The sequence below is a fragment of the Streptomyces sp. NPDC052236 genome (assembly GCF_044548015.1).
Taxonomy (GTDB): domain Bacteria; phylum Actinomycetota; class Actinomycetes; order Streptomycetales; family Streptomycetaceae; genus Streptomyces.
The window spans coordinates 57548-115218 of sequence record NZ_JBIUBL010000012.1 but is presented as its reverse complement, the minus strand read 5'-3'; the positions used below and the strand labels follow the sequence as shown (position 1 = coordinate 115218).

The 57671-nt window shown below is 68.5% G+C and carries 43 protein-coding genes and 5 pseudogenes (1 of these 48 cut by a window edge); 20 read left to right on the top strand and 28 right to left on the bottom strand.

The window, feature by feature from the left end; all coding sequences use genetic code 11:
• The 3 genes from ACIHCQ_RS21050 to ACIHCQ_RS21040 all read left to right on the top strand — a co-directional run.
• On the top strand, positions 1 to 46 hold the 3' portion of the coding sequence (locus ACIHCQ_RS21050; RefSeq protein WP_399664176.1) for a glycosyl hydrolase family 95 catalytic domain-containing protein. The gene continues 2876 nt to the left of window position 1, outside the view; the window shows 46 of its 2922 coding nt (coding positions 2877-2922); the start codon falls outside the window, past its left edge; it ends in the stop codon at positions 44 to 46.
• On the top strand, positions 43 to 1353 hold the full coding sequence (locus ACIHCQ_RS21045; RefSeq protein ID WP_399664173.1) for a ricin-type beta-trefoil lectin domain protein: 1311 nt from the start codon (positions 43 to 45) through the stop codon (positions 1351 to 1353). The genes ACIHCQ_RS21050 and ACIHCQ_RS21045 overlap by 4 nt, the downstream gene beginning before the upstream one ends.
• Before the next feature lie 534 nt (positions 1354 to 1887).
• On the top strand, positions 1888 to 2961 hold the full coding sequence (locus ACIHCQ_RS21040) for a class I SAM-dependent methyltransferase (protein WP_399664171.1): 1074 nt from the start codon (positions 1888 to 1890) through the stop codon (positions 2959 to 2961).
• 230 nt (positions 2962 to 3191) lie between these two features.
• Here ACIHCQ_RS21040 and ACIHCQ_RS21035 read toward each other — a convergent pair whose 3' ends face one another.
• Positions 3192 to 3725 (bottom strand): TerD family protein, encoded by a 534-nt coding sequence (locus tag ACIHCQ_RS21035; protein WP_399664168.1) that lies wholly within the window; start codon positions 3723 to 3725, stop codon positions 3192 to 3194.
• Positions 3726 to 3995: 270 nt separating this feature from the next.
• Here ACIHCQ_RS21035 and ACIHCQ_RS21030 point away from each other — a divergent pair, with 270 nt between their 5' ends.
• The gene (locus ACIHCQ_RS21030; protein WP_399664165.1) at positions 3996 to 4910 is read left to right on the top strand and encodes a PhoX family protein; all 915 of its coding nucleotides are present in this window, start codon (positions 3996 to 3998) and stop codon (positions 4908 to 4910) included.
• Positions 4911 to 5389: 479 nt separating this feature from the next.
• The gene (locus tag ACIHCQ_RS21025) at positions 5390 to 5626 is read left to right on the top strand and encodes a hypothetical protein (protein WP_399664161.1); all 237 of its coding nucleotides are present in this window, start codon (positions 5390 to 5392) and stop codon (positions 5624 to 5626) included.
• 791 nt (positions 5627 to 6417) lie between these two features.
• Here ACIHCQ_RS21025 and xerC read toward each other — a convergent pair.
• From xerC to ACIHCQ_RS20995, 6 genes are all read right to left on the bottom strand, one after another.
• On the bottom strand, positions 6418 to 7308 hold the full coding sequence (gene xerC / locus ACIHCQ_RS21020) for a tyrosine recombinase XerC (RefSeq protein ID WP_399664158.1): 891 nt from the start codon (positions 7306 to 7308) through the stop codon (positions 6418 to 6420).
• Positions 7309 to 7696: 388 nt separating this feature from the next.
• Complete coding sequence (locus ACIHCQ_RS21015; RefSeq protein ID WP_399664155.1) at positions 7697 to 8962, bottom strand: mandelate racemase/muconate lactonizing enzyme family protein; 1266 nt, start codon at positions 8960 to 8962, stop codon at positions 7697 to 7699.
• A 1-nt stretch (position 8963) separates the two neighbouring features.
• A complete protein-coding gene (locus ACIHCQ_RS21010) occupies positions 8964 to 9791 on the bottom strand; it encodes a carbohydrate ABC transporter permease (RefSeq protein ID WP_399664152.1) in 828 nt (275 codons plus the stop codon).
• The gene (locus tag ACIHCQ_RS21005) at positions 9791 to 10663 is read right to left on the bottom strand and encodes a carbohydrate ABC transporter permease (protein ID WP_399664149.1); all 873 of its coding nucleotides are present in this window, start codon (positions 10661 to 10663) and stop codon (positions 9791 to 9793) included. The genes ACIHCQ_RS21010 and ACIHCQ_RS21005 overlap by 1 nt, the downstream gene beginning before the upstream one ends.
• A 111-nt stretch (positions 10664 to 10774) precedes the next feature.
• Positions 10775 to 12043, bottom strand: coding sequence for an ABC transporter substrate-binding protein (locus ACIHCQ_RS21000; RefSeq protein WP_399664146.1), 1269 nt, complete (start codon positions 12041 to 12043; stop codon positions 10775 to 10777).
• Positions 12040 to 14352 (bottom strand): ricin-type beta-trefoil lectin domain protein, encoded by a 2313-nt coding sequence (locus ACIHCQ_RS20995; protein WP_399664505.1) that lies wholly within the window; start codon positions 14350 to 14352, stop codon positions 12040 to 12042. Before ACIHCQ_RS20995 ends, ACIHCQ_RS21000 begins: the two co-directional genes overlap by 4 nt.
• Positions 14353 to 14699: 347 nt before the next feature.
• Here ACIHCQ_RS20995 and ACIHCQ_RS20990 point away from each other — a divergent pair, with 347 nt between their 5' ends.
• The 3 genes from ACIHCQ_RS20990 to ACIHCQ_RS20980 all read left to right on the top strand — a co-directional run bounded on the left by ACIHCQ_RS20990 (position 14700) and on the right by ACIHCQ_RS20980 (position 20575).
• Positions 14700 to 16064 (top strand): RICIN domain-containing protein, encoded by a 1365-nt coding sequence (locus tag ACIHCQ_RS20990; protein ID WP_399664143.1) that lies wholly within the window; start codon positions 14700 to 14702, stop codon positions 16062 to 16064.
• Between the two features lie 247 nt (positions 16065 to 16311).
• Positions 16312 to 17688, top strand: coding sequence for an endo-1,4-beta-xylanase (locus ACIHCQ_RS20985; protein WP_399664141.1), 1377 nt, complete (start codon positions 16312 to 16314; stop codon positions 17686 to 17688).
• A 31-nt stretch (positions 17689 to 17719) separates the two neighbouring features.
• Positions 17720 to 20575, top strand: a complete 2856-nt coding sequence (locus tag ACIHCQ_RS20980; RefSeq protein WP_399664138.1) for a glycosyl hydrolase family 95 catalytic domain-containing protein — start codon at positions 17720 to 17722, stop codon at positions 20573 to 20575.
• Positions 20576 to 20876: 301 nt separating this feature from the next.
• Here the strand turns inward: ACIHCQ_RS20980 and ACIHCQ_RS20975 are convergent, their stop codons facing one another.
• The 5 genes and pseudogenes from ACIHCQ_RS20975 to ACIHCQ_RS20955 form a co-directional block, all read right to left on the bottom strand.
• Positions 20877 to 22595, bottom strand: coding sequence for a ThuA domain-containing protein (locus ACIHCQ_RS20975; protein ID WP_399664134.1), 1719 nt, complete (start codon positions 22593 to 22595; stop codon positions 20877 to 20879).
• 12 nt (positions 22596 to 22607) lie between these two features.
• Positions 22608 to 25427 (bottom strand): PQQ-dependent sugar dehydrogenase, encoded by a 2820-nt coding sequence (locus ACIHCQ_RS20970; protein WP_399664131.1) that lies wholly within the window; start codon positions 25425 to 25427, stop codon positions 22608 to 22610.
• 13 nt (positions 25428 to 25440) lie between these two features.
• Positions 25441 to 28917: a ThuA domain-containing protein gene (locus tag ACIHCQ_RS20965; RefSeq protein ID WP_399664128.1), complete on the bottom strand. Its 3477-nt coding sequence runs from the start codon at positions 28915 to 28917 to the stop codon at positions 25441 to 25443.
• A 1-nt stretch (position 28918) separates the two neighbouring features.
• Positions 28919 to 29296, bottom strand: coding sequence for an RICIN domain-containing protein (locus tag ACIHCQ_RS20960; RefSeq protein ID WP_399664502.1), 378 nt, complete (start codon positions 29294 to 29296; stop codon positions 28919 to 28921).
• Positions 29297 to 29326: 30 nt separating this feature from the next.
• Positions 29327 to 30295: pseudogene (locus tag ACIHCQ_RS20955) on the bottom strand (arabinofuranosidase catalytic domain-containing protein); the annotation flags it as partial.
• Between the two features lie 388 nt (positions 30296 to 30683).
• Between ACIHCQ_RS20955 and ACIHCQ_RS20950 the strand changes: the two are divergent.
• The 3 genes and pseudogenes from ACIHCQ_RS20950 (at position 30684) to ACIHCQ_RS20940 (ending at position 33772) form a co-directional block, all read left to right on the top strand.
• Positions 30684 to 31433: a FadR/GntR family transcriptional regulator gene (locus tag ACIHCQ_RS20950; protein WP_399664125.1), complete on the top strand. Its 750-nt coding sequence runs from the start codon at positions 30684 to 30686 to the stop codon at positions 31431 to 31433.
• Positions 31434 to 32449: 1016 nt separating this feature from the next.
• Positions 32450 to 32986 (top strand): annotated as a pseudogene (locus ACIHCQ_RS20945) (RHS repeat-associated core domain-containing protein); the annotation flags it as partial.
• 549 nt (positions 32987 to 33535) lie between these two features.
• Positions 33536 to 33772, top strand: a complete 237-nt coding sequence (locus ACIHCQ_RS20940) for a hypothetical protein (protein WP_399664122.1) — start codon at positions 33536 to 33538, stop codon at positions 33770 to 33772.
• A 797-nt stretch (positions 33773 to 34569) separates the two neighbouring features.
• Here the strand turns inward: ACIHCQ_RS20940 and ACIHCQ_RS20935 are convergent.
• The 5 genes from ACIHCQ_RS20935 to ACIHCQ_RS20915 all read right to left on the bottom strand — a co-directional run bounded on the left by ACIHCQ_RS20935 (position 34570) and on the right by ACIHCQ_RS20915 (position 38580).
• Positions 34570 to 34737 (bottom strand): winged helix-turn-helix domain-containing protein, encoded by a 168-nt coding sequence (locus ACIHCQ_RS20935; RefSeq protein WP_399664119.1) that lies wholly within the window; start codon positions 34735 to 34737, stop codon positions 34570 to 34572.
• Positions 34738 to 34853: 116 nt separating this feature from the next.
• Positions 34854 to 35492 (bottom strand): FMN reductase, encoded by a 639-nt coding sequence (locus ACIHCQ_RS20930; RefSeq protein WP_399664500.1) that lies wholly within the window; start codon positions 35490 to 35492, stop codon positions 34854 to 34856.
• Between the two features lie 8 nt (positions 35493 to 35500).
• Positions 35501 to 36622 (bottom strand): LLM class flavin-dependent oxidoreductase, encoded by a 1122-nt coding sequence (locus tag ACIHCQ_RS20925; protein WP_399664497.1) that lies wholly within the window; start codon positions 36620 to 36622, stop codon positions 35501 to 35503.
• 63 nt (positions 36623 to 36685) lie between these two features.
• Complete coding sequence (locus ACIHCQ_RS20920) at positions 36686 to 38008, bottom strand: MFS transporter (RefSeq protein WP_399664116.1); 1323 nt, start codon at positions 38006 to 38008, stop codon at positions 36686 to 36688.
• On the bottom strand, positions 38005 to 38580 hold the full coding sequence (locus ACIHCQ_RS20915; RefSeq protein ID WP_399664113.1) for a Dps family protein: 576 nt from the start codon (positions 38578 to 38580) through the stop codon (positions 38005 to 38007). Before ACIHCQ_RS20915 ends, ACIHCQ_RS20920 begins: the two co-directional genes overlap by 4 nt.
• Positions 38581 to 38836: 256 nt before the next feature.
• Here ACIHCQ_RS20915 and ACIHCQ_RS20910 point away from each other — a divergent pair, with 256 nt between their 5' ends.
• Both ACIHCQ_RS20910 and ACIHCQ_RS20905 read left to right on the top strand, forming a co-directional pair.
• Positions 38837 to 40198, top strand: coding sequence for a dihydrolipoyl dehydrogenase family protein (locus ACIHCQ_RS20910; RefSeq protein ID WP_399664111.1), 1362 nt, complete (start codon positions 38837 to 38839; stop codon positions 40196 to 40198).
• Between the two features lie 11 nt (positions 40199 to 40209).
• Positions 40210 to 41418, top strand: coding sequence for a low temperature requirement protein A (locus ACIHCQ_RS20905; RefSeq protein WP_399664109.1), 1209 nt, complete (start codon positions 40210 to 40212; stop codon positions 41416 to 41418).
• 60 nt (positions 41419 to 41478) lie between these two features.
• Here ACIHCQ_RS20905 and ACIHCQ_RS20900 read toward each other — a convergent pair whose 3' ends face one another.
• From ACIHCQ_RS20900 to ACIHCQ_RS20890, 3 genes are all read right to left on the bottom strand, one after another.
• Positions 41479 to 42579 carry a pirin family protein gene (locus ACIHCQ_RS20900; protein ID WP_399664107.1) on the bottom strand — a complete coding sequence of 367 codons (1101 nt, stop codon included), beginning with the start codon at positions 42577 to 42579 and terminating at the stop codon, positions 41479 to 41481.
• A gap of 202 nt (positions 42580 to 42781) precedes the next feature.
• Positions 42782 to 43513: an alpha/beta fold hydrolase gene (locus tag ACIHCQ_RS20895; RefSeq protein ID WP_399664105.1), complete on the bottom strand. Its 732-nt coding sequence runs from the start codon at positions 43511 to 43513 to the stop codon at positions 42782 to 42784.
• A 41-nt stretch (positions 43514 to 43554) separates the two neighbouring features.
• Complete coding sequence (locus ACIHCQ_RS20890; RefSeq protein ID WP_399664102.1) at positions 43555 to 44526, bottom strand: alpha/beta hydrolase; 972 nt, start codon at positions 44524 to 44526, stop codon at positions 43555 to 43557.
• 403 nt (positions 44527 to 44929) lie between these two features.
• Between ACIHCQ_RS20890 and ACIHCQ_RS20885 the strand changes: the two genes are divergently transcribed.
• The 6 genes and pseudogenes from ACIHCQ_RS20885 to ACIHCQ_RS20860 form a co-directional block, all read left to right on the top strand.
• Positions 44930 to 46819 (top strand): amidohydrolase, encoded by a 1890-nt coding sequence (locus ACIHCQ_RS20885; RefSeq protein WP_399664100.1) that lies wholly within the window; start codon positions 44930 to 44932, stop codon positions 46817 to 46819.
• 133 nt (positions 46820 to 46952) lie between these two features.
• Positions 46953 to 47615: a hydrolase gene (locus tag ACIHCQ_RS20880; RefSeq protein WP_399664098.1), complete on the top strand. Its 663-nt coding sequence runs from the start codon at positions 46953 to 46955 to the stop codon at positions 47613 to 47615.
• A gap of 53 nt (positions 47616 to 47668) precedes the next feature.
• A complete protein-coding gene (locus ACIHCQ_RS20875; RefSeq protein ID WP_399664096.1) occupies positions 47669 to 48193 on the top strand; it encodes a DoxX family protein in 525 nt (174 codons plus the stop codon).
• The gene (locus ACIHCQ_RS20870; protein WP_399664094.1) at positions 48174 to 48911 is read left to right on the top strand and encodes a YoaK family protein; all 738 of its coding nucleotides are present in this window, start codon (positions 48174 to 48176) and stop codon (positions 48909 to 48911) included. Before ACIHCQ_RS20875 ends, ACIHCQ_RS20870 begins: the two co-directional genes overlap by 20 nt.
• A gap of 247 nt (positions 48912 to 49158) precedes the next feature.
• Entirely contained in the window at positions 49159 to 49875 is a 717-nt protein-coding gene (locus tag ACIHCQ_RS20865) for an acetate uptake transporter family protein (RefSeq protein ID WP_399664092.1), read from the top strand.
• Positions 49876 to 50370: 495 nt separating this feature from the next.
• Positions 50371 to 50559: pseudogene (locus ACIHCQ_RS20860) on the top strand (hypothetical protein); the annotation flags it as partial.
• Positions 50560 to 50840: 281 nt separating this feature from the next.
• Here ACIHCQ_RS20860 and ACIHCQ_RS20855 read toward each other — a convergent pair.
• Both ACIHCQ_RS20855 and ACIHCQ_RS20850 read right to left on the bottom strand, forming a co-directional pair.
• Positions 50841 to 51258 (bottom strand): annotated as a pseudogene (locus ACIHCQ_RS20855) (NAD(P)H-dependent oxidoreductase); the annotation flags it as partial.
• A gap of 1 nt (position 51259) precedes the next feature.
• Entirely contained in the window at positions 51260 to 52357 is a 1098-nt protein-coding gene (locus ACIHCQ_RS20850) for an LLM class flavin-dependent oxidoreductase (RefSeq protein ID WP_399664090.1), read from the bottom strand.
• 458 nt (positions 52358 to 52815) lie between these two features.
• Here ACIHCQ_RS20850 and ACIHCQ_RS20845 point away from each other — a divergent pair, with 458 nt between their 5' ends.
• The gene (locus ACIHCQ_RS20845; RefSeq protein WP_399664088.1) at positions 52816 to 54483 is read left to right on the top strand and encodes an MFS transporter; all 1668 of its coding nucleotides are present in this window, start codon (positions 52816 to 52818) and stop codon (positions 54481 to 54483) included.
• 82 nt (positions 54484 to 54565) lie between these two features.
• Here ACIHCQ_RS20845 and ACIHCQ_RS20840 read toward each other — a convergent pair.
• From ACIHCQ_RS20840 to ACIHCQ_RS20815, 6 genes and pseudogenes are all read right to left on the bottom strand, one after another.
• Positions 54566 to 54613: pseudogene (locus tag ACIHCQ_RS20840) on the bottom strand (hypothetical protein); the annotation flags it as partial.
• Positions 54614 to 54858: 245 nt separating this feature from the next.
• Complete coding sequence (locus ACIHCQ_RS20835; RefSeq protein WP_399664087.1) at positions 54859 to 55062, bottom strand: hypothetical protein; 204 nt, start codon at positions 55060 to 55062, stop codon at positions 54859 to 54861.
• Positions 55063 to 55657: 595 nt separating this feature from the next.
• On the bottom strand, positions 55658 to 55933 hold the full coding sequence (locus ACIHCQ_RS20830; protein ID WP_399664085.1) for a helix-turn-helix domain-containing protein: 276 nt from the start codon (positions 55931 to 55933) through the stop codon (positions 55658 to 55660).
• A 435-nt stretch (positions 55934 to 56368) separates the two neighbouring features.
• Entirely contained in the window at positions 56369 to 56794 is a 426-nt protein-coding gene (locus ACIHCQ_RS20825) for an SsgA family sporulation/cell division regulator (RefSeq protein WP_399664083.1), read from the bottom strand.
• A gap of 147 nt (positions 56795 to 56941) precedes the next feature.
• A complete protein-coding gene (locus ACIHCQ_RS20820) occupies positions 56942 to 57445 on the bottom strand; it encodes a hypothetical protein (RefSeq protein WP_399664081.1) in 504 nt (167 codons plus the stop codon).
• Positions 57446 to 57512: 67 nt separating this feature from the next.
• Positions 57513 to 57638: a hypothetical protein gene (locus ACIHCQ_RS20815; RefSeq protein WP_399664079.1), complete on the bottom strand. Its 126-nt coding sequence runs from the start codon at positions 57636 to 57638 to the stop codon at positions 57513 to 57515.
• Between the last annotated feature and the right edge of the window lie 33 nt (positions 57639 to 57671).

Sequence of the window (57671 nt, the reverse complement as noted above, 5' to 3'; positions counted from 1 at the left end):
CCAACCAGGGAGAGCCATGTCACCGAGTAGCGAGGGAGTCGCATGATGTCGATCCACAGATTGTTCCTTGGGCGAGCCGTGGTAGCGGCATTGCTCGTTCTCGCCATGGCCGGCATGGCGGGAGTCAGCGCTGCGGCCGGCATGTCGCCCACCGCCGGGGCCACACTCGCGGGGACTGCCGGATGCGGACATGCCCCGACACTGACGAACGGTACGCACACGATTCAAAGCAGCGGTAAGAACCGCTCCTTCATCCTGAGCATCCCGGAAAACTACGACAACACCCGTCAATATCGATTGGTCTTCGGATTCCACTGGTTGGGTGGCACCGCCGGGCAAGTCGCCGGCGGCGGGAGCGATGGCGATGTCTATGCCCACTACGGACTCCGGCGACTCGCGAACAACAGCGCGATCTTCGTCGCTCCGCAGGGCATCAACAACGGCTGGGGCAATTCCGGCGGCGAGGACGTGACCTTCGTCGACGACATGATCAGGCGTATCGACAACGACCTCTGTGTCGACACCACGCAGCGCTTCGCCCTCGGGTTCAGCTACGGCGGAGCCATGAGCTACGCACTCGCATGTGCCAGGCCGAACGTCTTCCGTGCGGTCGCTGCGATAGCCGCGCCCGGGGGGATCAGCGGGTGCAGCGGGGGCACCCAGCCCTTCGCGTACATGGGAATCCACGGCATCAATGACAACATCGGCGCCGGTCGCGGGATGCGGGACAGGTTCGTCAGGAACAACGGCTGTACCGCCCAGAACGCGCCGGAGCCCGCACCGGGCAGCCGCACCCACATCACCACCACCTACTCGGGCTGCCGAGAGGGGTATCCGGTCGTCTGGGCCGCGTTCGACGGGGGGCACCAGCAAGGCCCCGTGGACGGGTGCGCCGGCTGTGAGAGCGGCGCCAGGAGCTGGGTCAAGGGAGAGATCTGGAGCTTCTTCACGGGTGCTGACCCGAGTCCGAACCCGACCACATTCCGGCTGCGGAGCCAGTCCGCCGACCGATGCCTGGACGTCAGCGGTGCCGACTCGTCCAACGGCGCCCAGATGATCATCTGGGACTGCCACACCGGCAGCAACCAGCAGTTCACCCAGACCGGACAGAGCCTGCGGGTGATGGGCAGATGCCTGGACGTGCCGAGCGACGCCGCCTCCGGCGCCCGAGCACGGATCTGGGACTGCACCGGCGGCGCGAACCAGCAATGGAATGTGAACACCGACGGAACCGTCAGCAACGTCCAGACCGGACTCTGCCTGGACGTCAACGGCGGCAGCACCGCCAACGGCGCTGCGGTGATCGTGTGGAGCTGCCACACCGGCGTCAACCAACGCTGGGCCCGAGCGTGAGCAGAGCTGTGAAGGCGACCGCAGCAGTCGCGGTCGGCCGGCCGGGACGGGTCACGTCGGCGAGTCGACGCCTCATGCCCTGATTGTCCTCTCCCCTTGCCGGCTGTGCATGGACGGCCAAGGGACGCGGTGATGTTCCCGCGAGATGCGGAGGGGTGTGACAGAGGGGCAGATGGATTCCGCGCGCCATCCGGCACCACGAGGAGAGGGGACTTGTCCGCCCCCCGTCCGTTTGCAGGGCGGTTACCGCCGCTACACCGAGGCCGCCATTGCCCGTCTGTGGTCATTCGCCGCACGAAGCCCGCTGGACGCGGCTCTCGTCCCAGCCGTGGTACGTCACGTACGCGCCCGCGCAGAGGGTGTACCTGGCGTCGTCCGGTGGGCCGCCGGGTGCGCTTTCGCTACGCGGACCGGGTGAGGCGAACCGGCCCCGAGTGCCCCCGCCCGCCGTGGCGGCGACGAGGGGGAGCAGCACGGTGTTTGGCTTGCCGGGCCGGTCGCATGCCGCGATCGTGCTCGGTCAGGAGGGACACCATGGCGGCGGCGCAGCAGGGACTGGACGAAACGAAAGTGGAAGCCTTCATGGAGAAGGCGCTCGGCGACATCAGCGGGATGATGGCCGTCGGTCTGTGTCACCTGGGTGACCGACTGGGCCTGTTCGACGCCCTCGCGGCGGGCGGCCCTGTCGGAAGCCAGGAACTCGCGGACCGTCTGGACCTGAACGAGCGCTACGTCCGCGAGTGGCTGCGCGGTCTGACGGCTGCGGGTTATCTGAAGGAACTGGAGCCCGGGAGCTTCGCGCTTCCGGCCGAACACGTTCCCGCCCTGGCCGACGAGACAGGGCCCATGTTCCTCGGCGGCGTCTACCAGATGATGCCCGCTGCCCTGGCACCGTACGAACGACTGATCGAGGCGTTTCGGAACGGGGGAGGCGTAAGGCAGAGCGACTACCCGGACACCCTGTGGGACGGCATGAGCCGTTTCACCGGCAGCTGGTTCGAGAGCGTGATGGTCGACGACTGGCTGAGCACCTTCCCTCACGTCGTCGAAAAGCTGGAGCGGGGCATCGACGTCGCGGACGTGGGGTGCGGTGCCGGCCGCGCTCTGCTCGTGCTCGCCCAGAGGTTTCCCCGCTCCCGCTTCACGGGGTTCGACAACTTCCCGGGGCAGGTGGAACGCGCCCGGGCGAACGCGGAGCGGGCCGGTGTCGCCGACCGCGTGACGTTCGAGACGGTCGATGCGGCCCAGGGGCTTCCCGGGCGCTACGACCTTGTCACCACCTTCGACGTCATCCACGACTCGGCGGAACCGACGCGGCTTCTTGCCGCCGTCCGGGCCGCGGTCAAGGACGACGGCGACTACCTGATGCTCGAGATCAACAGCGCGGACCGCTCCGAGGACAACGTGGGCCCGATCGCATCGATGTTCTATGGCTTCAGCGTCTTCTACTGCATGACCACGTCCCTCGCGAGCGGCGGAGCCGCCCTGGGAACGTGCGGTATGCCCGAGGCTGTCGTACGCGACCTGTGTGCTGAAGCGGGCTTCAGCGAGGTGGCCCGGTCCACGGCGGACGATCCCTTCAACGTCCTCTACGACATCAAGCCGTAGCCTCGCGGAGCAGGCGACCCGCCTGCACCGAGTGGGACTTCTCCCAGACCGGCAGGGCGTAGTCGAGGAAGCCGTCGGCAACGGCGGTGCGGGCCGCGTCCAGGTCGAGGTCGGCATCGGCGAGCCTGGCCGCGGTGGTCAGCCGGAGCGCGAGTCACACACTCGTCGGTCATCCGAGTGGTGAGCTGTGCCCCCGTTGCGCGGCGATGGCTGGAGCGGTGACGAGGCTGTCACGGCTGTGGAGCGCCGCCCATCTCCGCGGCGAAGACCCCCGGGTCGGTGTCGAACCCCCGGATCATCGGCTGAAACTCCCACGACCCCGAAGCGGCTCTTGTGAACTCCGCGACCGTTGCGGCAGTGGATCCGGCGACCTGCGAGAAGTCGTCCTTCAGCAGTTCGCGGTAACCCTCGACGACCAGTACTCCAGCGTTCGACATGTCGCCGAAGGTCTTGTGCCCGCTGTTCTGGTGGATCGCGACTCCGACGACCACACGCGCGAAGGAGGTGGCGAGACGATCGAGTTCCAGGGTCATCTCTTCGACGTAGCCGAATCCCTGACCGGCCTGGCTGTGCCGGGACATGTTGATGGTGCCGTCCGGAGAGCGGCTGTCGAAGTGGACGACGTACTCGGGCCGCCCGCAGGGAGCGTCCGCGGAGTAGGTCGCGGCGATGATGTCGAGATGGTGGGGTGGCCGGTTCCAGGGGCTCGGGTCCCACTTGAGCCGAACCCCGACCTTGCTCACGCCCACGCTGTCGCTGCTCACTGGATCGCTGACTCTCCCGTATCCGGCCACCACGGGCTTCTCCCCGCATGGTCAAGTATGGCTCTCGGCCGAGCTGTTGAAGCAGGCGTACCTGGCGCCGGATGTGTGGGGTTGGGTGTCGGTCTGCTGCCCCTGTGCTGCTCACTGCGCTCGGTCAGCGTCAGGATTACAGGCGACGCGTAGGGGCGGCGGTCCTGGACGCTGTTCAGACCAGGGAGATCGTGGTGCTGGGCTCTACGTGCTGCAGCGGTTCCGGATACGCGGCTGGTGGTGGTACGTGCCGCTCGGAGCGGTGATAGCGCTCCGATCCAACCGGTCGCCAGTTGCGCCTCGTCGCAGTCGCCGTCTTCGACAGCCTGCTGGAGGCGTCAGCGGGCTGACCCGGGGCCCCGACGGCGAAGCCGTGGCAGCCAACATGGTGCTGGCCAAGGTCTCCCGGCCACCGGCGGCTGGCTGCCGCTGGTCTTCAGCAGCGGGCCGCTCACCGCCGGGAACGGCTGGCGGGACCAGGCCGACGTCCTGGTCCGGGCCCGCCTCGCCGCCGACGCCCTGGGCGCCACCCCGCTGGCCCGCCCCGAGCGGGTCGCCGTACACTCGCTTACCGGCGAGGTCTACCTCGCCATCGTCGGCGGCTCCGCGGCCTTGTTCTGCACCGGACACGAGGAGAAGTCGGCGCCGGAGGCCTCGGCGGCGATGTCGGTCTCCGGTGCCGGACGCTACGGCCAGGTCATCCGCTGGACGGAGACGGGCGGCGCCGTTGCCTGGGAGGTGTTCCTCTCCGGCGGCGACTCGGCCCTGACCTCGGACGGCATGTTCGCGGGTCCGAAGAACCTCTGGTTCGGCGCGGACGGCAAGCTCTGGATCTCCACCGGCACCCCCGGCCACAGCCTCGCCGACGCTGACGACGCCATCTTCGCCGCAGCCGGCAACAACGCCCTCCTGGTCACGGGCACCCGGACCCGGGAGGTGGCCCGCTTCCTGGTTGCCCCACGCGGTGCCGAGGTCGCCGGCGTGTCCGCCAATCCTGATGGGGACGCCCTCTTCGTCAACATCCAGCACCCCGGCCAACGCACCCTCCACTGGGGCAGGCCGACGGCTGGCAACCCCCAGGCGGTCAGCAGCTGGCCCGACGGGGAGGCGGGGGCACGTCCGCGCTCGGCAACCGTGACAGTCCGGAAGACGTAGCAGGTACCAGGTGCCAGGTCGAGGGCTGCCGGTGAGGCGTGCCGCCGGGCGGTGACTACCCCGCCCCGTGGCACGCCTCGTACCTGTGCCCGAGCCGCACCGCACTTTCACATATACATCGACATGCGATCCCGTCACACCAACCGCAATTGCAGTGCTGGCACTCCAGCAGCGTTTCGCTATCTGGCCTGGTCAGAGGCGTCGTGCGGAGTGTAGTTGGCTGGTGGTGTGTTAGGGGCGGTCTTGCCCGACCGCCCCTCCAACGAGTGGCCGGGAGGGCGGCGGAACGGCAGCGATAGGATTTCAGCTACGGCTACAGGAAATCAGCGATCCAGGCAGATCTTGAGTGAGTTCAGTCGGCTGGTCTGGTTCAGGTCACCGACGGAGCGTCACCCCTCTATGGGAACCTCCAGCTTGCATTTATCGCGTGGCGCTTTGAGACGCCCAGTGACGAACTGAGGGCTGTTTTCGAACTGGCTGTGCGTGAGGCGCCGAAGCGTCTGGAGTGGACATTCAGGTCGACGAAGATCTGGCTGATCGCGCCAACTCGCCTGATCGAGGAATCTGGACCTGACGGTCGTGAATTTGATGAGGCGATGCTTTCTATCACGGAAGGCGATCAAGAATTCTGTGCAGCGGCCGCGGAAGACCTTGAAAGAATTCTCCACGCCTTGGAATCTGTGACTGAAAGAGGAGAAAGCGGCGGAACCCGATGAATACTGGATGATCCGTCACGGGCGACACTTGGCGGGGCGTGCGTCACGCCGACCTGAATGAGTGATGTCGGAGCGTTCTGCTGAGGCGGCGCTCCCGCGCCCTGCAGGGCTGTGCCTGTGAGGTATAGGCAGGTGAGGGCTTGACCGACGCAGAATAAGCGGTGCCGCGCTCGCCTGCTTCAAGCCCGGCGAACGCGGCCGGCTGATCTACCGTCCTCGGATCCAGGACATCACCGAGGCGATCACCGGGGGATTCACCCGGGAGGACTACCGTGACCTTCTCGTGCGGGCCCACCTCCGGCTCGGCGGCCCGCCATGGTTGTCTGAGACAATCTGAACGTTCACCGCAGCAGCTAATTGCGCCAGTACGCGGGGGAGCACGACTCGATGGAGGCGTACGTCCTCGTACTGCGCCATAGTGATCTTGGCGGCCGTGTAGCGGGCGGGATGCGGTTTTGACTGCGTCGTACGGCGCGGTGTGGCTGTTCAGGTCTTCAACGTAGCGCCGAGCGCATTGCTGGGGGTCAAGGGGTCGCAGGTTCAAATCCTGTCGTCCCGACTCTGCTTTTCGCAGGTCGGAGGCCGTTCTCTCATCCGTGAGAGGGCGGCTTTTCGCATTCCGGGAGGGCTGGTGGTCGCATTGTGGTCGCAGGCCGGGGCTGGGGACGGTTCGCGGCGGTACAGAAGCCGGGCGGGGCGGGGGAGCGGAGCCGGTTGAGGGCTTCGCGGAGCCGCTTGATGTGGTCGCGTGGTGATCGCAGCTGATTCAGTCGGGCATGGCGGCTGGCTTTCTATTCGGCCCGCGTGAGGGTCTGCTCGATGGTGTCGACGGCTTCGCGGGCGGCTTGTTGGGTGAGGTGGCTGTAGAGGTTGGCCGTGGTGGAAAGGGTGGAGTGGCGCAGGGTCTTGGAGACCACGGTGAGGGGGACGCCGGCGGTGATCGTGAGGGTGGCAGCCAGGTGGCGCAGATCGTGAACGGTCACTCGGGGGACGCCGGCTTCTTCGGAGAGTTGCCGGAGCCGGTCGAGGACGGCGCGGGGCTGAAGCGGCCGGCCGTCGGGTCGGCAGAAGATCAGTCCCGTGAGGGGGGCGCCCGGGGCGCTGTGGGTGCGGGAGCTTGAGCAGGCCCGGTGCCGGAGGGCGGCGGCGACGCGGGGGGAGATGGCAACCCAGTTCTTGCTGGTGCGGGTCTTGGGGGTGGTGATGACGAGTTGGTTGTTGTCGATCGCGGAGAGCGTGCACCGGACGTACAGCACCTGTTCGGGCAGGTGGACGTTGTCCCAGTGCAGGCCGAGGGCTTCGCCTTTGCGTAGGCCGGTGCCGATGAGGAGCTCGAACAGGTCGGCCATGTCGGGGTCGGCTTTGTGGCAGTGCTGGAGGAAGCGGACTGCCTCGTTTGCGGTCCAGATCCGGCGCTCCGGCGAGGGCGGTCGGCGCAGTGCCGGAGGGCTGGCGGGGTTGTGGGCGAGGCGGTGCTGGCGGACGGCGTCCCCCAGCGCGCTGGACAGCGTGGCGAGACACCGATACAGCGTGGTGCGACCGCGGCCGGCGGCGAGCTCGCGGGTCACGAATGCGCTGATGTGCCGGTGCCTGAGCTCCTCCAGCTTGAGGCTGCCGAAGGCGGGGGCGAGGTCGTTGTGCACGTAGTCGCGGTAGCGGGCCATGGTCGTCGGCTTGAGCACCAGCGCCTTTGCCGCCAGACCAGGTGCGGAGGTAGTCGGCGACGGTCTGGTTCGGGTCGGCGTTGAAGCCGCCGGCCTCGCCTTCCAGGAACGTCCGCAGTGCGGCCTCGGCAGCGTCGGGGCTGGTAAAGCCGCCTCGTCGGACGGTGGTCCGGTGATGGTGTGGAGCGGGGATGTCGACGGCGAAGGTCCACGTCCCGTGGTGATGGTCGGTGAGCAGGCGGGGGCAGTGCGCTCCGAGCTGGTGGCGGTGAGTGTCTCGGCCGCCGGCGGGGGCGCAGCCGCTCGCAGTCGCGGGGCGAACAGCCCCTCGATGTCCGCGAAGCGCCCCGTCAGATCCCGGTCAGTCGGGGCAGCGCTTCGGGTTCTTCGAACGGGTTGTGCGCGGCTATGTCCTGTCCGGCGAGGTGTTGGCGCGCGGCTCGGCGTTGTGCCGCCCGGGCCTCTCGTCCGCCGGACGGAGTGGAAGCGGTCGACGGGAGCCCGGGTGGGGCGGGACGGCGGCGTCGTCCGTCACGGGGAGCAGGCGTCGTCCGGCCGATTCCGGTCGCACGTTCGTGCCGCTGCCGACCGGGGAACCCGGTTGGCGGGCGGATGCTCGGATCATGTCCTCGTCGATCCGGATGCCGATGCCTGCCGAGTTGCCGAGGACGAACTCACCGTCCTCGACGTGCAGGTCGACGTGCATGCCGAGCGGTGGCCGGAGGTCCTGCAGTTCGCTGGCCAGGTGGTTCGGTGTGGCGGTCGCGGCGTGCAGCAGGCCGACGGGGGTGTTCCCGACGGGGCTGACCGGCAGATCGTGCGCGTGGGCCAGGGTGGCGACCCGCAGGAAGTGGGTGATTCCCCAGACCGCGCTCGTCTGGACGATGTCGATCGCCCCCGCGGCAAGCAGCGGGCGGAACTGTTCGAGGCCGGAGAGGTTCTCCCCGCTGGCCACCGAGGCCCGGATCCCCCTGCCGACCACGGCCATCCCTTCGGCGTCCCAGCGCCGGACCGGCTCCTCGATCCAGGTGAGGTCGAGGGTGCGTTCCAGCGCGCACACGTGGCGAACGGCCTGCTTGCGGGACCACGACTCGTTCGCGTCGAGCATCAGGGCGGGCTGTTGTCCCCGGGCGGCGTCGGCCAGGACCTCGCGTACCAGCGTCAGCCGCCGCCGGTCCCGGTCGACGTCCAGACCGCCCTTGAGCTTGGCCGCGCGTAGACCGCGCTCCGCATAGGACTCGTACACGGCCACGAGCTCGGCGTCGGTGAGGCCGATGTCCAGACCCGAGGCGTACGCGGGCACCCGCCGGTCGCGACCGCCCAGCAGACGCCAGAGCGGCTCCCCGGCGGCCTGGGCCTTGATGTCCCACAACGCCGTGTCGAACGCGCCGATGGTGCCGAACACCGCGCCCGCGTGACCGGTCTTGAACGTCTGCCGCAGCATGCGGTCGTAGAGTGCCGTGACGCCGCGTGGGTCCTCGCCATCGATGGCGGCGAAGACCGCCTCGGCGTTGACGTGCGGCCCCAGACCGACGCCCGTGATCCCCACGTCGGTGTCCACCAGGATGATCGGTACGGGGGTGAGCCCGTCGACGAAGACGCCGTTGGCGTCGCCGACCGGTCGCCCCCATTCCTGGACCGTGTTCAGGGTTCGAAACCCGGTGATCCGCATGTCAGCCCTTCGTGGAACCGGCGGTGACGCCTTCGGCGATGTGGCGCTGGAACAAGAGGTAGATCATCAGCATCGGCACGGCGGCGATCAGGACGCCGGCGGCGAACGTCGGGATGTCGTCCGAGTACTGCCCGCGAAGCGAGGTGACTCCCACCATCAGGGTGCGATTCTCGGCCGACGGCATCATCAGCAGCGCGATGAGAACGTCGTTCCAGCAGAACAGCGCGTTCAGGATGCCGACCGAGATCAGTGCCGGGGCACCCAGCGGCAGCATGATCCGCCGGTAGACGCCGAAGTGGGTGTTGCCGTCGATCCTGGCCGCGTCGACGATCTCGGCAGGGACATGCGCGTAGTAGCTCGCCATCAGGAAGATCGTGAACGGGAGGAACTGCGCGACGTAGGCGAGGATCAACCCGGCATGGGTGTCGATCAGACCGAGGGCGGCCATCGTATTGGCGAGCGGAACCATGATGACCTGGAACGGAACGAACAATGCCGCGAGGCAGCCGAGGAAGAGCGCCCGCGAACCACGGAACCGCAGTCTGCCCAGGGCGAAGCCCGCCATCGATCCGATCAGCAGCAGCAGCGCGACCGAGCACGTCACGACGATGAGCGAGTTGGCGAAGTAGCGTGCCATTCCGGCGCTGTTCCACGCGGTGGCGAAGTTGTCCAACCGAGGGGAGTCCGTGGGGGCGAAGCGGTCGAGGACGTACTCGTGCCGTGTCTTCAACGCCACGTTCGTGGTGAACACCAGCGGATAGATCGTGGCCAGCGCGAGCGCCGTCATCGGAATGGCGACCAGCCACCTGCTCGTCCGGGAAGCGGACATCATTCCGACCTGCCAGACCGGCGGAGCACGCTGATCTGCAGCAGTCCCACCACCACCATGACGAGGAAGAGCACGGTGGACGCGGCCGAGGCGAGTGCCGGGCGGTTCATCTGGCCCTGCTGGATCCAGATGTAGTACTCCGGCAGGTAGGTGGTGCCCCCTGGGCCGCCGCTGGTCATCACGTAGAGCAGCCCGAACATCGACGTCAGCATTCCGATCATCGTGGTCACGAAGACGAACTGGATGGTTCGGGACAGGCTCGGGATGATCACGTGCCAGATGATTCGGGGAAGTGACGCTCCGTCGATCCGCGCGGCGTCCAGCAGCGAGGAGTCCAGCGCGGCGAATCCGGCGAGGAACACCACCAGCGCCATCCCGAAGGTCGCCCAGACATGGACACCGACGACCGTGTAGATCGCAATGTCCGGATCGCCAAGCCAGTCGACCCGGCCGAGACCGAAGGTTTCGAGAAGGGAGTTGACGGGACCGTCGAAGGCCAGCAGGAGGTTGAAGATCGCGCCGGCGATCACCGGTGACAGCACGGCGGGGAAGAAGTAGACGCCGCGGAAGAACCGGTGTCCTGGAACACGCAGGTAGATGAACGTCGCGAGAAGTCCGGGAATGGCGACCGCCACCGGAAGCAACAGCACCAGCAGTCCCACGTTCCGCAGCGCGCCGAGGAAGAGCGGGTCGTCGAAGAGGGTCGCGTAGTTGTCCAGTCCGACTGAAGCTCCGTCGCGTTCCCCGTCTCCGGTGAAGGAGAAGTTGACGCCGAGCACCAGTGGGTACAGCCGCAACGCGACGATGACCAGCACTGCCGGAGCAACCAGTACATACGGCGCGAGGCGTTCCGCGCTCGTGCGGCGGGACATCGGCCGGCTACCCGCTCGCGCCGTCGGACGAGCGCCATGTCCGGTCATCGACCCGTCCGCTCGGCCGGCGCCGAACGGACCGACGACGGCGTGCCTCCGAGCGGCACCCGGTCAGTCTTCCTGATCCGAGGCGGCGAGCTGCCTCAGCGCCTCGTCGACGGTGACCGACCCGCTCAGCAGTTGCTGGGACAGCCGCCCCATCAGGTCGAGGGTCCGCGAGGAAAGTGCCACGTGCAGGGCGGGTTCGCCGCTCTCGATCCCGGAGACGATTCCGGAGACGGCCGGGCCGGCCTTCGACACGTCGATGGAGGTGTCGGAGACGATCGCGCCCGCGTCGGCGTAGAACGCCGCCAGCGCGTCCCTCGAGGTCAACGAGCGGACCAGGTCGGCGGCAAGCTTGGGATCAGCGGTCCACTTGGCGACCGCGTATCCGATGCCACCGTCATACGGAAGGCTCGGCGTCGCCCCGGCGGTGATAACCGGCGCCCGCATGACGCCGATGTCGTCGGGGTCGAGGAACTCGCCGAAGTCTTTCCAGTGCCCGACGTCCGACATCAGCCCGATGACGTGGGCGGCCTTGCCGGAAGAGAAGATCGCGAAGGAGTCGTTGAACATCGCCGTCGAGTTGGCCCCCTTGTTGTTGAGGCCCGCGCCATCGGTCTCCGTCCACAACTCGAAGACCCGCTTCACGTTCGGGGAAGTCCAGTTCCGGTTTCCGGCGATCCAGTCGTCGTACTCCCGGTCGGTGAGAGCGCCGGACCCCAGGCCGGAGAGGAAGAACTGGATGCCGGCGCCTTCCTTGTTGCCGAGCGCGACGCACGTGGCACCGGTCTTCTCCATGATCGTGGCGCAACCGCTGACGAAATCGCTCCAGGTCGCGGGCGGCCTGTCCGGGTCGAGGCCCGCTTGTTCGTACAGCTTCTTGTTGTAGTAGATCGGGTGACCCTGCAACGTGACCGGCGAGGCGTAGGTCTTGCCGTCCTTGCTGAACGCATCCCAGCTCACCAGGCGGTCCCGGCCCCCGGCGATGTAGGAGTCCAGCGGAACGAGCGCGTCCACCCGGTCGCGGATCTGGCCGCCACCGTTGAACAGCATGACGTCCGGCCCTTTGCCCACCTGGATGGCCGTGCCGAGCAGGGTGTAGTACTGGTCGAACGGTTGGGCCACGAACTCGACGGTGACGTCTGGGTGCTTCTCCGCGAAGTCGGCTTTCGCCTCGTCGATGTAGGCGGCCGCGGCGTCATCTCCCGACTTCCAGTCCCAGACCACCAGCCTGTCCGTACCGCCGCCGGATGACGATTCCGGTCTCGAGGCGCTCCCACAACCGGCCAACGTCAGTGCCGCGACCAGGACGGCCGACCACAGTACTCGCTGCCTCATCGCACGCTCCACTGCTGGTTCGTTCCGCCGTGACACGACCAGAGGTGGAGCAGGGTGCCGTTCGCGGTCCCGTTGCCGCTGGCGTCGAGGCACAGCCCGGACTGCACGCCCCTGATGGTGCCGTCGGCGTTGATGTTCCACTGCTGGTTGGTGCCGCCGTGGCAGTCCCAGATGACCGCCCGGGTGCCGTTGGTGGTCCCCTGCCCGGACGCGTCCAGACACTTGTTGCCGTACACGACGAGCTGCTTGCCGGAGGTGTAGGTCCATCGCTGGTGCGCACCGCTGAGGCAGTCCCAGAGTTGCGCCTGGGCGCCGTTGGCCGTGCTCCCGCCGCTGACGTTGACGCAGCGGCCCGACTGACTGCCCACGATCGTGCCCGTCGGCGGGTCACCGCTGTCCCGCGGCCCGGCGTTCGCCATCACGACCTGGGCGCCGGACGGCCAGTTCCCGCCTGCGACCGTGACATTGCCGCGGACGACGTTGCCGCGGTCTCCGTTCGAGATGTTGGTGCTGCCGTTGGTCGACCAGTTGTCGGTGACCGTCCAGTTGCCCATGTTCTCCCCACCCCAGTAGTTGGCGGTGGCCCAGGTGCCGGTGGCGGAGAAGACGTTGTTGGTGGCGGTGTAGTAGCGGGAGCCCTCGTCGAAGTAGACGCCGAAATAGCCGTTGGTCCGCGAGCAGTAGTTACCGCTGATCACCGCGTTCGGGTTCCACGCCAGCGTGTAGATGCAGCCACCGTCGTTCATCTGCTGCATGACGTCGTGGATGTAGTTGTTGACGAGCCGGTTGCCGGACGCGGTGGTCGGCGTCGAGTACCGCGGCTGGTAGTCGTACAGGCCGCGGTTGGCGTAGTGGTCGCTGCCGCCCGCGTCGTTGCTGCCCCAGCCGTAGCCGATCGACATGCCGGAGTACGGCATGTTGTAGACCTCGTTGTGGGACACGTTCGTGGTCGTGACGTAGGTGGTCAGGACCGACACGTTGCCCCGGTACTCCAGACCGAGGTCGTGGATGCGGTTGTTGCTGACGGTGATGTCCCGGTTGACCATCCGCTGGTCGCTGGGGTGGTGCGCGTCGGCGCGGACGCCGCCGACCACGATGCCACCCGCTGAGTTGCGGGCGATCTCGGACCCGGTGACCGTGATGTCGCTCGCGCCCAGACCGACCCCGCTGGCGTGGGCGTTGGCGTCGTTGCCGATGCCGATGGCCGTCTGTCCCAGGTTGACGAACTCGGAGTCGCTGAAGGTGATGCCGCTGGCGGCGGAAACCTGTACGGCGGCGGGCATCTGGTACCAGTGCGGCCGGGCCGCCTCGAACTGCCGGCAGCCGTTCTGGCAGGACGTCAGCCGGTCGGCGGGCCAGTTCCAGTTGCCCGCGATGTAGGCGCCGGTCTGCTGGTCCGCGTACCCCTGGTTGCCGCTGGGGCCGAGCCAGCTCGTGCCGGTGAACGTGATCCCGCTGAACGTGATGTCGTGCGCGGGCGCGTCATGGGTGCCGCCGACGTTCACCAGCGATTGCAACACCGGCAGCTCCACGCGGGCGTTGCTCATGTTCTGCCCGGCCGACGGGATGTAGTACAGCGTGCCGGTCCCGGGGTTGACGTACCACTCGCCGGGCGAGTCGAGGAACTCGTACGCGTTGGCCAGATAGAACGGACCGGCTCGATGCGGCGCCGCGAGCGTGTCGTACCCGAAGGTGTTGTTGTTCCACGCGGGTTGCTGCATCGTGATGACGTTCCCGTTGATGCTCTGCACGGGCGAGTACCGGTCGGTGAACGAGTTGACGCTCTCCACTTCGACCCGGTTCTGGCCGGCCAGGTTGTTCAGGTAGCCCAGCGCGGAGTTGGAGAAGGTCATGCCCGCGCTGGTGAAGGTGAACGAGGACCGGTTCACCTGCGTACGCGCGCGGGTGGCGATCGCGCCGTCGACGTACAACTGCCGCGTGTCGGTCCCGGTGCCGACGTCCGCGCGCCAGATGTTCTTCCCGGCGTCGGCGACCGACCAGCCGGTGACCGCGCGGGCGCCGCTGATCACGGGACGCGCGGACGGGGCCGCCCGCCACACGACACGGTGACCGTTGTTGCCGGAGTCCGCCGCGGTCATCCGCAGCGGCGCGGACAGCCGGTACACCCCGCCGGCCACCTCGACGACGATGTCGTCCGACATCGTTCCGTTGAGTGATCGCACCGCGGCCTGTGCGGCGGGTAACGAGCACGGCTCGGTGGCCGAGCAACCGGTGCCGGTACCGGACGGGGAGACGTACAGGGTGGTCGTGGCCGCGGAGGCGGCAGAAGCCGGGGCGGCTACAGCCATCGTGGCGGTCAACGCTGCGGCGGCCACGAAGGCCCGCACCGTGGGGGACGAGGATGCGAACACGGGATCTCCTTAACGTGGAATGGATCCGGCGAACGCCCCTGCCGAGGCAGACCTCAGTCCACCATATGAATCAGGTATCCGCAATCAGATGGATGCGACTCATCGGATCAAACAGAGGGAGAGCGTCCGCGGCTCTCGGTGGGCGATCCCTTGACGGCGGTTGACCTGACCGCTTGTATGGGGTCGTTTGAGCATCCGGCTCGGTCAGGATGAGTCGGACTCATCTGAGCTTCACGCGTAGTCCCTGTGCATAGTGAACCCCCACAACATAGTGGAGTGGCGTGATGGTGAGGTACAGATCCTTCTTCCGGTCTGTCGTGGCCGCGGCGCTTCTGGTCGTGGTAGCGGGTGGCACGGCGCACGGTGCTGGTGCGCCCCCGTCGCAGGCGTCCGCCGACGGTGTCGCGGCGAGCGCCGGGTGCGGCACGCCCCCGAAGCTGACCAGCGGTACGCACACGATTCAGAGCAGCGGCAAGACCCGTAGTTTCACACTCAAGATCCCGGACAACTACGACAGCAACCACCCCTACCGCCTGGCGTTCGGCTTCCACTGGTGGGGCGGCACCGCGGGCGATGTCGCTTCCGGCGGAAGCGACGGGCACGCATGGGCCTACTACGGAATGCTGTCCCAGTCGAACAACACCACGATCTTCGTCGCGCCCCAGGGCATCGGCAACGCCTGGGCCAACACCGGCGGCGAGGACGTGACCTTCACCGACGACATGGTCAGGGTGCTCGGCGGCGGCCTCTGCGTCGACACCTCGCAGGTGTTCTCCGTGGGGTTCAGCTACGGCGGCGCCATGAGCTACGCGCTTGCGTGTGCCCGGCCGGCCGTCTTCCGCGCGGTCGCGGCCATCGCCGCTCCAGGACAGATCAGCGGATGCGGCGGCGGCACACAACCCGTGGCGTACATGGGAATTCACGGCATCTCGGACAACATCCAGAGCGGCCGCGCGCTGCGGGACACGTTCGTCCGCAACAACGGCTGCACCCCGCAGAACCCGCCCGAGCCCGCACGGGGCAGCCTGACCCACACGATCACCACCTACTCCGGGTGCCAGGCCGACCATCCGGTTGTCTGGGCCGCGTTCGACGGCGGCCACCAGCAAGGCCCGGTGGACGGGTGCGCCGGCTGTGAGAGCGGCGCCAGGAGCTGGGTCAAATCGGAGCTGTGGCGGTTCTTCACCCAGTTCGGCTCCGACCCGCCCGCACCGACGGTGCCGGAACCGGGGGTGTACTACCGGCTGGCGGCCGCGCACAGCGGCAAGGCGGTCGACGTCGACGGCGCGTCCACCTCGGCCGGCGCGAAGTTGATCCAGTGGTCCGTGCACGGTGGGCTCAACCAGCAGTTCGACTTCGTCCCGTCTGGCGACAGCTACTACCAGATCCGGGCGCGGCACAGCAGTCTGGTGCTCCAGGTGGCGGGCTCGGGCAGTGGTGCGGACATCACCCAGCAGCAGCCGGACACGAACGCCGTCGGTCAGCAGTGGCGGGTGGTCGACCAGGGAGGTGGCGCGGTGAGCCTGGTGAACCGGCAGAGCGGCTTGGCGATAGACGTGTGGGGAGAGTCGACCGCCGATGGCGCCCGTGTCTCCCAGTGGGCCGTGACCGGCGCCGCCAACCAGCGGTTCCAGCTCCAGCGCAGCTGACCTTCCGAAAGGACGGAGAAGCCCCACAACAGCCGGGTGCCGGCGGCGACTGCCTGCAACTGCCCTGGCGGATGGGCCTGCTCACCCAAACCGACTCGCCCCGCTGAACCAACCGGCCGCCGCCCCGCCCCGGGGATGGGCGGCAGCCTCCCGAATGACCCGAACCTTCAGCAACGAAACGAGGGTTGCGATGTTCAGCAGTTCACTTGTGCGGCGGCATGGTCGCATCAGATCGGCCGCTGCCGTCATGACGACAGCCTGTCTTGCGGCGACCGCGCTCGTGCTGTCCGCCGGGACCGCCAGTGCCGCTGACACAATCGGCGCTTCGGCGGCGCAGAGCGGTCGTTATTTCGGCGCTGCGGTCGTCCCCAACCTCCTTGGTGATTCCTCGTACTCGGCCACGCTGAACCGGGAGTTCAACAGTCTGGTGGCCGAGAACGCGATGAAGTGGGACGCCACCGAGCCCAACCGGAACCAGTTCAGCTTCGGTGGCGGCGACCAGATCGTCAGCTACGCGCGGAGCCACGGCATGTCCGTACGCGGTCACACCCTGGTCTGGCACGCCCAGTACCCCGGCTGGGTCGGCAACCTGTACGGCGACGACCTGCGTCAGGCGATGGTCAACCACATCAACGGCGTCGCCGGTCACTGGCGTGGCCAGATCCACTCGTGGGACGTGGTCAACGAGGCGTTCGAGTGGAACGGCAGCCGCCGCCAGTCGATCTTCCAGCAGCGGCTCGGCAACGGCTACATCGAGGAGGCGTTCCGCGCCTCCCGCGCCGCCGACCCGAGCGCCAAGCTCTGCTACAACGACTACGGCACCGACGGCATCAACGCGAAGAGCACCGCGATCTACAACATGGTGGTCGACTTCCGCAACCGCGGCGTGCCGATCGACTGCGTGGGTTTCCAGAGTCATCTCAGCTGGAACTCCGACATGAGCAGTTACCAGGCGAACTTGCAGCGATTCTCCAACCTCGGCGTCGACGTGCAGATCACCGAGCTCGACATCGGCGGCTCCGGCTCCGGCCAGGCAAACGTGTACCGGCAGGTCACCCAGGCGTGCATGGCTGTCGCCCGCTGCACGGGCATCACCACGTGGGGGGTCACCGACCGGCACACGTGGCGCCCCAACGACACCCCGCTCCTGTTCGACTCCAACTACCAGAAGAAGGAGGCCTACTACGCCGTCCTCGACGCGCTCAACGGTGGCGGCAGTGGTGGCGGCACCGGTGGTGAACTGCGTGCGGCGGGCGCGGACAGGTGCCTGGACGTGCCGAACCAGACCACCGCGACCGGGACACGCGTGCAGATCTGGGACTGCTGGGGTGGAGCGAACCAGCGGTGGACCCACACGTCCGCGCAGGAGCTGGCCGTCTACTCCGGAGACTCACGCCGGTGCCTGGACGCTTCGGGTGGCGGAACCAGCAATGGCACGGCAGTGATCATCTGGACCTGCCACGGTGGCAGCAACCAGAAGTGGAATGTGAACGCGAACGGCTCGATCACCAACGCCCAGTCGGGACTGTGTCTGGCCGTCAGCAACGACGCCACGGCCAACGGCACGCTGGTGCAGCTGTGGAGCTGCTCCGGCGGAGCGAACCAGCGATGGGCACTGCGGTGATCCGTGTACGCCACAGAGAGGTGGGACCGAGATGCCCGATCTGACACGACGACAGGCGATGAAGCTGGGCGCGGCCGGTGCCGTGCTGGCCCAGACCGGGTGGACGGCGGTCGCCCGCGCCGACTCGACCGCGCCGCGGGAGGTGCGAGCGGCGGGCGACCTGGCGCTGTGGTACGACGAGGCGGCCGGTTCGGAGTGGCTTCGCGCGCTGCCGGTCGGCAACGGCCGCCTCGGTGCGATGTTGTTCGGCGGCACCGACACGGAACGGTTGCAGCTCAACGAGGACACGGTCTGGGCCGGTGGCCCCCACAACTACGACAACCCGCGGGGTGCCGCCGCCCTCGGGCAGATCCGGCAGCTGGTGTTCGGCGGCCAGTGGGGGCAGGCGCAGGACCTGATCAACCAGACGATGCTCGGCAACCCCGCGGCCCAGCTGGCGTACCAGCCCGTCGGCGACCTCCGGTTCACCCTCCCGAGCGTGAGCGGGGTGTCCGGGTACGAACGCTGGCTCGACCTCACCACCGCCACGACGGTCGTCACCTATGTCGCGAACAACGTGCGGTACCGGCGTGAGGTGTTCGCCAGCGCACCGGACCAGGTGATCGTCATGAGGCTGACCGCGGAGACGCCCGGCTCTATCACGTTCTCGGCCGCGTTCGGCAGCCCGCAGCGCGTGACGGTGTCCAGTCCGGACAGTACGACGATCGCGCTGGACGGCATCTCCGGTGCCATGCGGGGGATCGCGGGCACGGTCCGGTTCCTCGCGCAGGCCAAGGCAGTGGCCGAGGGTGGGAGTGTCACCAGTTCCGGCGGCACGCTGCGGGTCACGGGCGCGAACAGTGTGACGGTGCTGGTCTCGATCGGCACCAGCTACGTCGACTACCGGACCGTGAACGGCGATTACCAGGGCATCGCCCGAAACTACCTGAACGCCGCCCAGGGCGTCGCGTACGGCACCCTCCTCGGCCGCCACGTGGCTGATTACCAGGCGTTGTTCGGCCGTGTCAGTATCGACGTCGGCCGCACCTCGGCGGCCGACCAGCCGACGGACGTTCGGATCGCCCGGCACAACTCGGTCGACGACCCGCAGTTCTCCGCGCTGCTGTTCCAGTACGGCCGGTACCTGCTGATTTCGTCGTCGCGGCCCGGCACGCAGCCGGCGAACCTGCAGGGCATCTGGAACGACCAGATGAACCCGTCGTGGGACTCGAAGTACACGATCAACGCGAACCTGCCGATGAACTACTGGCCTGCCGACACGACCAACCTTGCCGAGTGCCTCGCACCCGTGTTCACGATGATCGACGAACTCACGGCAACCGGCGCCCGCACCGCGCAGGCGCAGTACGGCGCCCGTGGCTGGGTCACGCACCACAACACCGACGGATGGCGGGGTACCTCGGTCGTCGACGGCGCGGTGTGGGGCATGTGGCAGACCGGTGGCGCCTGGCTGGCCACCCTGATCTGGGACCACTACCGGTTCACCGGCGACATCGAGTTCCTCCGGCGGAACTATCCGGCGATGAAGGGCGCGGCGCAGTTCTTCCTCGACACCCTGGTGACCGAACCCAGTCTGGGATACCTGGTCACCAACCCGTCGAACTCGCCGGAACTGAACCACCACCCGAACGTGAGCGTGTGCGCGGGCCCGGCGATGGACATGCAGATCCTGCGCGACCTGTTCGACGGGTACACGTCCGCGAGCGAGGTGCTCGGGGTCGACGCCGCTTTCCGCGACCAGGTCCGGTCGGCCCGGCAACGGCTGGCCCCGATGAAGATCGGCTCGCGCGGCAACATCCAGGAGTGGCTCCACGACTGGGTGGAGACCGAACAGAACCACCGGCACATCTCCCATCTGTACGGCCTGCACCCCGGCAATCAGATCACCAGGCGCGGGACACCCCAGATGTTCGAGGCCGCCCGCCGCACCCTGGAACTGCGCGGCGACGCCGGCACCGGCTGGTCGCTCGCCTGGAAGATCAACTACTGGGCGCGCATGGAGGAGGGCGCGAGAGCCCACAAACTCATCCGCGACCTCGTGACCACGGACCGGCTCGCGCCCAACATGTTCGATCTGCACCCGCCGTTTCAGATCGACGGCAACTTCGGCTCGACCTCGGGTATCGCGGAGATGCTGCTGCAGAGCCACAACGGCGAACTGCACGTGTTGCCCGCGCTACCGCCTGCCTGGCCGACGGGGAGCGTCAGGGGATTGCGGGGCCGCGGCGGCTACACGGTGGGCGCGGCGTGGCACGGCGGTCAGCTCACCGAGCTGTCCGTCACCCCCGACCGCACCGGCACCGTCCGGGTCCGCAGCCGCATGTTCACCGGCGCCTACGACCTGCGCGACACGACGAGCGGCGACCAGGTGCAGCCGACGAAGCCCGAGACCGGCCTGATCGAGTTCACCGGCCAGGCCGGACACACGTACCGCGCGACCGGCCAAGGCTCGGGCTCGGTCGTGGAGCCCGGTGTGTACTACCGGCTGGTCGCCCAGCACAGCGGAAAGCTCGCGGACATCAGTGGCGTGTCCACCGCCGCGGGCGCGCTCCTGCAACAGTGGTCGGCCACCACGGGGCTGAACCAGCAGTTCGACTTCCTCGACTCCGGTGGTGGCTACTACCGGATCAGGGCGCGGCACAGCGGCCTGGTGGCGCAGGTCGCGAACTCGAGCAGCGGTGCCGACATCACCCAGCAACCCGACACCGGCGCCGCGAGCCAGCAGTGGCGGGTGGTCGACCAGGGGAGTGGTGTGGTCAGCCTGGTCAACCGGCAGAGCGGCCTGGCCATGGACGTGTGGAACGCGTCGACCGCGGATGGCGCCCGCATATCCCAGTGGACCCCCGCCGCCGCCGCCAACCAGAGATTCCTGCTTCGACGCGGATAGTGCCGCACAATGCGGGAGAACAAGGAAGTGGCCTTCACCCTGCCAAGCGGACAGACCAGCAATACCCTGCACGGTCGCCTGACGGATCACCCCCTGGCGGCACCGGAGGCGAGCCGCCGACGAGTTTGGCGTTCGGCGACGGCGTAGAGGGCGAGGGCCGGGAGCATCGCGAGGGAGACGTACGCGTGGCGGGTACGCGGCCGTGGCACGGCCACGCAGGAGCCCGGTGTGGCCGGGACCTGCGGGCCGTGGCAGATGGTGCCGATCGGCAGTCCGCGGTCGAAGAAGTGCCTGACGATGATCAGGGGAGTGTCCAGCGCTGGTTGGTGCCGCCGTGGCAGGTCCAGATGATGAGCTGGGTGCCGTTGGCGCTGCTGGCTCCGTTGGCGTCGAGGCACTTGTTCGCCTGCGGGTTCATGAGTGCGCCGTTGGTGCCGGTGGTCCAGTTCTGTCCGGGGCCGCCGTTGCAGGTCGACAGTTGGACGGGGGAGCCGTCGGTGGCACCGGCGACGGTCATGCATTTGCCCAGGGTGCGCCAGGTGTTGCCGTCGCGGGTCCATTGTTGGTTGGTGCCGCCGTGGCAGGTCCACAGTTGGATCTTCGCGCCGTCGGCGGAGCCGGTGCCGCTGACGTCGACGCACTTGCCGCCGGCGCCCACGATGGGACCGGTGGTGGGTGTTGTGCTGCCCAGCTCCCGGATCCGGATGTTGCGGAAAGACACCTCGTCGCCGTCGCCGTGGTTCTGGATACCGATGTGCCCGGAGGCCAGGGAGCGCGCCGGGTCGGTGTTGGTGAAATCGTTGATCTTGGTGCCGTTCAGGAACACCTGCACGCGTTCGCCCTCCACCAGCGCCTCGAAGGTGTTCCACGCGCCCGGCGGGTTGAGCGCCGCGTCGCGGGCGGCGATGTTCGGCGCCTGGAAGCCGTAGATCGCGCCGGTGGTGCGGTCCGGCGAGTCCGTGGCGTCGATCTGGATCTCGTGGCCCTGGTTGAGCGACGTGTTCGGATCGGAGCTGGGCGGGAAGCCGATGAACACCCCGGAGTTGTCGTCACCGGCCATCCGCCAGTCCAGCTTCAGCGAGTAGGCGCCGAACTGCTTGGTGCTGTACCAGAGCAGGCCGAGCCCGCCGAACGACGTCAGGGTGCCGTCGCTGTTGGTGAATCCACCCGGACCAGCCTGGGACCAGCCAGTGGCGGCGCCGTTGTAGAGGGTCGTGTAGCCGTTCTCCGGCCGGCAGTCCGCCTTGGCCCGGTTGGCCGTGTACCGGATGCCGCCGAGCACCAGCGACCGGACGCCCGTCTCGGTGTAGTTCGCCTGGCTGTGGCCGCTGCCGGTGTAGAAGGAACGTCCACTCTGGACCGTTTTGCACCAGGTGTGCGGGTGGTCGGCCCCCATCGAACCACCGGAGTACGTCGACTCGTCCAACGTGGCCAGCACCCGGGCGCCGGCCCGGACGTTGGTCCGGAAGTTGTACCACTCGTCGGTGCGGACCCAGGCGGGCCCGAGGTGCTGGGTGGCCGGGTGTGCCCGGTTCTCCACCCGGACGGTGGCCTGCTGGATGGCCGGGTGCGAGGCGAAGTACGCGCCGACCAGCTCGCCGTAGAACGGCCAGTCGTACTCGGTGTCGGCGGCTGAGTGGATGCCGACGTACCCGCCCCCGCCCCGGATGTATGACTCGAACGCGCTCTGCTGGGTGTTGTTCAGCACGTCCCCGGTGGTGTTGAGGAACACCACGGTCTCGTACTGGGCCAGGTTCGCGGTGGTGAACTTCGCCGAGTCCTCGGTCGCGGCCACCGTGAAGTCGTTCGCCGCACCCAGTTCCCGGATCATCTGGATGCCGGCGGGGATGGAGTCGTGCCGGAAGCCGGTGGTCTTGGAGAACACCAGCACGTCGTACGGCGCGTCGGCGCCACTGGCCGGTGGGCTGGAGCCACTGGCCGGTGGGCTGGAGCCGAACGCGAGAACGGCGAGCATGGCGGCGGTCGCGCCGAGCACGCGCCGGGTGAACGAGCGCTTCATCTCTTCGCCCTCCTAGGACAACGTCCACTTCTGGTTGGTGCCACCGGTACAGGTCCAGATGATCAGCTGTGTGCCGTCGGCGGAGTTGGCGCCCTCGGCGTCCAGGCATTTGGCGCCGTTGCGGATGGTGCCGTCGGGCTGCACGGACCAGTTCTGTGCGGTGGAACCGTTGCAGGTCCCCAGCTGGACCTGTGTGCCGTCGGTTGTGCCGCCGGCGGCGGTCGCCATGCACTTGCCCAGTGCGCGCAGCGTGCTCCCGCTGACCGTCCACTGCTGGTTGGCGCCGCCGTTGCAGGTCCACAGCTGGACTTCGGCGCCGTCGGCGGAGCTGCCGCCGGCGACGTCGGCGCACTTGCCGCCGATACCGGCGATCTGCTTGCTGCCGCCACTCGCCGGTGTGCCGAACGTGAACGAGTCCACGTCGAACAGGAAGCCGCTGCCGCCGGAGAACGTCAGATACAGCGTCACGGTGCCGGCCGGGACGCCCGCCAGCGTGGTGGACACCTCCCTGAAGGTGTCCCACCCGCCGGTCACCGGCACGGCGACCGAGCCGAGCACGGGCCCGGTCGGCGAACCGGTCCGCACGGACAGCGTGCCGCCCGTGCCGCCGGACGACACCCGCGCGGTGAACCGGGTCTCCCCGCCGAGCGCGTAGGGCTGGAACGCGATCCAGTCGCCGTTGTGGATGTCGCCGACGGTCCTCCCGCCCTCGGCGACCGCCTTGTCGAACAGGCCCGTGCCCGACTGGGCGGTGCGGTGCTCGGCCTGGCGGTGCCGGGCCTGCAGGCGGTGCTGCGTGTGCGTGGTCAGCGCCGGCTGACCGCCCCCGCCGAGATCGGTGTACTCGGCGTCGAACACCGCGAACAGGTTCGCCGCCGTGTCGTGCTCGCCGTCCGCAGGGATCTGCAGGGTTCCCGAGCACCCGGCGCGTGAGGTGATCTCGTGGCCGTGGTCGTCGTGGCCCAGAATATAGGTCAACTTCACCCGGGTGCAGTCGATCGTGCCGTCCTCCGGGTCCGACACGGTGATCGTGTACGGCACGGCGTCGCCGAAGGAGAACAGGCTGCCGTTGGCCGGCGTGTTCAGTGTGACCGTGGGTGCGCTGTTGCCGACCGTGATCGTCACGTTGGCGGTGGCGGTGCGGCCGGCCGGGTCGGTCACCGTGAGGGTGGCGGTGCGCCGGCCGTTGCCCGTGTAGGTGTGGCTCGGGTTGGCCGAGGAGGACGTGCTGCCGTCGCCGAAGTTCCAGTGGTACGTGAGCGCGCCGCCCTCCGGGTCCGAGGAGCCGGCCGACGAGAAGTTGACCGTCAGCGGCGCGAGCCCGGATGTGCGGTCTGCGCCTGCTCGCGCGGTCGGCGCCTGGTTGCCGGCCGGGTTGTACTCGATGCGGTAGAGGGCGGAGTCCGCGTTGCCGCTGCCCCATCCCGTGCCGTAGTCCAGCACGTACAGGGCGCCGTCCGGGCCGAACGCGGTGTCCATGACCTGGGTGCCGCGCCACGGGAAGTCGTTGATCTGCCCGGCCGATCCGTCGGCGTTGACGTCGACCACCTTCAGCCAGCGCCTGCCGAACTCGGCGAGGAACACGTGCCCGTCCAGCGCGGCAGGGAACTTGACCGATGACGGGTTCGCCGCGTCGTGGCGGTACACCACGCCGCCCATGGGCGACTCGGACCCGCAACCGAACGCCGCGAACGAGCAGTTGTCGTAGTTGATCCACGCCGGACGTGCGGCAGGCAGGGTGGTCAGCCCGTTGTTGTGGGGCGAGTTGTTGACCGGCGCGGCGCAGTTGAACCGGTTCCCGGACGGTCCGGACGGGAACGTGTAGTCCACATAGGTCTCCGCGGTGGTGTTCTTGCCCATGCAGTAGGGCCAGCCGTAATTCCCAGCCGAGGTGATCCGGTTGAACTCCACCTGCCCGCCAGGTCCGCGGCTGTTGCTGGCCGTGCCCGCGTCCGGGCCGTAGTCGCCGAGGTAGAGCACGCCGGTGGCCTTGTCCACACCGAACCGGAACGGGTTGCGGAAGCCCATTGCGTAGATCTCCGGCCGTGTTCCGGCCGTACCCGGCGGGAACAGGTTGCCTGCCGGAATCGAGTAAGTGCCGTTGGCGTTCGTCTTGATGCGTAACACCTTGCCGCGCAGGTCGTTGGTGTTGGCGGCGCTGCGCTGCGCGTCGTAGGCCGGGTTGCGGTTGGCGCGCTCGTCGATGGGGGTGTACCCGTCCGAGGCGAACGGGTTCGTGTCGTCGCCCGTGGACAGGTAGAGGTTGCCGGCCGCGTCGAAGTCGATGTCCCCGCCGACGTGACAGCACATGCCCCGGCTGGTCGGCACGTCCAGCACGGTCACCTGGCTGGCCATATTCAGCGTGAAGTCGGCGCCCAGGGTGAACCGGGACAGCCGGTTCACCCCGTTCCACGCGGAGAAGTTCGTTCCGTTATCCGGTGCGTCACCGCCCGGAGTGGACAGTGGAGGCGCGTAGTACAGATAGATGAACCGGTTGCCGGCGAAGCCCGGGTCCACCCCGATGCCCTGCAGGCCCTCCTCGTCGTGCGTGTAGACCGGCAGGGTGCCGATCACGCTGGTGACCCCGTTGGTGGTGGTGCGGCGCAGCACGCCGTTGCGTGCGGTGTGCAGTACCGAGCGGTCCGGCAGCACGGCCAGGGACATGGGCTCGCCCACTTCCGCGACGCCCCGGGCCAGCTCGACCTGCTGGAAGTCGACGGGGTTCACCGCGTGCGCCGACGCGGGCACGGGTGCGGTGAACACCGGTACGACGAGGGTCGCCGCGATCAGCGCGGCCACTGCGATCAGTCTTTTTACGATCAGTCTTTTCACGACATCGGCTCCGTCATGAGTGCAGGGTGGTAGGGATGGTCCAGCGCTGGTTCGCGCCGCTGTGACAGGACCAGATGATCAGTTGGGTGCCGTCGGCCGAGCTGCCGCCGCTGGCGTCCAGGCACTTGCCGGAGCCGGTGTTGGCCAGTGATCCGTCGGATTGCGGGGACCAGTTCTGTCCCGGGCTGCCGTCGCAGGTCGACAGCTGGACCGGGGTGCCGTCGGTGGTTCCGGTGACGGCCATGCACTTGCCGAGGCCGCGCCAGGTGCTGCCGTCGCGGGTCCACTGTTGGTTGGTGCCACCGTTGCAGGTCCAGAGCTGGATCCTGGTGTTGTCGGCGGAGCTACCGCCGTTGACGTCGACACATTTGCTGCCCGCGCCCACGATCGGACCGGTGGTGACCGCGCCCGGTGTACCCACGCCCGGACCGACGAACGTGATCGAGTCCAGGTCGTAGGGGGCGGTCGCGGTGGACTTGAACACGACGAACAGCTCGACCGTGCCCGCCGGGCGGGTCACGGTGACCGGCGGCAGGCTCGCGTAGTTGTTCCACCCACCCGTGCTGCCCACGGTCGCGGTGGCCACCAGCGGCCCGGTCGGTGACCCGGCCCGCAGCTCGATCGAGCCGCCCGGTCCTGGGGAGGACACCCGGAACGAGACCTGGTTGATGTTGGTCAGGTTCATCGGGGTGAACGAGATCCAGTCGTTGTTGCCGATATCCCCGATGCGCCTGCCGCCCTCCGCGCCGGCCTGGGACACGACCCGGATTCCGGACGAGCCGGTGAAGTGCTCGGCCTGCCTGTGCTTGGGCTGCAGCACGACCTGGGCCCGCCCGGTGAGCGCGGGTACGCCGGACGCGCCGTTGTCCGTGTAGGCGGCGTCGGCCACGTAGAACAGGTTGGCGTCGGAACCGTGCCCGCCGTCGCTCTGGGTGGCGATCGCACCGGAGCACCCCGGCCGCGGGTCGAGCGGGTGCGCGTGCTCGTCGTGCCCCAGCGCCGGCGTCGTGATCACCCGGGCACAGTCGATCGTGCCGTCCTCCGGGTCGGTGACGCTCACCGAGTACGGGACCTCGTCGCCGAAGTGGAACATGCCGCCGTTCGGGGGCATGGTGAACCGGACGCTCGGTTCGGTGTTGCCCACGGTGACCGGCACATTGGCCACGCCGGTCTGCCCGTTCGGGCCGGTCACGGTGAGCTGCGCGTTGAACTGGCCGCGCGTGGTGTAGGTGTGCGACGGGTCGGCGGCCGTGGAGGTGCCGCCGTCGCCGAAGGTCCACCGGTAGGTCAGCGCGCCGCCGTCCGGATCGGACGATCCGGCGCTCGAGAAACTCACGGTCAGCGGCGCCCCGCCGGACGACGGGGTGGCGGTCGCACGGGCGATCGGGGCACGGTCGCCGGAGATGTAGTCGATCCGGTAGAGCGCGGAGTCGGGGTTGTCCCTGCCGAACCCGGTGCCCCACTCCAGCAGGTACAGCGAGCCGTCCGGACCGAACTTGGCGTCCATCGGTGACCTGAAGGTCAGGTTGGACAGGAACCTGTTTATCTTCAACAGCTTCCCCGAGGAATCGAGCCGTAATTCGTGCAGGGTGTTGCGTGCCCACTCGCCGAAGAACGGCGTCTTGTCGAAGTACCGCGGGAACTTGGTGGGCGACGGGTTGTCGGGGTCGTAGTGGTACACGGGGAAGGCCATCGGGGCCTCGCCGCCGCCACCCATCTCCGGGAAGGCGTTGCCGTTGCTGCCGTTGCCGTACCACATGGTGGCCGGTCGAGCCGCGGGCAGGTTGGTGAGCCCGGTGTTGTTGGGGGAGGCGTTGACCGGCGCGGCACAGTTGAACTTGGCGCCGGACTGCCCGGTGGCGAAGTTGTAGTCGCTGAACGGGATGTTGTTCGCGACGCAGTACGGCCAGCCGTAGAAACCCGGTGACGTGATCACGTTCCACTCGACCAGCCCGGCCGGGCCACGGTTGGCGTTGTCGGCCCCGGCGTCCGGACCGTAGTCGGCCAGGTAGATGGTGCCGTCGGTGTCCACAGTGAACCGGAACGGGTTGCGGAAGCCCATCGCGTAGATCTCCGGCCTGGTCTGCGCGGCGCCAGGCGCGAACATGTTGCCCGCCGGGATCGTGTATGTGCCACCGGGCTCGGGGTGGATGCGCAGGATCTTGCCGCGCAGGTCGTTGGTGTTGGCCGCGGTCTTCTGCGCGTCGAACAGGTTGCGCCCCGCTCGCTCGTCGATCGGCGTGTAGCCGCTGGACTCGTGCGGGTTGATGTCGTCGCCGACGCCGACGTAGAGGTTTCCGCCAGGACCGAACGTCAGGTACCCACCGGTGTGCCCCGGCTCGGACTGCCGCGCGGCCGGAATGGACAGCAGGATTCGCTCGCTGGCCAGGTCCAGCGTGTCACCGTTGACCGTGAACCTCGACACGCGGTTGATCTCCTGCGTGCCGGCCGGCGAGTAGTACAGGTACACCCAGTTGTTGGTGGCGAAGTTCGGGTCCAGCGCCACGCCGGCCAGGCCGTCCTCGCCGCCGGTGTAGACGTTGAGTGTGCCCGCGGTGACCGTGCTCCGGGTGCTCGGTTTGTAGATCTTCAGCTGCCCGCCGTACTGGGTGTAGAAGACCCGGCCGTCCCGCGCCACGTCCAGGGTGCCGGGCGCCAGCGTGTTGCCGTCCAGCTCGACCTTGTCGTAGCTGGACCACACGGTGGGGCCGCAGTCGGCCGGGGCCGTGCCGGCCGCGGTCCGCACCCCGCCGAGTATGTGTGCGCGGAACAGCGGCTCGGAGTACGCGGAAGCCTGATGCCCCATGGCCGTCGCCCACAGCCGGCCGCCATCGACGTTGCGGCACCAGGAGATCGGGTGATCATTGCCCATGCCCGACGGGCCGGGGTTGTACGTCGTCTCGTCGGCGGTGACCAGCACGTGCACGTTGCCGCGGGCGTTGCGGTCGAAGTTGTACCACTCCTCGGTGCGGTTCCACCGCTGCGGAAGCCCCTGCCCGGACGGGTGCACCTGGTCGGCGACCTTGGCCGTGCCCGCGACGGTGGCCGAGTGCTGGGTCATGGTCATCCCGAGCATCTGGTCCCACCACGGGAACTCGCTCTCGATGTTCATGTCCGTCGCGTTGTGGATCGCGACGATCCCGCCCCCGCCCCGCACGTACGTCTGGACCGCCGTGCGCTGCGCCGCTGTGGTCCACACCATGCCGGAGGTCTGGAACATGATGACAGCGTCGAAAGTGGACAGTGTGGCGTCGTTGAAGACGGTCGAGTCCTCGGTGTGGGTCAACTGCCACCCGTTGTCCGTGGCCATCTGCTGGAACATCGCCACACCGGCCGGGATGGAGTCGTGCCGGAAGCCGGCGGTCTTGGTGAACAACAGCACGCGTTCACCCGCCGCCGGTGCGGCCGTCGCGGGCATGGCGGGCGCGTTCATCGTGACCAGCAGGACGGCGGCTAACGCGATCAGCAGCCTGGTGAATGTATGTCTCATGTCAGCTCCACCGCTGGTTGCCGCCGCCGTGGCAGGTCCACAGCTGAACGAGGGCCCCGTTGGCGGTGGACGCCCCGGACACGTCCAGGCACAGCCCGGACTGCGCGCCGGTGATCGTGCCGTTCGCGTTGACGTTCCACTGCTGGTTCGCCTGCCCGTTGCACGGCCAGATGATCACCTTGGTGCCCGAACCGGTGCTTTGGCCGTCCGCGTCCAGGCAGCGGGTGTCGCCGCCGCTGTAGATGGTCAGCTGACCCGACGAGGTGCGAGTCCAGGTCTGGCCGGCGCCGCCGCCGCAGTCCCAGGTCCGCACCTGCGTGCCGGCCGTGGTCGACGCGTTCGGCACGTCGAGGCACTTGCCCGCGCCCACCGCGCGCACCGCACCGGTCGTGCCGGTGTCGCCGCCGCTGTAGCCGGCCGCGATGATGTTGGCCTGCACCGCGTTCTCGGTCGCGTCGGACGGGTAGCCCGCCACCATGGCTCCCTCGTAGAACGTTCCCGCGCTGAGGTTGGCGCCACCGCCGGGCTTGCAGCAGTCACCGCCACTGCCCAGGATGATGGCGCCCTGCTTCTTCATGGGGCTGTAGCCAGGGGGAAGCGCGCCGTCCCATAGCGTGGTCAGGCTTCCGGACTGCGCGTTGCCGCCCTTGGTCGCGAACCGGGACGTTCCGTTGTTCTTCAACATCGCCGTGACGTACCTGCTGGTGAACGCCCGCTGGTTCGGGTTCCAGGACTGGCTCCCGCCGGAGTAGAGCCCCCATTCGAGATCCGCCTGGACCCAGGGACCGGTTCCGGAGCATCCGCCGAACCAGCACTGCGTGCTGAAGTTGATCGCGTCCATCGCGCCGGCCGCGTCGGCGCTCCTGGTCGTCTCGCTGTTGCCGTAGTCGAAACAGCAGCCGCTGTTGACGTGCGTGCCGCTGGTCACCATGTACATGCCTTCCGGCGCGCTGCCGGTGGGCACACCTGTCAGGTGACCGTCACGCCAGTAGCTGTTCGACGGGTTGATGTACAGCGAGTACGCCTTGCTCCCGCCGATCGCCAGCGACTCGGCGGTCGCGTTCGCCGGGCGGCTCTGGCTCGAGCCGGGCACCTGGCTCGAGCCCTGGTACCACAGGTCGTTGCCGCGGCCGGACTGGTCGTAGACGACCGTGACGACGCAGGATGTGCCCGCACAGAAGGAGTCCTGTGCGGCGGCGTCCGCGGTGCCGCCGGTGGCCGACAGGCCGATGTCCCTGGTCGCGTTGTCCGACCCGCGCCGGACCTGGTACAGGTTTCCGTCGTACGAGCCGTAGAGCGCCCGCACCGTGCTGTGGGCGGCCACGCAGGGCGTGCCACCGGCTGCGTAGATGTCGCACGGTCCCGTGCCGGCCGCCAGTGCCGGCGCCGGTGCCGACCAGGTCAACGCGGCGGCGGAGACGGCCAGCGCCACCGCCGACCGCAGCAGACGGGAGCGCCATCCGGGAGCCGCTCGATGTAACCGGGGAACTGACGAAAACCACATGTACACCTCCGCTGGGAGCGCTCCCAGTCCAGTCCGTCGTCCTTGACAACTCGGTGTAGCAGAAGAAGAGGTCGTGCCGTGGTGCCTGCTGTCGCCACTGCGGCCAGGCGAAGCGTCCGGTATGTATGCGACTCATGGATGCGGCAAGATGCGCCAAATCCTTACCATAGCCTGGTTTGGTCGTGGTCAGTCAAGGGCGCGAACCGCACGGATGTATGCGACTCATCTGTGGATCTCGGGCGGTGATGTAGGATTTTTCGACATGGTGGAAGTGACAGCGGACGGCGCCGCTGAGCCGGCGGGCTCGTACCGACCGGGATACGAGGTGGTCGCCGAGCGGATCCTCCAGCTCATCGCCGAGTCGGGGTTGCGGCCCGGCGACCGGATGCCGACCGAGAAGGATCTGGCCGCGCGGCTGGACGCCAGTCGCAGCGTGGTTCGCGAGGCGGTCAAGATCCTCTCGGCGATAGGGCGGGTCCGGGCGCACAAGGGCCGGGGCCTCTACGTCGCCGACGACGACGGGATGCTGGGCTCGTCGCGCTGGGGCGGATTCTTCCTGCCCGCCGACCTCGACCACGTGTACATGCTGTTCGAGTTCCGCCGCATCCAGGAGACCGCCGCGAGCCGACTCGCCGCGACCCACGCGACACCGGCCGAGCTGCGGGCGATCGAAGCCGCCGTCGAGACCTGTCGGCAGGGGCATCTGATCGAGCAGGCCGCACTCTTCGACCGTGGCGATGACGACTTCCACCTCGCCGTCGCTGTCGCGTCACACAACCAGTTCCTGGTCGCCTCGGTACGCGAGGCTCGCCGCCTGCAGCGCCAGTCCAGCACGATCGGCCTGCACGGCACGGTAGGCGGGCATGCGCCGGAGGCGGTCGAGGAGCATGCCGCGATCTACCGGGCGATCCGCGACGGGAAACCCGACGAGGCGGCCAAGGCCGCCGCCGTGCACCTGGACAACACCCTCGAGGACTACCGGCGCGAGATCCAGCGCCGTGTCTTCGGTTGACAACGCGGCGACGAGAGTCGAGATGCGTCACCTCCGTCGGCTCGGTCAGGAAGCGCTGACCAATGTGCGCAAGTACCCCCCGGCCGCTGAGGTGCAACTGACCGTCACCGCGGTGGACAACGGCCCTGCCCCGCACGGCCCTTCGCGAACGGCGGCGCGCCGCCCGGGGAGATGCCCGCGGGCGGTTTCGGACTGGTCCTGCTGCGCGGCATCGTCGAGCTGTACAGGCTCAAGCCGACCGATCTGCTCTTTCCCGGTGAGAAGGGCCGCATGCTGGCGGGATCCGTCTTCCGCCGGGTCTGGCGAAAGGCACGCGAGGAGGTGCTGCCACCACATGAATTCAAGTCGCCCGCCGGGAAACGGGTGTACGACCGTCGTCACACCTGTCTGACAGGGTGGTTGAACAGTGGCATCCCACCGGCTCAGTCGCTGCCTGGGCCGGCAACAGTGTGCCTGTGCTCCTGGCGATCTACGCACGCTGCATCGTCGGCCAGTTGGCCGACTACCTGAAACGGATCGAAGGCATCCGGTACGCGCCGGTGGCGGCATGATGAAGCGGTCTGGGCCCACGCGAGTGGGCCCCGACCGCTTGGCGCTGCACCGTGCTGGCCGCTTGGAGGGGCCACCGCGGTGGGGGACGCTGGGGGACACATGGGGGACAGCCACCCGTAGAAACCCGGTTTCAGCCGGACTACGGCCATCGTGGACAGGGTGCGGCCGATCGATCCGGCAGATCGAATGCACCCTGCTGACCAGCGAAAATGCCCCTCGGGGGAGGGGCGGGGTTGGGTGCCCCCGGCAGGACTCGAACCTGCGGCCAAGTGCTTAGAAGGCGCTTGACCTAACGGCCCTTTCTCTGCTCTGACCTGCTGTTTCTCGCGCTCCTGGCGGGCCGTCAGGGTATTTGTGGGATGCATGTGGGATGCGTAGATCCCCGCGAGCCGTGGGACGCGAGTGTTCGGGGGTGGGCTGTGCGTAGCATCTATATGTCAAGCGGCAGCGGTCAGGAGCTTGGGGACAGCGCGACGCTGTGCGAGCAGACCACGCACAGCGAGGCCCTGCCCAATCCCATCACCCTCACCTGGGACCACGACGGCCTGCGCCCTCTCGCGCAAACGGAACGTATCCTCGCGACGGACGTATCTCAGCAGGCGATCGACGAACGGTTCTTCGCGATCGTCACTGACCTGGTCGGCACCCCTAGCGAACTCGTTGACGAGTCAGGAAGCCTCGCCTGGCACACGCGCAGCACACTATGGGGCACGACGACATGGGCGAGCGCCAGCACGGTGTACACCCCGCTCCGCTTCCCGGGCCAGTACTTCGACCCGGAGACCGACCTCCACTACAACTTCCACCGTCATTACGACCCTGAGACGGCCCGTTACCTCACTTCCGACCCGTTGGGTCTGGCGCCGGCGCCGAACCCCAGCACCTACGTGCACAACCCGCACACCTGGGCCGACCCTCTCGGGTTGGCACCCGACGGTTGCCCGAACGGACGCGGTCTGTATGGGATCCGCGATCCCAGCCCGGCACACCCTCCGAGCACCACGCTGACTGAAGCGATGAGAGCCGCGCCTCGCAGTTCGCGCATTGCGGACATTGACTGCTCAGACATCGCCGCATTCATTTCCAGGAGAGCCGACGGGGAGGGCAAGATCGTGAACTATACGACCTACTCGGGAAACGAGATCAGGATTCCCGAGCACGGAGGCCGGGCCGTTGAAAAGTACATCTTCTACGAGGTATACACAGACGGACGCTACGCCTACGACCCGACACTCAGCGACAAGCCTATTCCCCTCGGCGACTACGAGAGGGCGCTTCGGCACGAGAACGAGGGTGAGAAGGTTGTGAGGAACAACGGAGACTTCAGGATGGCTCCACCGGGAGGGCGGCGGTGAAAGGCAGCGATAGGATTTCAGCTATGGCTACAGGAAATCAGCGATCCGGGCAGAGTCCTGAGTGAGTTCAGTCGGCTAGTCTGGTTCAGGTCGCCGACGGAGCGTCACCCCCTCTATGGGAACCTCCAGCTTGCATTTATCGCGTGGCGCTTTGAGACGCCCAGTGACGAACTGAGGACTGTTTTCGAACTGGCTGTGCGCGAGGCACCGAAGCGTCTGCAGTGGACATTCAAGTCGACGAAGACCTGGCTGATCGCGCCAACTCGCCTGATCGAGGAATCTGGACCTGACGGTCGTGAATTTGATGAGGCGATGCTTTCTATCACGGAAGGCGATCAAGAATTCTGTGCAGCGGCCGCGGAAGACCTTGAAAGAATTCTCCACGCCTTGGAATCCGTGACCGAAAGAGGCGAAAGCGGCGGAACCCGATGAATACCCGAGGATCCGACACGGGCGACACTTGGCGCGACGTGCGTCACGCCGACCTGAATGAGTGATGTCGGGGCGTTCTGCTGACGCGGCGCTCCCGCGCCCTGTAGGGCTGCGCCTGTGAGGTATACGCAACGTGAGGGCTTGACCGACGCAGAATGAGCGGTGCCGCGCTCGCCTGCTTCAAGCCCGGCGAACGCAGCCTGAACGCAGCCGGCTGATCTACCGTCCTCGGATCCAGGACATCACCGAGGCGATCACCGGGGGGATTCACCCGGGAGGACTACCGTGACCTTCTCGTGCGGGCCCACCTCCGGCTCGGCGGCCCGCCATAGTTGTCTGAGACAATCTGAACGTTCACCGCAGCAGCCAATTGCGCCAGTACGCGGCGGAGCACGACTCGATGGAGGCGTACGTCCTCGGGCTGCGCCATAGTGATCCTGGCGGCCGTGTAGCGGGCGGTATGCGGTTTTGACTGCTCTGTACGGTGCGGTGTGGCTGTTCAGGTCTTCAACGTAGCGCCGAGCGCATTGCTGGGGGTCAAGGGGTCGCAGGTTCAAATCCTGTCGTCCCGACAGCGGAATTCTGCGTTGTAGCAGGTCAGGGGCCATCTTCGGGTGGCCCCTTTCGCGTGTCCGGGCGCGGTGTGGGAGCGCTCTTCCGCTCCCCGTGCTCCCATCGCTCCCCAGCGCCGCGATCGCGGTCAATCGGTGGTTGACCGTCGGTCGCCCGATCGGGTCGAGGTCCGGTTACTCCCACGGGCCCGGGCCTGGTGCTCCATACGCCTTGTCGCCTCCCGATCAAGGCGCCGAGCGCCGCCGCGGTGTTTCCACCTGCGGCCACGTCCCCTTCCCCCAGGTGGTCGCCGCGTCCTCGTCGCGTTCCCCCGCCCGCCGGGCCGACACCTGACGCGACCAGCCGTTGCGCCGCAGCCTCTTGGCGACGCCCTGGATGGTGTAGCCAGCCATGAGCCGCGGGCCCCTTCGCCAGCTCGGCTTCTGGCGCGGACCGCCGCCTGCCCGCCGTAGGTTTCCCGGTCCGTCGTCCTTCCGTTGATGCGCCCGGCGCATGGGGCTGTACGCGTCTACTTGGGCCGCAGGGCCGCCAGTTGCTGTTCGAAGGGAACCACGGTCTCCTCTGTGGGCCGCCCGCCACCACCCGGGCGGAGGCGCATGAGTTCGGCCAGTTCGCCTGCCGCGCGGGCGATCCGGGTGGGCAGGGTGTCGGTGAGGGCGTCGCCGTTGCCGCCCCAGTCCTCGGAGGCCGCGTAGACCGCCGTGGGTACGACGACCGTCCGCAGGTAGGCGAACAGCGGGCGCAGCGCGTGTTCCAGGGACAGCGAGTGCCGGGCTGTGCCGCCGGTCGCCGCGGCCAGTACCGGCGTGCCGGTCAGTGCGCCGTTCTCGATGACGTCGAAGAAGGACTTGAACAGTCCGCTGTAGGAGGCAGAGAAGACCGGGGTGACGGCGATGAGCCCGTCCGCCTCGGTCACCGCTTCCACGGCTTCTGCCAGGGAGCGCGAGGGGAAGCCGGTCACCAGGTTGTTGGCGATGTCGACGGCCAGGTCGCGCAGCTCGACGACCGTGACCTCGACATCGCGCCCGTCGTCGCCCAGTTGCTGCCGTACGGCTGCGGTGAGCCGGTCGGCGAGCAGCCGGGTGGACGAGGGGACACTCAGACCGGCCGATACGACCGCGAGCCGCAGGGGCTGAGGCGCATTCATTTGGTCATTCACTTGGGCATTTCCTCCTTCGGGTCCTGACGGTCCTGTATCGCCTGCGCGTCTCGGTCGGCGAGCAGCGAGGCATGGGTAGGGGCACCCGGGACGCCGGCCGGGCGGCCGTTGGCGAACTCCTTGCGGAGTACGGGCAGGACTTCCTCGCCGAGCAGGTCGAGCTGTTCCAGGACGGTCTTCAGGGGCAGTCCGGCGTGGTCCATCAGGAACAGCTGACGCTGGTAGTGGCCGAATGTGTCGCGGAAGGTCAGGGTCTTGTCGATGACCTCCTGGGGGCTGCCCACCGTGAGCGGGGTGTCGTCGGTGAAGTCCTCCAGCGAGGGCCCGTGTCCGTAGACAGGCGCGTTGTCGAAGTACGGGCGGAACTCCCGTACCGCGTCCTGGGAGTTCTTCCGCATGAAGATCTGGCCGCCGAGTCCGACGATCGCCTGTTCCGGCGTGCCGTGGCCGTGGTGGGCGTAGCGCTGCCGGTAGAGGTCGATCAGCTTCCGGAAGTGGTCCTTGGGCCAGAAGATGTTGTTGGCGAAGAAGCCGTCACCGTAGTAGGCGGCCTGTTCGGCTATCTCGGGGCTGCGTATGGAGCCGTGCCAGACGAAGGGCGGTACGCCGTCCAGCGGGCGGGGTGTGGAGGTGAAGCCCTGCAGCGGGGTGCGGAAGCGGCCCGCCCAGTCCACGACGTCCTCGCGCCAGAGCTTGTGCAGCAGCGCGTAGTTCTCCACGGCGAGCGGGATGCCCTGGCGGATGTCCTGGCCGAACCACGGGTAGACCGGTCCGGTGTTGCCGCGGCCGAGCATGAGGTCGACCCGGCCGTCAGCCAGGTGCTGGAGCATCGCGAAATCCTCGGCGATCTTCACCGGGTCGTTCGTGGTGATCAGCGTGGTGGAGGTGGACAGGATCAGGCGCTCCGTGCGCGCGGCGATCCAGCCCAGCATGGTGGTCGGCGACGAGGGCACGAAGGGCGGATTGTGGTGCTCGCCGGTGGCGAAGACATCCAGCCCGACCTCCTCGGCCTTGACCGCGATGGCGGTCATCGCCTTGATCCGCTCACCTTCGGTCGGCGTCCGGCCGGTGGTGGGGTCGGCGGTGACGTCCCCGACGGTGAAGATCCCGAACTGCATCGAATCCATCTCCTTCATTTCATTTATCATTCAACTAACCTTTGAACATCATGCCCGGCACCGCTATTCCGGTGCCCTGCCTGGGCCCCCGGAGAGGCTCAGCCGCGGGTGAACCGGCGCGCGAGGAGTGCCGTCATGACCAGCAGTACGCCGGCGAAGACCAGCACCGCGTCGCGGACCGGCACCGTCTGCACAGCCAGACCGAGGCTGAGCACCGGGACGGACAGCCCCAGATAGGCCGCCAGGAACAGCCCGGTGAGGGTCTCCCCGCGTCGCTCGGGCTCGGCCGGCGGACAACACCGTGGTGACGCTGCCCTTGAAGGCCGTGCCGGCGGCGGCGCCCGAGACCGTACCGCCGACGAGGAACAGTGCCAGGCTCGCCACCCAGACCGCAGCGGTCAGCACGACCATGCCGACCCCCAGCAGAGACAGCCCCAGCAGCAGCTGGGTGCGGGGGCTCAGACGGGCGAGCACAATCTGCGCCAGTGCCGCCGAACCGAATACGAGGAATGCCGCGAGTCCGGTAACGGCCGGTGACGTGACCTGCGGGCTGTTCAGGACCACCGGCGTCAGCGAGGTAAACAGGCCGAAGACCGCGAAGGTGACCATGGCCGTGGTGGCCGCCGCGTAGAAGGCGGGCCGGGCCCCGTCGGGAACGCTGATCCGCTGGGGGCGGTAGCGCGGCCTCGGCTCCGGCCGGTCAACGGTTTCGGGCGCCAGCAGTACGGCGGCCGCCCCGAGCACCAGCAGCGCGAGGAAGACCAGGTAGGGCGTGCGCAGCGGCGCCCCGGCGTGTTCGGCGAACAGCCCGGAGACCAGCGGCCCCAGACCCAGACCACCGAGGTTCGCACCGGTCGCCACCACGTTGGCGCGCGTGCGGGAGGCGCCGGGCCGGGCGTGCTGATGGAGGTCGTCCAGGTGTGCGGTGGCTGTGGCCGTCAGCAGGCCCACGCTCAGTCCCGACAGCAGCCGGGCCGCGAGCAGCGCGGGGAGCGAGGTCCAGCTCGCGAAGACCAGCGCGGAGGCGATGCTGAGCACGATCGCGGGAAGCAGCACCGTCCTTCGTCCGTACCAGTCCGACAGGTGCCCCGCCAGGAAGAGCGCTACGAGCACGCCGACCGCGTATGTGGCGAAGACGATCGTGACGACGAACGGCCCGAATCCGTCCGCGCGCTCGTACAGCGGGTAGAGCGGGGTGGGCACGGTGGAGAAGGCCATGATCAGGGTGAAGACCGCGGCGACCACCCAGAAGCCCAGATGGTGCCGGGCCGGTGAGTGACGGAGCCCGGTGTGGTGCCGGAGTCCGGTGTGGTGCCGGAGTCCGGTGTGGAGCCGGAGTCCGGTGTGGAGTCGGTCCGCCGTGGCCCGGCCACCGGTCGTCCTCACGTACGGACGAGGGGAGTGTCGACCAGGTGTTCGGCCAGGAACCACGCCTGGAGTTCGCCGGTCCGGATCACCTGGGAGACGAGTAGATCGTTGGTGCCGTCGTCACCCAGTTCCACGGTGCGCGCCGCCGCGTCGTGGGCGTCGGTGAGGATCGTCTCGTGGGCCTCCAGCAGCCGTGACAGCATGGCCGGGACCTCTTCCACACCGTTCGGGGGTCGGGGGATGGCAGTGATCTCGGCGACGTGCCGCTGGTCACCCACGGCCACGCCGCCAAGCGTCTGTACCCGCTCGGCGAGCGTGTCGACGATGTCGAGCTGTTCTCCCGCGTGCTTGTCCAGGACCAGGTGAAGTTGGTAGAAGGTCGCTCCACGCATCAGCCAATGGTGCTTCTTGTAGAGGCCGTAGAGGATCTGCGTGTCCGCCAGGACCCGGTTCAGCCGCTGGCAGGAGTACATCCGGGCCTCGAAGGACAGACCGATCGGGAACTGTTTGACGGTTCCGAACTCCTGGATCACTTCGCTCTTCTGATGCAGCCACGGCTGGCTGCTCAAGGGCTTGGCATCGGTGGTCATGAGCTGCCTCCTGTGGGTGCTCCGCGTTGCTTACGGGAACGACGCTAGGGGCCGTAACAGGGCCCGCGTTGCCCAGGAGCGCATGCGGTGATGCTCACCAGCGCACTGCGCCGGACGCGGTGCTCGCCCGGCGTTCACTCCTGGGCAAGAGCCGGTGCGCAGGCAGACACGGCGCCGGTGCTGTGCGGACATACGGTCGGCGAACCCGCCTCTCAGGACAGCGGACGCCCGACGAAGCACGAGAAAAGGTACCGGCATGATTGAGCAGGCGGATGTGGTCGTGGTCGGCCTGGGGCCCGGCGGGGAGTACGTCGCAGGGACCTTGGCCGAAGCCGGACTGGACGTGGTGGGGATCGAGGCGGAGCTCGTCGGAGGCGAGTGTCCGTACTGGGGTTGTGTGCCCAGCAAGATGATGATCCGGGCCGGGAACCTCCTTGCCGAGGCCCGCCGCGTCCCCGGGCTCGCCGGCGAGGTGGCCGTGACTCCGGACTGGGGTCGGGTCGCGGGTCGTATCCGCGGCGAGGCCACCGACGACTGGAACGATCAGGTGGCCGCGGATCGGCTGACCGGCAAGGGCGGCCGGCTCGTCCGCGGCACCGGGCGCCTGGTGGGGCCACGCCGGGTGGCGGCCGGTGGCCGCACCTTCCAGGCCCGGCGCGGCGTCGTACTGGCCACCGGCACCCGGCCCCGGATCCCCCCGGTTCCGGGCCTGGAGACGACGCCGTACTGGACCAACCGGGACGCCATGGCGACCAAGGAGCTGCCCGCTTCCCTGCTCGTTCTGGGCGGGGGAGCCATCGGCGTCGAACTCGCCCAGGTCTTCGCCCGTTTCGGATGCGTGGTCACTGTCGTCGAGGGCCAGGACCGGCTGTTGTCGGCGGAGGAACCGGAGGCCGGGGAACTGGCCGGGAGCGTTCTGCGGGCCGATGGTGTCACGGTGCTCACGGCCGCTCGGGCGCGGCAGGTGAGCCATGACGGCACCGCGTTCACCGTGCGCCTCGACGGCGTGGAGGAGCCGCTCACCGCCGAGCGGCTCCTCGTCGCCACCGGCCGCCGGGCCGACCTGGCCACGCTGGGAGTCGACGCGGTCGGTCTCGACCCGGCGGCTGCCGCGGTGGACACCGACGGGCAACTGCGGGCAGGTGCGGGATTGTGGGCGGTCGGCGACATCACCGGCTGGGGCTCCTTCACACATGTCTCGATGTACCAGGCACAGATAGCCGTGCGGGACATCCTCGGGCAGCCCGGCCCCGACGCCGACTACCGGGCGCTGCCCCGGGTCACCTTCACCGACCCGGAGATCGCCGCTGTGGGACTCACGGAGCGCCAGGCCCGCGAGCAGGGCCTGCGGGTCCGTACCAGCTCTGTGCCGATCGCCTCCTCCACGCGCGGCTGGATCCACAAGGCGGGCAATGAGGGGTTCGTCAAGCTCATCGAGGACGCCGACCGGGGTGTCCTGATCGGCGCGACCTCAGCGGGACCGGCGGGAGGCGAGGTGCTCTACGGGCTGAACGTCGCCGTTCACGCCGAGGTGCCCGTCGAGCAGCTCCGGCACATGATCTACACCTACCCCACCTTTCACCGGACTGTCGAAGCGGCCCTCGGGGCCCTGCGCTGATGAGCTTTCCGATGACGTACATGCACAGGGGCGGAAGCCTGGGCGCCATGCGCGGCCGGGACCCGAAGGAGCCGCACCGGGCCGCCACTTCGCTGGAGCTCCTCTTCGACCTGTGCTTCGTCGTCGCGGTGGCGCAGGCGTCCGGGAGCCTTCATGAAGCGGTGACGGAAGGGCACTATGCCGCCGGTTCCCTGCGGTTCGCGCTTGTCTTCTTCACCATCTGGTGGGCGTGGATGAACTTCACGTGGTTTGCTTCCGCGTATGATCCGGACGACGTCGCCTACCGGCTGACGGTGTTGGTTCAAATCACCGGGTCCCTCGTCCTCGCGGCCGGTGTGGCGCGGGCGTTCGAGGACGGCGATCTGAGCGTCATCACCCTGGGATACGTCGTGATGCGCACGGCGCTGGCCGCACTGTGGCTGCGTGCCGCGCGTTCCGACCCCGGCCGGCGCAGGACTGCTCTGCGTTTTGCCACCGGGGTGGTGGTGTGCCAGCTCGGCTGGGTCGGGCTGCTCTTCCTCCCGGCCTCGGCACACCTGCCGGGCATCGCGGTGATGATCGTGGCCGAGCTTTCCGTCCCGGTGTGGGCGCAGTCCGCCGGGATGACGCCATGGCACCCGCGCCATATCGCCGAGCGCTACGAGCTGTTCACGCTCATCGTGCTCGGCGAGTCCGTGGCAGCCGCCGCCACAGCGGTCCGGAGCGCCCTCGCGGAGCACCACGGCACGGGACCGCTGTATGCGGTGGCGGCAGGCGGGTTGCTGACTGTTTTCGCCATGTGGTGGCTGTACTTCGCCAGACCCGCGCACACCTTGCTTGCCACGACGCACCGGGCTCACCGCAAAAGGTTCACGTGGGCTTACGGCCACTACCTGATCCTGGCCTCCGCGGCCGCCGTGGGAGCCGGCCTGGCAGTGAACGCCGATCACATCACCCATCGCACTGATGCCTCGCCGACGACCGTCGCCGCCGCCGTCACCGTCCCGGCCGCGGTCTTCCTGCTCACCGTCTGGGCCCTGCACCTGAGGCCCCACCAGAGGAGCGCGGCCGAACAGATCCTGTTCCCTCTCGCCGCGGCTCTCATCCTCGCGGCCACCTTCGCGCCGGTACCCACCCTTACGGTCGGACTGCTGCTGGCGGTCCTGGTCGCCGTCGTCACGGTGGCCGGTGACCACCGGACGACCGCGCGGGGGAGTGGCGGGGCGGCGCCCGGCGCGTAGCCCGGGTGACGACTGCCCGCCGATGACCCGGGGGCTCGGATCTCCACCCGGTAGGACTCATCAGAGCTGTGGGCCACGGTGGCGGCCGGCCGCCTGCGGTCCGGAGTCTCGGTGCTGGTCCGCCGAACGTCGGTGCCTTCCATGCGGCTCCTCCTGCTCGCCGCTGACGGTGTCACCGGTTGCGTCACCGGTTGTGGTGTGCGGCAGGTGTTCGGCGGGGATCACGCCCAGCCGCCCGGCCCGGTAGTCCTCGACCGCCTGCTTCAGTTCGGCCTCGGTGTTCATCACGAACGGGCCGTACTGCGCGACGGGTTCGCGGATCGGCCGGCCGCCGAGGATCAGCACCTCCAGGTTCGGGGTGTGGCTGTCCTGTTGCCGCGCTGCGGCGAGGCTCAGCACGTCGCCCGGACCGTAGAGGGCCAACTGTCCGGTGTGGACGGGGCGCGCCTCGGTTCCCGCGGTGCCCTGGCCCGCGAGGACGTAGACCAGTGCGTTGAAGTCCGGCCGCCACGGCAGCGTCAGTTCCGCCCCCGCGTTGAGCGTGGCATGGACCAGGGTGATGGGGGTGAAGGTCGAGCCGGGGCCGGCGTGTCCGGCCACCTCACCGGCGATGACACGGAGCAGAGCCCCTCCGTCGTCGGAAGCCAGCAGGGCCGTTTCGCGGCCCTTGATGCCCTGGTAATGCGGCGGGTCCCACTTGTTGGCGCTGGGGAGGTTCACCCACAGCTGGATGCCGTGGAAGAGCCCTCCGGAGACTACGAGATGCTCGGGTGGGGCTTCGATGTGCAGGATTCCGCTTCCGGCGGTCATCCATTGGGTGTCGCCGTTGGTGATGGTTCCGCCGCCGCCGTTGGAGTCGGCGTGCTCGAAGATGCCGTCGATGAGGTACGTGACGGTTTCGAAGCCGCGGTGCGGGTGCCACGGGGTTCCCCTGGGCTCACCGGGCGCGTAGTCGACCTCGCCCATCTGGTCCATGTGGATGAAGGGGTCGAGGTCCTTGGTGCTCACTCCGGCGAAGGCTCGCCGGACGGGGAAGCCCTCTCCTTCCACGCCGCTGGGGGCGGTGGTCACCGACCGGACCGGGCGCTGGGAGAGAACAGTGGTGTCCGGCAGGGGGACACGCGGGAGGGCGAGGATGTCGGGGACGGTCGTAGCGGGCATCGGGTCCTCTTTCGAAGCGTTCGAAGAGATCCGCCTTCACGTTTGCCGAAGGTGGTCTCCAGCTCGGGTGCGATGCCTTCGGCGAAGGCTGGCAGGCTGGCAGGCTTGCGGGGTGTGACGTTGAGGTCGGGGGCGCACATGGGTGCGCGCCGCGCGGACGGAGAAGGGGCGGCCGTCCGCGCGGCTGCGGGTGGGCGCTGGGTCAGCTCGTCGCGCTCACCGCGTCGCGGATCAGGTTGGCGACGGCCTTCGGCCGGGACACCGCGACCGCGTGTGAGGCGCCGTCAATCTCGATGACCGTCGAGTCGGCGCGCTTGGCTCCGAACCGCTGGACGTCGGGGTTGATCGCGTGGTCCGCGCAGGCCACGAGTGCCCAGGAGGGCTTCGTCTTCCAGGCGGCCGCTGCGGCCGGTTCGGTGAACGCCCCGGCGGCCAGCGGACGCTGCGCCACCGCCAGAACCTTGGTGACCTCCTCGGGGACGTCGGCGGCGAAGACGGTCGGGAAGGCCTCCTGCTCGATGGTGAACTCCACGGCGGGCTCCGTGCCCGCAGGGCCCTCGGCGGGGTACGTCGCACTGTGCAGGCTGGTCGCCAGCGCCGGTTCGGGGAAGCGCCCCTGCATCTCGCCGAGGCTCTCGCCCTCTTCAGGGACGTAGGCCGCGACGTAGACCAGCCCGACGACGTTCTCCACGGTGCCGGCCACGGTGATGATCGCACCGCCGTAGGAGTGGCCGACCAACACGACGGGACCGTCGGTCTGGGAGGCTACGGAGGCTATGTACGCGGCGTCGGACGCCAGGCCCCGCAGCGGGTTGGGCGGTGCCACCACGGGGATGCCGTCCCTCTGAAGTTCGGCGATGACGCCGGACCAGCTGGCCGCGTCCGCGAACGCGCCGTGGACGAGAACGACCGTGGGGGTGGGTCGTGTGGTCATGTCTGAGTGAACTCCTTGTTGTCGAGGGGTGGAGCGCGCTGTCAGCCGGCGTGGAGCGCGCTGCGCAGGGTGCCGGTGGCCAGGGTGAGGGCGGCCTCGGCGGCATGGGTCCCGCGCAGGGCGTTGAGCATCACGAAGTCGTGGATGATGGCCTGGAAGCGCACGGCGGTGACGGGGACGCCGGCCGCACGGAGCTTGTTGGCGTACGCCTCGCCCTCGTCGCGCAGCACATCGGCCTCGCCGGTGATGACCAGCGCCGGGGGCAGACCGGTGAGCTGCTCGGTGGTGGCGCGCAGCGGGGACGCGGTGATCTGGGCGCGCTCGGCCTCGTCGGTCGTGTACTGGTCCCAGAACCACTGCATGGCGTCGCGGCGGAGGAAGTAGCCCGTAGCGAACTGGTGGTACGAGCCGGTGTCGAAGTTCGCGTCGGTGACCGGGTAGAAGAGGATCTGCTGGACGAGGGGGACGTCGCCGCGTTCCTTGGCCATCAAGGTCAGCGCGGCTGCCATGTTGCCGCCGACGGAGTCCCCGGCCACGGCCAGCCGGGTACCGTCCAGGCCCTTGGACGCGCCCTCCTTCACGACGCACTGGGCGACCGCGTAGTTCTGCTCGATGGCGATGGGGTAGCGGGCCTCGGGGGAGAGGTCGTACTCGGGGAAGACCACGGCGGCGTTCGCGCCGACGGCCAGTTCACGGACCAGGCGGTCGTGGGTGTGAGCGTTGCCGAAGACCCAGCCCGCGCCGTGAATGTAAAGGATCACCGGCAGTGTTCCGTCGGCGCCGACGGGCTTGACGATGCGGGCCCGGACGCTGCCCGTCGGGCCGCCCGGGACGGTGATCCACTCCTCGTCGATCGCCGGCTTCTCGATCTCGCCGGACTGCACTTCGTCGACGGCCTTGCGCCCTTCGGCGGGGGCGAGGTCGAACAGATACGGCGGATTGGCGGTGGCTTCCGCGAAGGCGGCTGCCGCCGGCTCCAGCACCGGCTGAACCGGCTCGACGGTCTCGGACATGCGAATCTCCTGGGATGGCGTGAAGGAGGCCGGTTTCGTTCACCGGCCGCACGGCCCTCGGATCTGAAAGCAACCTCCGGTGCCGGCATCGCCACGCTAGAACTTTCCGCCGACGGGAATGGCCCGCAAGCGCACCACCGCTGACCTCAGAGCGCACTGACGGCGACGGATCACGCCGACGTTACGGAGACGCCGAAACCAGTGCGCTATCAGGCCAAGTCCAGTGCACTGCCGGGCAATGCACGTGCGTCCGGTCGGACTAGCTTGATGGCGAAGCAGCTGAGGGCTCGCCTTCCGGAGAGTTTCCGTCCGGCCGATTTCTCCGATAACCGCTTCCCGCCCGTGACGGGTTTCCGGCCATTACGGAAACAAATTCATCAGTCTTGTGAGAGGGGTAAAACACATGCCTACGATGCCGGTCGGCGGGCTGGTTCCTCAGGCCGCCGACGACGCCGCGGACGTGATCGTCCGCAACGCGAAGATCCATACCGGAGACCCGGGCCGCCCGCAGGCCGAGGCGATCGCCATCCGAGACGGCGTCATCACGGTCGTCGGCGACGACTCGGACGTAGCCCCCCACATCGGTGCGGCCACCAAGGTGGTCGACGCACTCGGCCGCCGGATGATTCCCGGTCTCAACGACTCCCATCTGCACGTCATCCGAGGGGGGCTCAACTATGTACTGGAGCTGCGCTGGGACGGAGTCCCCACGCTGCGCCAGGGCCTGGCGATGCTCCACGAGCAGGCCGCCCGTACCCCAAAGGGCCAGTGGGTACGGGTGGTGGGCGGATGGTCGGCGGAGCAGTTCGCCGAACGGCGGCTGCCGACCGTCGCCGAGCTGAACGCCGCAGCGCCGGACACCCCGGTCTTCGTCCTGCACCTCTACCAGTCGGCGGTACTCAACCGGGCGGCGCTCAAGGCCGCCGGATACACCAAGGACACCCCCGACCCCAAAGGCGGCCAGATCGTACGAGGCCGGGACGGGGAGCCGACGGGCATGCTGCTGGCCGCCCCCAGCGCCCTCATCCTCTACTCGACCCTGGCCAAGGCCCCGGGGCTGGAGGGAGAGGACAAGAAGACCTCCACCCGGCATTTCCTGCGGGAACTCAACAGGTTCGGACTGACCTCGGCGATCGACGCGGCCGGGGGATTCCAGAACTTCCCCGACAACTACAGCACGGTCGTCGAACTCGCCAAGGCCGGGCAGCTGTCCCTGCGTATCGCCTATCATCTCTTCCCGCAGACCCCGGGCCAGGAAATCGACGACCTCTCCCGCTGGATCGAAATGGCCCGTCCCGAGGACGGAGACGAATGGCTGCGCCTCAACGGCGCGGGAGAGAATCTGATCTGGGCGGCGGCGGATTTTGAGAACTTCACCCAACCGCGTCCGGAACTCGCCCGCGACTACGAGGCGGAGTTCGAGAAGGCCGTGCGCCTGCTCATGGAGAACGGGTGGGGATTCAGGCTGCACGCCACCTACGACGAAACCATCCGCCGTGACCTCGCGGTATTCGAGAAGCTCGCCGCGGAAGGACTCTTCCCGGCCGGCAACCGATGGCTGTTCGACCACGCGGAGACCGCCTCCCGGGACAGTCTCGACCGCATCGCCGCTCTCGGCGGAGCGATGTCGGTCCAGAACCGGCTGTCCTTCCAGGGCGAGGCGTTCGTACGCCGCTACGGCACCGGCGCCGCCGCGGACGCACCGCCGATCCGGGCCATGCTGGATCGAGGCCTGACCGTGGGCGCCGGCACCGACGCCACCCGCGTCTCCTCGTACAACCCCTGGGTCGCCCTGCACTGGCTGGTCAGCGGCCGTACCGTCGGCGACCTGACGATCCGCCCGCCGCACAACCGCGTCGACCGGGAGACCGCGCTGGCGATGTTCACCCAGGCGGGCGCCGCGCTGACCGGCGAGGCGGACGTCAAGGGCGTACTGCGCCCCGGCTCCTTCGGAGACCTGGCGATCCTGTCCGAGGACTACTTCACGGTGCCCGAGCAGGACATCCCGCACATCGAGGCGCTGCTGACGGTCACCGGCGGCCGGATCGTCTACGCCGCCGCCGAGTACGAGGGCCTCGACGAGGAACTGCCTCCCGTCAGCCCTGCCTGGAGCCCGGTGGCACACTTCGGCGGCTACCAGGCCACCCCTGGGACGGGCCTCAACGGCGCCCGCCAGGCGGAGCTGCTCGGCCAGGCCGTCGCCGAGTCGGAGCAGCACCGCCAGTGGCGCGCCCGACGCGGCCTCACCCCGGACACCGCGAGCACGGTCTTCGACCCCTGCTTCGTGCTGTGACCTCCCGGGAGGGACCCGGCCCCCGGCCGTCCCTCCCGGGACACCACCTCAAGTCCAGCCGCCCGCCGGGCGGTTGATCCCACGGCCGCGGACAGCCGTCCGCGGAATCACTTATGGAACGAAAGGCACTCTCATGGTCGACATCAACGAGGTCACCGCGGCTCCCAGCCCCGACCTGCTGACCCCCGACAACTGCGTGGTCCTGTTCGTGGATCACCAGCCGCAGATGTTCTTCGGCACCGGCAGCGGCGACCGCACCGCGATCATCAACTCCACCGTGGGTCTGGCGAAGGCCGCGAAGGCGTTCGACGTTCCGGCCGTGCTGAGCACGGTGGCCGCGGAGTCCTTCTCGGGCCCGATCATGCCGCAGCTGGCGGCGGTCTTCCCCGACAACAAGATCATCGACCGCACCACGATGAACGCCTGGGAGGACCCCGCCTTCGTCGAGGCGGTCAAGGCGACCGGCCGCAAGAAGCTCGTCCTGGCCGGGCTGTGGACCGAGGTCTGCGTCGTACTGCCCGCGCTCTCCGCGCTGTCCCAGGGCTACGAGGTCTACGTGGTCACCGACGCGTCCGGCGGGGTCAGCCCGCAGGCCCATGAGCACGCCATCCAGCGCATGGTCCAGGTCGGAGCGGTTCCGGTGACCTGGGTGCAGGTTCTGCTGGAGCTGCAGCGCGACTGGGCCCGTGCGGAGACATACGGCGCGGTCATGGAGGTCGTGAAGGAGCACGCCGGTGTCTATGGCCTCGGGGTGGTCTACGCGCAGGCCGTGATCGGCGCCCACGCCGCCGGCTGACTCGCTCGTCACCCACGGCAACGACCGGAACGTCAGGAACGGACAGGAACACGATGAACACTGGGCTGTTGGTCCTCCGGCTGGTGGCGGGCCTCCTCATCGCCGGCCACGGAGTGCAGAAGTTGAGTTTCCGGCTGGGGGGCCACGGCCTGGCGGGTGGAACGGAGGAGTTCCGCCACGACGGGTTCCGCGGCGGCCGGCTCACCGCGCTCGCCGCGGGCGCCGGCCAGATCGGCGCCGGTCTGTTCCTGGCGGCCGGGGCACTCACGCCGATGGCGGTCATGGCGGCCATCGGCGTCATGACGGTCGCCGCGACCGTCAAGTGGCACAACGGGCTCTGGGTGCAGAACGACGGCTACGAGTACCCGACGGTTCTCGTCGTCGTCTGCGCGGCGCTGGCACTCACCGGCCCCGGCCAGTGGTCGGCCGACCATGCCCTGGGGTTGACACCCTGGCCGCTGTGGGTCGCCGTCGCGGCGATCGCGGCCGGTCTGGCCGCCGGTCTGCTCACCCGTGTGGTGCTGCACCGCCCGTCCACCACCGGAGGGAGAGCCGCGCGTGCGCAGGCTGCTGACTGACGCGGCACGCACGCTGGTACCGCCCAAGGGGGACCGGCACGGGCCGCTGCCGCCGCTCATGCTGACGCTGACCGTGGTCACCGGCCTGGTCGACGCCGTGAGCTACCTGGCGCTCGGCCACGTCTTCGTCGCCAACATGACGGGCAACATCGTCTTCCTCGGGTTCGCCCTGGCGGGCGACGAAAACCTGTCCGCGCTCGCCTCCGTCGTCTCGCTGGCCGCGTTCCTCTCCGGCGCTCTCGCCGGGGGCCGGCTCGCGGTCCGGTTCGCGGCGCACCGCGGGCACCTGCTCAGCATCGCCACGGCCATCCAGGCGATCCTCATGGCCGCGGCCGTGATCACGGCCGCGGCCATGTACGGAAGAGTCACCGTCGAGGTCCAGTACGCCCTGATCGTGCTTCTCGGGCTCGGCATGGGGTTGCAGAACGCGGTCGCCCGGCGCCTCGGCGTTCCGGACCTCACCACGACCGTCCTGACCCTGACCCTGACGGGGATGGCCGCGGACTCCACCCTGGCCGGCGGTGCGGCACCACGTCCCGGCCGCCGGATGCTGTCCGTGCTGGCCATGTTCCTCGGGGCCCTCGTTGGCGGCCTGCTCGTCCTGCACGGTCACCTCACCCTCACCCTGGGGCTGGCCCTGCTGCTGCTCGTGGCCACATCCGTGACCACGTACCGCCTCTCGGCCGCCGATGCCGCCTGGATCCGGCCGCAGCCCTGAGTTCCGTACCAGCCCGTTCGGCAGACCATTCGCTTTCACCGATCCGGCGATCGCTGGGGTCACCACCGTGACCCCAGCGGCGGTCTCGTCACCACACCCGACGAGACCGCGTCCATCAGGGTCCGCCGTCACCGGCGGAAAGATCTACACGCCGTAGGCGGCCCGGAACACCCGGCTAAGTGCCTGGCGCTAAGGACCCGGCTCGCCCCTCCGCCCCTTGCAACCATGATTCACAGGAGAAGCCACCATGAGCACCAGTCCTGAATCATCCCCGAAGCGGGCCGAGCCGGCCGGTAGGCATTTCGAACCGGACCTGCGTTCGATGACCCGCATCAACCTCCGCCCTATCGCCTCCCCGATGCCGGTCGGTTTCTTCGCGGTGGCCATCGCCTCGATCATCGTCGGAAGCATGCAACTGGGCTTCTTCGGTGACGACGCTCACAGAGCGGTCGCCCTCACGATCCTGCCGGCCTTCCTCCTGCAAATGATCGTCAGCATCCTGGCGTTCGGGGCGAGGGACGTGCTCGCGGCGACCCTCATGGCGTGTTTCTCCGGAACCTGGCTGGCGAGTTCCCTGGTGCTGGCCCTCGACCCGCCGGCGGGCGCCAAGGTGCTCGGCGTGCTCAACCTCGTGTTCGCCGTATTCGCCTTCCTGATGGCGACCGTCGCGCAGCGCAAGCGTGTGATGTGGTTCGTGCTGTGCGTGGCCGTGCCGCGTTTCGCGGTCGCGGCGCTCTTCAACCTCACCGGTGCCACATGGCTCGGCTATGTGTCCGGGGCCCTCGGACTGCTCCTCGCGGGTGTGGCCATGTATGCCGCGTTCGCGCTCATGCTGGAGGACATGAGGGGCCAGGAAGTCCTGCCCATCGGACGTCGCGGCCCGGCGTACGACGCAGTGGAAGGCGACCTGACCGTGCAACTGCGCAACCTCGAACGCCAGGCGGGCGTGCGGCGCACCCTCTGAGCGCCGAGCGGATCGAGCTGGAGGACCGGACAGGCGGGCGTGGAGGGCCGAGCAGGGAGCCGGGCGTCAGATCCCTCCACGGCTCGGTCGAGGGATGCCGCGCAGCGACCGACATGCCCGCCGCCTTCGTGCAGGCACAACGAGCCCCACCCCACACGGCTGGTGATCACGCCATGTTTATCTGGCACGCCACGGGCGGGCGGATCGCCGTGGGCGAGAGAGTCGGCCCGTCGGCCGCTCCTTCTCATCCGTGCAGACCGAGTCGCCCACAACTGGCCACGGGAGATGATCCCCGAGTTCGGGTAGATCCGGTACAGATGTGCTCCGATGGTGCGAGGGCCTCGCCGGCGGAACTGAGTTCCTGGCACGCGCGCTCGTGCCACGGTTCGGCTCCCAGAGAGGCGAAGGAGTCCTTGGCGGTCCGCAGTGGCGTACGAGGGCTCCATGACCCGGCGCCTGCACCGCAGTCAGACACCGTAGGCAAGCCAAAGGCGTGCCGAGGCCCTGCTGCGCCGCGGTGACATCGCCTTCTACGACACGCGGCGTCCGTACACGCTGCGCCACGGCCACCGTGCGGACATGGGTCTTCTCCGCATCACGCTACGTGACATCGCCCTGCCGCACCGCGGTTCGCCAGGGCGGTTGCGCGAACCTTGGGAGCGGACGGCACGGTCGCCGGGCTGACAGCGGGCGGTCTCGCGCAGGTGGCCGCGAATCCCGGCTCCATGACGGAGCCGCCGCTCGCCTGCTCGCCGCTTCCAGCACGGAACTCATCCGAGCGGTGATCGCCGCAGAGGCGGACAGGGCGGACCTCGCAGCTGGACCCCTCCACGAGACGCTCGGTGTCCGCATCGTCACATGCATGCGGGCGCATCTGGCAGACCACACGCCCAGCCGCATTTCCCTCCGCTACCCTGTACGCCATCCTGGCCCGCAGCGGCTTCGGTTTCGGCGATGGGTGCCTACGGCAGGCCCTCCGTGTGCGCGTGGCTGCCGGTTCCCCCAGTCCTCGGACGGGGCGTAGACCGCGGTAGGGACGATGGCGGCGCGCAGGTAGGCGAAGAGGAGACGCAGGGGTGCTCCAGCACCAGCGAGTGCCGGGCGGTGCCCCCGGTCGCCGCAATCAGCACCGGCTTGCGGTGAGGGCGTCCGGATCGATCAGGTCGAAGAAGGACTTGAAAGCCCGCTGTACGACGCGGAGAACACCGGCGTCACGGCGACCAACCCGTCTGGTGCCCGTGACCGCTTCGATCGCGGTGGAGCGCTGGGCGGCGGGAAACCGGTCACAAGGTTGTTGGCGATGGCGACGGCCAGGGCACGAAGCTCGATGACGTCGGCTTCCGTGTGGAGGGGCGTGCTCAGCCCGCCGAGACGACGACGAGCTTCACACAACGGTGTCCTCTTCCGATTCCGAGGTGGCGGCAAGCAGGGACTGGTGGGTCGGCGGGCCTGGCACGTTCGCAGGCCGGCCCTTGGCGAGCTCCTTGCGCAGGACCGGTACGACTTCCTCGCCGAGCAGGTCGATCTGCTCAAGGACGGTCTTCAGCGGCAGTCCGGCATGGTCCATCAGGAACAACTGGCGCTGGTAGTCGCCGGCGTACTCGCGGAAGCTCAGCGTCTTCTCGATGACCTGCTGAGGTGAGCCGACGGTCAGTGGGGTCTGCTCGACGAACTCCTCCAGCGACGGGCCATGCCCGTAGACGGGCGCGTTGTCGAAGTACGGCCGGAACTCGCGCACGGCGTCCTGGGAGTTCTTGCGCATGAACGCCTGCCCGCCCAAGCCGACGATGGCCTGCTCGGGCGTGCCGTGCCCGTAGTGCGCGTACCGGGTCCGGTACAGCTCGACCATCCGCTTGGTGTGTTCGGCGGGCCAGAAGATGTTGTTGTGGAAGAAGCCGTCGCCGTAGTAGGCGGCCTGCTCGGCGATCTCAGGAGAGCGGATGGAGCCGTGCCAGACGAACGGCGGCACGCCGTCCAACGGGCGGGGCGTGGACGTGAACGCCTGCAGCGGCGTGCGGAACTTACCCTCCCAGTTGACGACGTCCTCGCGCCACAGCCGGTGCAGCAGGCCGTAGTTTTGGATGGCGAGGTTGATGCCTTCCCGGATGTCCTGTCCGAACCACGGGTAGACGGGTCCGGTGTTGCCGCGCCCCATTATGAGGTCCACGCGCCCGTTGGCCAGGTGCTGGAGCATCGCGTAGTCCTCGGCGATCTTCACCGGGTCGTTGGTGGTGATGAGGGTGGTCGCGGTGGAGAGGATCAGCCTCTCGGTCCGCGCGGCGATCCAGCCGAGCATGGTGGTCGGCGACGAGGGCACGAACGGTGGGTTGTGGTGCTCGCCGGTCGCGAAGACGTCCAGGCCGACCTCCTCGGCCTTCAGCGCGATGGCGACCATCGCCTTGATGCGCTCACGCTCGGTCGGCGTACGGCCCGTGGTCGGATCCGGTGTGACGTCGCCGATGCTGAATATCCCGAACTGCATGGCTCCTCCAGTTAATGAGGTGACCGTGTGGTCCTCGAACGGTAGGAGTCCATCGCATGGCTGGGATGACTGTGCGTGCATGGGAACGGGCCCCACAGCGTCCTCCTCTCGTGTCCTGGCCAACGGGTCGAAGTTTCCGAATCCTCAGCCGTGCGTCGCAGGACAAGGAAATGCCGGAGAGGCTCCGACCACAGGCAGGACGTCTCCCGGGCGGAGCTCGAAGCTCCGGCTCGGATGCCCTGCCGTCGGAGGTGTCGGCCGCGACCGGCTGCACGGACGGCATGGAGAGGCGTGGAGACTTCTCGGTCTGCCGTCTTCCGCGCGCTGTGGGACCAGAGGCCGTGCACTCTCAGTCAACGGACACGCGCCGACCGCCCCTACCGTGATTCTCGGCTATGCCGAACACCCCGAGACACCGCCGGAGCAAGATGTCCGCTCCCATATCGGTATGGAACCGCATGAGCGCCGCACCCTCACCGAAAGCCCCAGCGGGGGCAGCTTCGGCTTGGGCCCCGCTCGCGGCCCGAGTCTTCCGGGCGCTGTGGATCGCGCAGCTGGTCTCCAACATCGGCAGCTGGATGCAGACGGTGGGCGCCCAGTGGCTGCTGATCGGGCACGACGCCGCCCTCGTGACGCTCGTGCAGACCGCCTCGGGCCTCCCCTTCGTACTGCTGGCCCTGCCCTCGGGCGTGCTGGCCGACCGTTACGACCGTCGTACGGTGCTTCTGGCCGCCCAGTTCGCCATGCTCGCTGTCTCCACCGCGCTGACCGTGCTGGCGTTCGCGGACGCGCTCACCCCGGGTCTGCTGCTCGGCCTCACCTTCCTGCTGGGATGCGGCACCGCCCTGATGGGCCCGGCCTGGCAGGCGATCCAGCCTGAGCTCGTGGAACGCCACCAGTTGGGCCAGGCGGCCGCGCTCGGCGCCGTGAACATGAACCTGGCCCGCGCCCTCGGCCCGGCACTCGGCGGAGCGGTGGTCGCGGCGGCGGGCGCCGGCTGGGTCTTCGCCTTCAACGCCGCCTCTTACCTGGGCATCGCGGCCGTCCTCATGCTGTGGCGGCGGCCTGCGACAGAACTGCCCACCGCTCCGGGCGAGAAGCTCCTGACGGCTCTGCACGCCGGCCGCCGCTACGTGTGGAACGCGCCGGGCGTCCGCCGAGTTCTGCTGCGCACGGTCCTGTTCATCCCCGGCGGCGCCGCACTGTGGTCGCTGCTTCCCCTGGTGGCGAGCCGCTCCCTGGGCCTGGGCTCGGGAGGGTACGGGCTGCTGCTCGGCGCGGTCGGCGTCGGTGCGGTGGGCGGGGCCTTCGCGCTGCCCGCGATCCGTCGTGTTCTCGGCGTCAACGGCACTCTCGCTGCGGGTTCCCTCGTCTTCGCCGGAGTCCTGGCGGTACTGGCCACGGTCCGCATCCCATGGCTCGCGGCGGTCGCGCTGCTGCCCGCCGGTCTCGCCTGGATCGGCGTGCTGTCCACGCTCAACGCGGCCGTCCAGACACGGCTCCCCGGCTGGGTCAGGGCCCGGGCACTCGCCGTCTATCTCCTGGTCTTCCAGGGCGGGCAGGCACTGACGGCACCCCTGTGGGGTGCACTGGCCGACGGGCTGGGGCTGACCGTCTCCCTATTGGCCGGCAGTGGCCTGCTGCTGGCGGGCGCGGCGAGTGTGCGCCGGTGGCCGCTCCATGGCACGGACGGCATCGACCCGACTCTGTCCGACCACTGGCCCGTTCCGCCTCTGGTGTTCGAGCCCGGACCGGCCAACGGCCCCGTGCTGGTCTCCGTCTCGTACCGTGTCGCGGCCGGGAACAGGGCCGCGTTCACCGACTGCATGGCCCATGTGGCCCGGTCACGGCGGCGAACGGGAGCCCTCACGTGGGGTCTCTACCAGGACGGCAACGAACTGGGTCGGTTCATCGAGAACTACCTGGTCGCGTCCTGGTCGGAGCATCTCGCCCAGCACCACAGCCGGCTCACGGGCACCGACCGCCGTTACGAGGAGCGGGCCCGCCGACTGCTCGTGGAGGGCACGGCACCGGAGGTGACCCATGCCTTCGACGCCTCTGCGGGACCCGTGGTGTCCGAGCCGGACTACGGGACGACAACCTCGGGGCCCGGTGCTCGCCGGTAGACCCGGCAGGAACGGGGGCGGCGGTGTCCGACGATGCCAAAGCCTGCCACTCGCTGGGTGACATGCCGTAGGCGTCCCGGAAGGCCCGGCTGAAGTGTGACGAGTTGATAAAACCCCAGCGATGCGCCACGGCGGCCCGGTGAGTCTTCGATGCGGTGCCCGGCCGAGCTCGTGTCGGCAAGCGTCGAGCCTGCGCCCTCGTATCCACTGACTCAGTGTCGTGCGCTCGCTCTGGAAGAGCTTGTGCAGACAGCGGACGGAGATGCGGTGTGCGAGCGCGATCGACGCCGGACACAGATCTGGATCCGCCAATCCACCCCGACGGACTCCGTGACGAGTACGGCGAGGAGATCCACGGCTTTGCGGGCGAGCCGGTCACCGAGGCGCGACTGGTGGAACTCCGCCCCAGGAGGCAAGCACGGACATGAAGTTCGACACCAGCGCCCCCACACCGTCCCCACAGCGCAGGGGCACACCCATGGCCCGGCGCAGGTCGGACTCGGCAATCTCCAGGCGGCGACGCGGCACACGGAAGACCATCATCCGGAAGTGGTCGCCGAAGCGCAGGGAGTCGCGCACGCCCGGACCGCAGAAGACGATGTCGCCGGGTTCCAGGAAACCTCGCCTCCGTCGCGGACGGCCGCGACCAAGCCGTGGACATGCATGGCGACGTAGCAGGAGTTCGTCATCGCACGTGTCCGACAGCCAGGGCAGCACGGGGACGCGTCCGTCACGCCCATCGACCACCCGAGGGCGTCGAAACGGTCCAGCTTCAAGTAATCGACGAATTCGAGGACATCGTGTGCCAGGCGGGCGATGCGGTAACCGTGACGGGGCTTGCCCCCATGGCGGATCGCCTCCTCGATATTCGGCTTCCGCGACAGGCGTCGAGTGGCGCTTCGGCGACCGAATATCGACAAGAACCGACTCTCCGGGTACCCCTGTTACTCCATTGTCGGTTGCCGGGACACAGCGGCACCACCGCGCGACGTAGGGATCTGCCAGGCAGGTTTCATCACTCTGTAGAAAACCGCTCTGTGGAAACGCTCTATGGAAATCCGCGGGCCGATGGGCACGCCGTGGAGGCGCTCTCAGGCGCGATGTCGTGGGCCTCCTGGGCGAGGAGTTCCTCGATCCGCAGACCGTGTGCGGGATGAGCCGTTGGGCGCCGTTGTCAGGTCCAACCCGTGATCTCCTGAATCTGCCGCAGCCGGTAGTGCAACGAGGTCCGGTGGATCTGCAGCGCCTCCGCGGTTCGGGGGATCGACCCGGCGTGTTCCCGGAAGCACCGCAGGGTCTCCCGCAGCCGGGCAACGACCACGGGTGCCGCCGACGGTTCGAGGAAGGTGCCGAGGACCTCGAGATACGTCTGAGCAGCCATGGCACGGGCCGCCTCCGCGATGGTGTCGATCTCCCGCGGTGTCAGCGTCTCATGCGCGTCGACGACCATCAGCAGGCCCGAGAAGGTTGTCCCTCCCGCAGCGGGGCGACGTAGCGAGAGAGCAGTCCGATGTCGTCCCGGCCTTTGATGAAGCCCGGCTTGGACCATTGGGCCACCCCTGGGCGAGCCCGAATCGGATGACCTCGTCGTCCGCGCAGCCCTGCCGCAGGCTGCGGACCCGCACGGGGTCCTCGTCACCGAAGTACCAGCTCGTACAGATCATCCGGACAGAGGATCGTCGACGACTACAGACCAGCCGAGGTCCTCCGCGAGCCGGTCGGCCAGCGACTGCAGTGCGTCGCTGCCGATGCCTGGGCGGTGGAACCGTGACTGCTGGGACAGATGTGAACTGAGAGCGCACTGATCTTTCCGGTAGGGCACAGCGCGGGCCGCCCAGCCGTTCCGGGCAGTGCCTGGGCCGCATTCCGGCCGGTCGAGTGCGTGTCAGTCCCTCCTGCCCGTGAGCTCGGCGACGGCGCGGTCCATATCGATATGAAGACTCTCCGTCCCTGGGGGTACCAGCGAGACGGTCTGCCGCACGAACGCGGTGACCGCTGACACCGCGATGTCGACCAGCGCCACGCCGGCGGTGGACCTCAGGACGATGCGCACGGAGTCCGGATGGCAACGGTGCCGAGGAATCACCAGCACGTCCCCGGTACCGGTGGGCCGACGCAGGCCTTCCATGAGCAGTGTGCGGGCGAACAGCCAGTCAACGGGTCTGGCAGCGGGTGCGCCGAGGGAAAGTTGCACGGCGTAGGGGTCGGTGATGTCGTAGCGCAGCTCCGCGGGCAGCGGCACCTGCCGCTCGCCCGGGACGTTGACGTGCACCGTCACCGCGCACATGACTGAGGGAAGAGGCTGAGTCATTTTCGGGTCCCCAACAATGGCTGCAGGAGCGGATTTTCTGTGCATGACCCTAGAACCCGACAGCAGCTGCATCTTGCCGAAGAATGCACGGAATGTAGCCCGAGAAAGAACCGCGCTCACGTTTCACCCTATGAGCTCGTAACACGATCATGGTCGGCGTTTCTTTAGTCGTCTCCAGCAGACGAGGCTGCAGGCGAGGGATACGAACGCGTCGTGGAGTTCGGTGCGGCGTTCCCATCGCACGGCGAGCCGTTTGAACTGATGGAGCAGGGAGAAGGGCTGCTCGACGACGTAGCGGAGCTTGCCCATGCCCTGGATGCGGAGGAGCATGGGGTCCAGGGAGTCGCCGTCGGCCGCCAACCGATATCCGCCCGCGTCCCGTATCAGCCGAAGGCTGACGGCACGGGTGGGGAGTCCGGGCTCCAGAAGGCGGCGTAGTGACCCGACATTCCGGCGGATCACGTTGACCGCGCTGTGCGGTGGGCGTCCGCCCCACGGAACGTCGACCATCTCCTTCACGGCGACCGGCTGCGCTCCTCGCGCCAACAGCAGTGCCAGCAGGGCCCTTTCCTGCGGACGCCCAAGGGGCAACTCCACCCCCGCCCGCTGGACCAGGACCGGCCCCAGGACCGCGAACCTCACAGGCTCCATCGGCAGTTCACCTCCTCGGATCTCGCGCCCCGACATGACTTTACGTGGCTCCAATTGTTACCCAGCGTTACGGGCTTGCTGTGCTCGGCTTCGCCGCCGCCCGCTGCCGGCGTTTGGTGGTCCAGTAGAGGAGGGCGATCCGACGCGGTCGCGGACCGGCGCGGGGTTCGGAGGTGTCGGATGATGCGGCCATGTGCACCTTCTTGAGGGGTGAGCCGAGCATCCC

What these genes read in the sequence shown, in the direction of transcription:
- ACIHCQ_RS21045 (WP_399664173.1), top strand. Translation starts at nt 43, where the DNA reads ATGATGTCGATCCACAGATTGTTCCTTGGGCGAGCCGTGGTAGCGGCA.
- ACIHCQ_RS21040 (WP_399664171.1), top strand. Translation starts at nt 1,888, where the DNA reads ATGGCGGCGGCGCAGCAGGGACTGGACGAAACGAAAGTGGAAGCCTTC.
- ACIHCQ_RS21015 (WP_399664155.1), bottom strand. Translation starts at nt 8,962, where the DNA reads ATGCGGATCACCGGGTTTCGAACCCTGAACACGGTCCAGGAATGGGGG.
- ACIHCQ_RS21010 (WP_399664152.1), bottom strand. Translation starts at nt 9,791, where the DNA reads ATGTCCGCTTCCCGGACGAGCAGGTGGCTGGTCGCCATTCCGATGACG.
- ACIHCQ_RS21005 (WP_399664149.1), bottom strand. Translation starts at nt 10,663, where the DNA reads ATGTCCCGCCGCACGAGCGCGGAACGCCTCGCGCCGTATGTACTGGTT.
- ACIHCQ_RS21000 (WP_399664146.1), bottom strand. Translation starts at nt 12,043, where the DNA reads ATGAGGCAGCGAGTACTGTGGTCGGCCGTCCTGGTCGCGGCACTGACG.
- ACIHCQ_RS20995 (WP_399664505.1), bottom strand. Translation starts at nt 14,352, where the DNA reads ATGGCTGTAGCCGCCCCGGCTTCTGCCGCCTCCGCGGCCACGACCACC.
- ACIHCQ_RS20990 (WP_399664143.1), top strand. Translation starts at nt 14,700, where the DNA reads ATGGTGAGGTACAGATCCTTCTTCCGGTCTGTCGTGGCCGCGGCGCTT.
- ACIHCQ_RS20985 (WP_399664141.1), top strand. Translation starts at nt 16,312, where the DNA reads ATGACGACAGCCTGTCTTGCGGCGACCGCGCTCGTGCTGTCCGCCGGG.
- ACIHCQ_RS20980 (WP_399664138.1), top strand. Translation starts at nt 17,720, where the DNA reads ATGCCCGATCTGACACGACGACAGGCGATGAAGCTGGGCGCGGCCGGT.
- ACIHCQ_RS20975 (WP_399664134.1), bottom strand. Translation starts at nt 22,595, where the DNA reads ATGAAGCGCTCGTTCACCCGGCGCGTGCTCGGCGCGACCGCCGCCATG.
- ACIHCQ_RS20965 (WP_399664128.1), bottom strand. Translation starts at nt 28,917, where the DNA reads ATGAGACATACATTCACCAGGCTGCTGATCGCGTTAGCCGCCGTCCTG.
- ACIHCQ_RS20950 (WP_399664125.1), top strand. Translation starts at nt 30,684, where the DNA reads ATGGTGGAAGTGACAGCGGACGGCGCCGCTGAGCCGGCGGGCTCGTAC.
- ACIHCQ_RS20935 (WP_399664119.1), bottom strand. Translation starts at nt 34,737, where the DNA reads ATGGCTGGCTACACCATCCAGGGCGTCGCCAAGAGGCTGCGGCGCAAC.
- ACIHCQ_RS20930 (WP_399664500.1), bottom strand. Translation starts at nt 35,492, where the DNA reads ATGAATGCGCCTCAGCCCCTGCGGCTCGCGGTCGTATCGGCCGGTCTG.
- ACIHCQ_RS20925 (WP_399664497.1), bottom strand. Translation starts at nt 36,622, where the DNA reads ATGCAGTTCGGGATCTTCACCGTCGGGGACGTCACCGCCGACCCCACC.
- ACIHCQ_RS20915 (WP_399664113.1), bottom strand. Translation starts at nt 38,580, where the DNA reads ATGACCACCGATGCCAAGCCCTTGAGCAGCCAGCCGTGGCTGCATCAG.
- ACIHCQ_RS20910 (WP_399664111.1), top strand. Translation starts at nt 38,837, where the DNA reads ATGATTGAGCAGGCGGATGTGGTCGTGGTCGGCCTGGGGCCCGGCGGG.
- ACIHCQ_RS20905 (WP_399664109.1), top strand. Translation starts at nt 40,210, where the DNA reads ATGACGTACATGCACAGGGGCGGAAGCCTGGGCGCCATGCGCGGCCGG.
- ACIHCQ_RS20900 (WP_399664107.1), bottom strand. Translation starts at nt 42,579, where the DNA reads ATGCCCGCTACGACCGTCCCCGACATCCTCGCCCTCCCGCGTGTCCCC.
- ACIHCQ_RS20895 (WP_399664105.1), bottom strand. Translation starts at nt 43,513, where the DNA reads ATGACCACACGACCCACCCCCACGGTCGTTCTCGTCCACGGCGCGTTC.
- ACIHCQ_RS20890 (WP_399664102.1), bottom strand. Translation starts at nt 44,526, where the DNA reads ATGTCCGAGACCGTCGAGCCGGTTCAGCCGGTGCTGGAGCCGGCGGCA.
- ACIHCQ_RS20885 (WP_399664100.1), top strand. Translation starts at nt 44,930, where the DNA reads ATGCCTACGATGCCGGTCGGCGGGCTGGTTCCTCAGGCCGCCGACGAC.
- ACIHCQ_RS20880 (WP_399664098.1), top strand. Translation starts at nt 46,953, where the DNA reads ATGGTCGACATCAACGAGGTCACCGCGGCTCCCAGCCCCGACCTGCTG.
- ACIHCQ_RS20875 (WP_399664096.1), top strand. Translation starts at nt 47,669, where the DNA reads ATGAACACTGGGCTGTTGGTCCTCCGGCTGGTGGCGGGCCTCCTCATC.
- ACIHCQ_RS20865 (WP_399664092.1), top strand. Translation starts at nt 49,159, where the DNA reads ATGAGCACCAGTCCTGAATCATCCCCGAAGCGGGCCGAGCCGGCCGGT.
- ACIHCQ_RS20850 (WP_399664090.1), bottom strand. Translation starts at nt 52,357, where the DNA reads ATGCAGTTCGGGATATTCAGCATCGGCGACGTCACACCGGATCCGACC.
- ACIHCQ_RS20845 (WP_399664088.1), top strand. Translation starts at nt 52,816, where the DNA reads ATGAGCGCCGCACCCTCACCGAAAGCCCCAGCGGGGGCAGCTTCGGCT.
- ACIHCQ_RS20830 (WP_399664085.1), bottom strand. Translation starts at nt 55,933, where the DNA reads ATGGTCGTCGACGCGCATGAGACGCTGACACCGCGGGAGATCGACACC.
- ACIHCQ_RS20825 (WP_399664083.1), bottom strand. Translation starts at nt 56,794, where the DNA reads ATGACTCAGCCTCTTCCCTCAGTCATGTGCGCGGTGACGGTGCACGTC.
- ACIHCQ_RS20820 (WP_399664081.1), bottom strand. Translation starts at nt 57,445, where the DNA reads ATGGAGCCTGTGAGGTTCGCGGTCCTGGGGCCGGTCCTGGTCCAGCGG.
- ACIHCQ_RS20815 (WP_399664079.1), bottom strand. Translation starts at nt 57,638, where the DNA reads ATGGCCGCATCATCCGACACCTCCGAACCCCGCGCCGGTCCGCGACCG.